This window comes from Bradyrhizobium sp. HKCCYLS2038, assembly GCF_051167655.1.
GTDB lineage: Bacteria > Pseudomonadota > Alphaproteobacteria > Rhizobiales > Xanthobacteraceae > Bradyrhizobium.
Map to the genome: position 1 here is coordinate 1 of NZ_JBNPTM010000008.1, position 55,835 is coordinate 55,835.

General features: G+C 65.4%; 54 protein-coding genes and 1 pseudogene. 25 read left to right on the forward strand and 30 right to left on the reverse strand.

From position 1 onward, the window contains the following. The coding region (locus tag ACQR1I_RS29290; protein ID WP_434869562.1) for an integrase core domain-containing protein at positions 1–261 on the forward strand (261 nt) is incomplete at its 5' end. A 351-nt stretch (positions 262–612) separates the two neighbouring features. On the opposite strand, the gene ACQR1I_RS29295 is transcribed toward ACQR1I_RS29290, so the two are convergent. Next, positions 613–2,313, reverse strand: coding sequence for a recombinase family protein (locus ACQR1I_RS29295; protein WP_434869563.1), 1,701 nt, complete (start codon positions 2,311–2,313; stop codon positions 613–615). Between the two features lie 74 nt (positions 2,314–2,387). Between ACQR1I_RS29295 and ACQR1I_RS29300 the strand changes: the two are divergent. From ACQR1I_RS29300 to ACQR1I_RS29310, 3 genes and pseudogenes are all read left to right on the forward strand, one after another. Next, a pseudogene (locus ACQR1I_RS29300) lies at positions 2,388–3,299 on the forward strand (YifB family Mg chelatase-like AAA ATPase); the annotation flags it as partial. A gap of 101 nt (positions 3,300–3,400) precedes the next feature. After that, complete coding sequence (locus ACQR1I_RS29305) at positions 3,401–3,892, forward strand: hypothetical protein (RefSeq protein ID WP_434869564.1); 492 nt, start codon at positions 3,401–3,403, stop codon at positions 3,890–3,892. A gap of 136 nt (positions 3,893–4,028) precedes the next feature. Continuing rightward, positions 4,029–6,269: an ATP-binding protein gene (locus tag ACQR1I_RS29310; RefSeq protein WP_434869565.1), complete on the forward strand. Its 2,241-nt coding sequence runs from the start codon at positions 4,029–4,031 to the stop codon at positions 6,267–6,269. Positions 6,270–6,576: 307 nt separating this feature from the next. On the opposite strand, the gene coaA is transcribed toward ACQR1I_RS29310, so the two are convergent. From coaA to hisB, 7 genes are all read right to left on the reverse strand, one after another. Next, entirely contained in the window at positions 6,577–7,533 is a 957-nt protein-coding gene (gene coaA / locus ACQR1I_RS29315) for a type I pantothenate kinase (protein ID WP_434869566.1), read from the reverse strand. Positions 7,534–7,566: 33 nt separating this feature from the next. Further along, entirely contained in the window at positions 7,567–7,890 is a 324-nt protein-coding gene (locus tag ACQR1I_RS29320; protein ID WP_434869567.1) for a phosphoribosyl-ATP diphosphatase, read from the reverse strand. Positions 7,891–7,968: 78 nt separating this feature from the next. Beyond that, on the reverse strand, positions 7,969–8,745 hold the full coding sequence (gene hisF, locus ACQR1I_RS29325; RefSeq protein WP_434869568.1) for an imidazole glycerol phosphate synthase subunit HisF: 777 nt from the start codon (positions 8,743–8,745) through the stop codon (positions 7,969–7,971). Positions 8,746–8,758: 13 nt separating this feature from the next. Further along, entirely contained in the window at positions 8,759–9,493 is a 735-nt protein-coding gene (hisA, locus tag ACQR1I_RS29330) for a 1-(5-phosphoribosyl)-5-[(5-phosphoribosylamino)methylideneamino]imidazole-4-carboxamide isomerase (protein WP_434869569.1), read from the reverse strand. Between the two features lie 59 nt (positions 9,494–9,552). Then, positions 9,553–10,203 carry an imidazole glycerol phosphate synthase subunit HisH gene (hisH, locus tag ACQR1I_RS29335; protein WP_434869570.1) on the reverse strand — a complete coding sequence of 217 codons (651 nt, stop codon included), beginning with the start codon at positions 10,201–10,203 and terminating at the stop codon, positions 9,553–9,555. Then, entirely contained in the window at positions 10,200–10,724 is a 525-nt protein-coding gene (locus ACQR1I_RS29340; protein WP_434869571.1) for a DUF2628 domain-containing protein, read from the reverse strand. The genes hisH and ACQR1I_RS29340 overlap by 4 nt, the downstream gene beginning before the upstream one ends. A 27-nt stretch (positions 10,725–10,751) precedes the next feature. After that, positions 10,752–11,345: an imidazoleglycerol-phosphate dehydratase HisB gene (gene hisB / locus ACQR1I_RS29345; protein WP_434869572.1), complete on the reverse strand. Its 594-nt coding sequence runs from the start codon at positions 11,343–11,345 to the stop codon at positions 10,752–10,754. 194 nt (positions 11,346–11,539) lie between these two features. On the opposite strand from hisB, the gene hslV reads away from it, so the two are divergent. From hslV to ACQR1I_RS29370, 5 genes are all read left to right on the forward strand, one after another. Continuing rightward, positions 11,540–12,100, forward strand: coding sequence for an ATP-dependent protease subunit HslV (gene hslV, locus ACQR1I_RS29350; protein ID WP_006612664.1), 561 nt, complete (start codon positions 11,540–11,542; stop codon positions 12,098–12,100). A 3-nt stretch (positions 12,101–12,103) separates the two neighbouring features. Next, positions 12,104–12,703: a DUF2585 domain-containing protein gene (locus tag ACQR1I_RS29355; RefSeq protein ID WP_434869573.1), complete on the forward strand. Its 600-nt coding sequence runs from the start codon at positions 12,104–12,106 to the stop codon at positions 12,701–12,703. 13 nt (positions 12,704–12,716) lie between these two features. Beyond that, positions 12,717–13,229: a GNAT family N-acetyltransferase gene (locus tag ACQR1I_RS29360; protein ID WP_434869574.1), complete on the forward strand. Its 513-nt coding sequence runs from the start codon at positions 12,717–12,719 to the stop codon at positions 13,227–13,229. Positions 13,230–13,234: 5 nt separating this feature from the next. Then, a complete protein-coding gene (gene hslU / locus ACQR1I_RS29365) occupies positions 13,235–14,539 on the forward strand; it encodes an ATP-dependent protease ATPase subunit HslU (protein WP_434869575.1) in 1,305 nt (434 codons plus the stop codon). Between the two features lie 235 nt (positions 14,540–14,774). Then, positions 14,775–15,893, forward strand: coding sequence for a hypothetical protein (locus tag ACQR1I_RS29370; RefSeq protein ID WP_434869576.1), 1,119 nt, complete (start codon positions 14,775–14,777; stop codon positions 15,891–15,893). 3 nt (positions 15,894–15,896) lie between these two features. On the opposite strand, the gene ACQR1I_RS29375 is transcribed toward ACQR1I_RS29370, so the two are convergent. The 3 genes from ACQR1I_RS29375 to ACQR1I_RS29385 form a co-directional block, all read right to left on the reverse strand. Further along, the gene (locus tag ACQR1I_RS29375; RefSeq protein ID WP_434869577.1) at positions 15,897–16,472 is read right to left on the reverse strand and encodes a Smr/MutS family protein; all 576 of its coding nucleotides are present in this window, start codon (positions 16,470–16,472) and stop codon (positions 15,897–15,899) included. Positions 16,473–16,500: 28 nt separating this feature from the next. Then, positions 16,501–18,108 carry a murein transglycosylase A gene (gene mltA, locus ACQR1I_RS29380; RefSeq protein ID WP_434869578.1) on the reverse strand — a complete coding sequence of 536 codons (1,608 nt, stop codon included), beginning with the start codon at positions 18,106–18,108 and terminating at the stop codon, positions 16,501–16,503. Between the two features lie 153 nt (positions 18,109–18,261). Continuing rightward, positions 18,262–18,966 carry a Tim44/TimA family putative adaptor protein gene (locus ACQR1I_RS29385; RefSeq protein WP_434869579.1) on the reverse strand — a complete coding sequence of 235 codons (705 nt, stop codon included), beginning with the start codon at positions 18,964–18,966 and terminating at the stop codon, positions 18,262–18,264. Positions 18,967–19,354: 388 nt separating this feature from the next. Here ACQR1I_RS29385 and secB point away from each other — a divergent pair, with 388 nt between their 5' ends. Then, positions 19,355–19,840: a protein-export chaperone SecB gene (gene secB, locus ACQR1I_RS29390; RefSeq protein WP_434869580.1), complete on the forward strand. Its 486-nt coding sequence runs from the start codon at positions 19,355–19,357 to the stop codon at positions 19,838–19,840. Between the two features lie 59 nt (positions 19,841–19,899). Here the strand turns inward: secB and dnaQ are convergent, their stop codons facing one another. Genes dnaQ through ACQR1I_RS29410 form a run of 4 tightly spaced genes read right to left on the reverse strand, consistent with a single transcriptional unit; the run spans position 19,900 to position 22,723 of the window. Continuing rightward, entirely contained in the window at positions 19,900–20,598 is a 699-nt protein-coding gene (gene dnaQ, locus ACQR1I_RS29395) for a DNA polymerase III subunit epsilon (RefSeq protein ID WP_434869581.1), read from the reverse strand. Positions 20,599–20,631: 33 nt separating this feature from the next. Then, entirely contained in the window at positions 20,632–21,231 is a 600-nt protein-coding gene (coaE, locus tag ACQR1I_RS29400) for a dephospho-CoA kinase (protein ID WP_434869582.1), read from the reverse strand. Positions 21,232–21,264: 33 nt separating this feature from the next. After that, positions 21,265–21,873 carry a Maf family protein gene (locus ACQR1I_RS29405; protein WP_434869583.1) on the reverse strand — a complete coding sequence of 203 codons (609 nt, stop codon included), beginning with the start codon at positions 21,871–21,873 and terminating at the stop codon, positions 21,265–21,267. A 10-nt stretch (positions 21,874–21,883) separates the two neighbouring features. Continuing rightward, positions 21,884–22,723, reverse strand: a complete 840-nt coding sequence (locus ACQR1I_RS29410; RefSeq protein ID WP_434869770.1) for a pyruvate, water dikinase regulatory protein — start codon at positions 22,721–22,723, stop codon at positions 21,884–21,886. Between the two features lie 416 nt (positions 22,724–23,139). Here ACQR1I_RS29410 and hemJ point away from each other — a divergent pair, with 416 nt between their 5' ends. The 7 genes from hemJ (at position 23,140) to ACQR1I_RS29445 (ending at position 31,428) form a co-directional block, all read left to right on the forward strand. After that, positions 23,140–23,562: a protoporphyrinogen oxidase HemJ gene (hemJ, locus tag ACQR1I_RS29415; RefSeq protein ID WP_434869584.1), complete on the forward strand. Its 423-nt coding sequence runs from the start codon at positions 23,140–23,142 to the stop codon at positions 23,560–23,562. Positions 23,563–23,803: 241 nt separating this feature from the next. Further along, the gene (gene rho / locus ACQR1I_RS29420; protein ID WP_434869585.1) at positions 23,804–25,069 is read left to right on the forward strand and encodes a transcription termination factor Rho; all 1,266 of its coding nucleotides are present in this window, start codon (positions 23,804–23,806) and stop codon (positions 25,067–25,069) included. A 301-nt stretch (positions 25,070–25,370) separates the two neighbouring features. Then, the gene (mnmE, locus tag ACQR1I_RS29425) at positions 25,371–26,708 is read left to right on the forward strand and encodes a tRNA uridine-5-carboxymethylaminomethyl(34) synthesis GTPase MnmE (protein ID WP_434869586.1); all 1,338 of its coding nucleotides are present in this window, start codon (positions 25,371–25,373) and stop codon (positions 26,706–26,708) included. Between the two features lie 222 nt (positions 26,709–26,930). Further along, entirely contained in the window at positions 26,931–28,808 is a 1,878-nt protein-coding gene (gene mnmG, locus ACQR1I_RS29430) for a tRNA uridine-5-carboxymethylaminomethyl(34) synthesis enzyme MnmG (RefSeq protein WP_434869587.1), read from the forward strand. A 12-nt stretch (positions 28,809–28,820) separates the two neighbouring features. Further along, positions 28,821–29,489, forward strand: coding sequence for a 16S rRNA (guanine(527)-N(7))-methyltransferase RsmG (gene rsmG, locus ACQR1I_RS29435; protein ID WP_434869588.1), 669 nt, complete (start codon positions 28,821–28,823; stop codon positions 29,487–29,489). A 31-nt stretch (positions 29,490–29,520) separates the two neighbouring features. Next, complete coding sequence (locus ACQR1I_RS29440; RefSeq protein ID WP_434869589.1) at positions 29,521–30,372, forward strand: ParA family protein; 852 nt, start codon at positions 29,521–29,523, stop codon at positions 30,370–30,372. A gap of 159 nt (positions 30,373–30,531) precedes the next feature. Next, positions 30,532–31,428, forward strand: coding sequence for a ParB/RepB/Spo0J family partition protein (locus tag ACQR1I_RS29445; RefSeq protein ID WP_434869771.1), 897 nt, complete (start codon positions 30,532–30,534; stop codon positions 31,426–31,428). A gap of 442 nt (positions 31,429–31,870) precedes the next feature. Here ACQR1I_RS29445 and holA read toward each other — a convergent pair whose 3' ends face one another. The 3 genes from holA to leuS are packed head-to-tail and all read right to left on the reverse strand — an operon-like array spanning position 31,871 to position 36,080. Beyond that, positions 31,871–32,899, reverse strand: a complete 1,029-nt coding sequence (gene holA / locus ACQR1I_RS29450) for a DNA polymerase III subunit delta (RefSeq protein WP_434869590.1) — start codon at positions 32,897–32,899, stop codon at positions 31,871–31,873. An 18-nt stretch (positions 32,900–32,917) separates the two neighbouring features. Continuing rightward, on the reverse strand, positions 32,918–33,469 hold the full coding sequence (gene lptE, locus ACQR1I_RS29455; RefSeq protein WP_434869591.1) for an LPS assembly lipoprotein LptE: 552 nt from the start codon (positions 33,467–33,469) through the stop codon (positions 32,918–32,920). Continuing rightward, positions 33,456–36,080 (reverse strand): leucine--tRNA ligase, encoded by a 2,625-nt coding sequence (gene leuS / locus ACQR1I_RS29460; RefSeq protein ID WP_434869592.1) that lies wholly within the window; start codon positions 36,078–36,080, stop codon positions 33,456–33,458. The genes lptE and leuS overlap by 14 nt, the downstream gene beginning before the upstream one ends. 325 nt (positions 36,081–36,405) lie before the next feature. On the opposite strand from leuS, the gene ACQR1I_RS29465 reads away from it, so the two are divergent. Continuing rightward, on the forward strand, positions 36,406–37,392 hold the full coding sequence (locus ACQR1I_RS29465; RefSeq protein ID WP_434869772.1) for a GGDEF domain-containing protein: 987 nt from the start codon (positions 36,406–36,408) through the stop codon (positions 37,390–37,392). 20 nt (positions 37,393–37,412) lie between these two features. On the opposite strand, the gene ACQR1I_RS29470 is transcribed toward ACQR1I_RS29465, so the two are convergent. Continuing rightward, positions 37,413–39,110, reverse strand: coding sequence for a sensor domain-containing diguanylate cyclase (locus tag ACQR1I_RS29470; protein WP_434869593.1), 1,698 nt, complete (start codon positions 39,108–39,110; stop codon positions 37,413–37,415). Between the two features lie 107 nt (positions 39,111–39,217). Here ACQR1I_RS29470 and ACQR1I_RS29475 point away from each other — a divergent pair, with 107 nt between their 5' ends. After that, a complete protein-coding gene (locus ACQR1I_RS29475) occupies positions 39,218–39,901 on the forward strand; it encodes a YggS family pyridoxal phosphate-dependent enzyme (protein WP_434869594.1) in 684 nt (227 codons plus the stop codon). A gap of 8 nt (positions 39,902–39,909) precedes the next feature. Here the strand turns inward: ACQR1I_RS29475 and ACQR1I_RS29480 are convergent, their stop codons facing one another. Together ACQR1I_RS29480 and ACQR1I_RS29485 are read right to left on the reverse strand one after the other, a co-directional pair. Beyond that, positions 39,910–40,698 carry a 2-keto-4-pentenoate hydratase gene (locus ACQR1I_RS29480; protein WP_434869595.1) on the reverse strand — a complete coding sequence of 263 codons (789 nt, stop codon included), beginning with the start codon at positions 40,696–40,698 and terminating at the stop codon, positions 39,910–39,912. A gap of 21 nt (positions 40,699–40,719) precedes the next feature. Next, positions 40,720–41,241 (reverse strand): L,D-transpeptidase family protein, encoded by a 522-nt coding sequence (locus tag ACQR1I_RS29485; RefSeq protein ID WP_434869596.1) that lies wholly within the window; start codon positions 41,239–41,241, stop codon positions 40,720–40,722. Positions 41,242–41,518: 277 nt separating this feature from the next. Between ACQR1I_RS29485 and ACQR1I_RS29490 the strand changes: the two genes are divergently transcribed. Both ACQR1I_RS29490 and ACQR1I_RS29495 read left to right on the forward strand, forming a co-directional pair. Beyond that, complete coding sequence (locus tag ACQR1I_RS29490) at positions 41,519–42,205, forward strand: response regulator transcription factor (RefSeq protein WP_006612692.1); 687 nt, start codon at positions 41,519–41,521, stop codon at positions 42,203–42,205. Between the two features lie 66 nt (positions 42,206–42,271). Further along, positions 42,272–42,715 (forward strand): cyclic nucleotide-binding domain-containing protein, encoded by a 444-nt coding sequence (locus ACQR1I_RS29495; RefSeq protein ID WP_434869597.1) that lies wholly within the window; start codon positions 42,272–42,274, stop codon positions 42,713–42,715. A 13-nt stretch (positions 42,716–42,728) separates the two neighbouring features. On the opposite strand, the gene ACQR1I_RS29500 is transcribed toward ACQR1I_RS29495, so the two are convergent. The 4 genes from ACQR1I_RS29500 to rsmI form a co-directional block, all read right to left on the reverse strand. After that, complete coding sequence (locus tag ACQR1I_RS29500; protein ID WP_434869598.1) at positions 42,729–43,544, reverse strand: exodeoxyribonuclease III; 816 nt, start codon at positions 43,542–43,544, stop codon at positions 42,729–42,731. A 111-nt stretch (positions 43,545–43,655) separates the two neighbouring features. Continuing rightward, positions 43,656–44,597 carry a glutathione synthase gene (gene gshB / locus ACQR1I_RS29505; RefSeq protein ID WP_434869599.1) on the reverse strand — a complete coding sequence of 314 codons (942 nt, stop codon included), beginning with the start codon at positions 44,595–44,597 and terminating at the stop codon, positions 43,656–43,658. Positions 44,598–44,630: 33 nt separating this feature from the next. Then, positions 44,631–45,065 (reverse strand): YraN family protein, encoded by a 435-nt coding sequence (locus ACQR1I_RS29510; RefSeq protein WP_434869600.1) that lies wholly within the window; start codon positions 45,063–45,065, stop codon positions 44,631–44,633. Next, positions 45,052–46,011, reverse strand: a complete 960-nt coding sequence (gene rsmI / locus ACQR1I_RS29515) for a 16S rRNA (cytidine(1402)-2'-O)-methyltransferase (RefSeq protein ID WP_434869601.1) — start codon at positions 46,009–46,011, stop codon at positions 45,052–45,054. Before rsmI ends, ACQR1I_RS29510 begins: the two co-directional genes overlap by 14 nt. A 299-nt stretch (positions 46,012–46,310) precedes the next feature. Between rsmI and ACQR1I_RS29520 the strand changes: the two genes are divergently transcribed. After that, entirely contained in the window at positions 46,311–47,534 is a 1,224-nt protein-coding gene (locus ACQR1I_RS29520) for a penicillin-binding protein activator (protein ID WP_434869602.1), read from the forward strand. 9 nt (positions 47,535–47,543) lie between these two features. Here ACQR1I_RS29520 and hemW read toward each other — a convergent pair whose 3' ends face one another. Genes hemW through rph form a run of 3 tightly spaced genes read right to left on the reverse strand, consistent with a single transcriptional unit; the run spans position 47,544 to position 50,042 of the window. Next, positions 47,544–48,701 carry a radical SAM family heme chaperone HemW gene (hemW, locus tag ACQR1I_RS29525; RefSeq protein WP_434869603.1) on the reverse strand — a complete coding sequence of 386 codons (1,158 nt, stop codon included), beginning with the start codon at positions 48,699–48,701 and terminating at the stop codon, positions 47,544–47,546. Beyond that, the gene (gene rdgB, locus ACQR1I_RS29530) at positions 48,688–49,332 is read right to left on the reverse strand and encodes an RdgB/HAM1 family non-canonical purine NTP pyrophosphatase (protein WP_434869604.1); all 645 of its coding nucleotides are present in this window, start codon (positions 49,330–49,332) and stop codon (positions 48,688–48,690) included. The genes hemW and rdgB overlap by 14 nt, the downstream gene beginning before the upstream one ends. Then, on the reverse strand, positions 49,329–50,042 hold the full coding sequence (gene rph / locus ACQR1I_RS29535) for a ribonuclease PH (RefSeq protein ID WP_434869605.1): 714 nt from the start codon (positions 50,040–50,042) through the stop codon (positions 49,329–49,331). Before rph ends, rdgB begins: the two co-directional genes overlap by 4 nt. Before the next feature lie 172 nt (positions 50,043–50,214). Here rph and hrcA point away from each other — a divergent pair, with 172 nt between their 5' ends. After that, positions 50,215–51,303, forward strand: coding sequence for a heat-inducible transcriptional repressor HrcA (gene hrcA / locus ACQR1I_RS29540; protein WP_434869606.1), 1,089 nt, complete (start codon positions 50,215–50,217; stop codon positions 51,301–51,303). 120 nt (positions 51,304–51,423) lie between these two features. After that, positions 51,424–52,032, forward strand: coding sequence for a nucleotide exchange factor GrpE (grpE, locus tag ACQR1I_RS29545; RefSeq protein WP_434869607.1), 609 nt, complete (start codon positions 51,424–51,426; stop codon positions 52,030–52,032). Positions 52,033–52,112: 80 nt separating this feature from the next. Here grpE and pncA read toward each other — a convergent pair whose 3' ends face one another. Next, positions 52,113–52,829 (reverse strand): bifunctional nicotinamidase/pyrazinamidase, encoded by a 717-nt coding sequence (pncA, locus tag ACQR1I_RS29550; protein ID WP_434869608.1) that lies wholly within the window; start codon positions 52,827–52,829, stop codon positions 52,113–52,115. A 181-nt stretch (positions 52,830–53,010) separates the two neighbouring features. Between pncA and ACQR1I_RS29555 the strand changes: the two genes are divergently transcribed. Beyond that, on the forward strand, positions 53,011–54,537 hold the full coding sequence (locus ACQR1I_RS29555) for a hypothetical protein (protein WP_434869609.1): 1,527 nt from the start codon (positions 53,011–53,013) through the stop codon (positions 54,535–54,537). A 12-nt stretch (positions 54,538–54,549) separates the two neighbouring features. Here the strand turns inward: ACQR1I_RS29555 and ACQR1I_RS29560 are convergent, their stop codons facing one another. After that, complete coding sequence (locus tag ACQR1I_RS29560) at positions 54,550–55,485, reverse strand: hypothetical protein (RefSeq protein WP_434869610.1); 936 nt, start codon at positions 55,483–55,485, stop codon at positions 54,550–54,552. Positions 55,486–55,835 lie beyond the last annotated feature (350 nt).

Sequence of the window (55,835 nt, forward strand, 5' to 3'; positions counted from 1 at the left end):
CTGCGGGATGAACTGCTGAACGAGACGCTGTTCACCTCGCTCGCCCAGGCCCGCGTCGCGCTCCGATGCTGGCGGGCTGACTACAATGATGAACGACCACACTCGCAGCTCGGGTGGAAAACGCCCTCCGAGTTCGCCGCAACCTGCAATCCGCGTCGGGATCTGGCGCTGCGCCATGTCGAGAGCTCCGCGCCAGCCCCCGCTGCTACCACCGCCCGGATGGGCACATCCAACCGCCCGAACGAACTGAGACTTGGATAAAACTTGGGGGCAAGGTCAGAATCCCCGATCCTCTGATTACCTAAAGCCGTTCTCACGGTATCGGCCATTGTATTCAGCCGGGGGGAGAGTATGGAATGTTCTGAATGGAACGATAGTGGATATCGATCAGTTCTCGTTCCAGGACCACATGAAGGTCGTGACAAACCTGCTGTTAGAAGCTGGAGCATCAGCAACGCTAGTAAGGGCTCTTCGCCCCTAACAGGATTGCAGCAATAGCTACGCAATCAGCGGTCTGCGATCATGGGTGACCCCAGCCGCGCTGGTTTACCAGCGGGATCAATCTAGGTCGCTCAGTGACCATTCCGAGACATATTTTGTCTCCCATCGGATCTAATCGGTTGATAGCGTTTCGATGGAGCCATCGGATAGAGTTACACGGTAATCTGGTTGCAGCCCGCTAACCTTCTGGACGAACTTTGCGGGATCTTCAGGGTCGACGAACAACATCATTGCCTGTCCATCGCGGAACACCACTTCAAAGTGCTGCGCATCTGGATCGACAGTAAGCCGGAGTTCGCTGATCAAGGACTGTAGCCTCGACGCTATTTGAGCGCGAAGCTTGTAAACATCACCCGCTCTCGCTGATCGTACTTTCTCGATCAGGGCCGCAACTTGCTCCGGCTCGCGATAGTAGATCAGTGCTGTCTGGTCGAGAACGGCGAGCTCATGGCGCAGGAGCTGTACTCGCTTGCGTGCGTCCGTTAATTCCTGCTCGCCTCTGCGTATTCTGGTGGCAAGGAAGTCGCTGTTGAAGTCGTTCAGTTTGACACTGGTCTCGAATGCTTTTGCGAGTTCGTCCTCGACAAGCTTGATTCTTCCCTCGGTAGCCTCCAACTGGAACGCCAGCTCGGCTCGCTTAGTTGAGTGCTCACTCGTCTGCACTAGGGAAGCGAGGTCAAGCTGCTCAACGAATTGCAGGAACGTGGACTCGAACTGGTCATAACGCCAACGACCGTTCATTTTGCAGCCAAGCTTGCGTATCGCGTTCGAGCAAACAAGGTATGCCTGCCCTTTGGGTGGAGTCCCCTTATCCTGATGCTGCATCGGGCTGCGGCAGTATTCGCAAACGGCTAGCTTCGTGAAGAGGTTCGTGAAGTGCTTCCCCTTTGGCCCTCCACTTCCCCGTTTCCCATTCTCAGGCATAGTTTTTCGCTCGAGCCGGCCGCGTTGAGCTGCTTCGAACACGCCCACGTCAACGATGCAGGGGAAATAATCGCGTATCGGGTCCCCGTCTGGCGTTCGCTTGCCGTTCTCCATTCGGTTCGGTTGGAACGTTCCTACGGCAGCCTGGCTGCTGAGGATCTTGTTGACCGTTGAGTTTTGCCAGCCTCCCTTGCCCATGAACGTAGGCACACCATCTTCGTTCAGGCGCCGGACTATTGTGTACGTACCGAGCCCCGACGCTGCGTCATCGAAGATCCGACGAACGATCGCCGCACGATCCTCGATCACCTCGAACCCGCTACGGTCGGCCCGCAGGCGCAGCCAGCTGGGAGCTCGGGCGGTAAGCTTCTTCTCGCCGATAAGAGCCCGCTTTGCCTTCCACGCCTGCGACAAACGGTCGCTTTTCCGTGCGGACTCCTCGTTCGCTCGGCTCATTTTCGCGATCGAGATGATCAGGTCCTCGAACGAGATCTTACCGTGGAAGATGCGCTCATCGTCGAGTGTTACGAGCACAAGGCCGGCGTCGACAATCTCCATAAAGGGCTTTAGGGCGACCATCGGCTCCTGTCGGCTCATCCGGTCGAATGACTCGACCAGCAGGTATGATCCCTTCGCGATTTTTCCTTCTCTCACCGCGGTCAGGAACCGTCCGAAGTTTCCCGACGCAATATTCCTGCCCGAGTATGCCGAAACGCCGATATCGTGCAGGTCGAAATTTTCCATGAGTTCGAGCCCATGCCTTTCGGCGTACGCTCGCGAAGCCTCACGCTGACGACGTAGACTATCGCCCTTCAGTTGAAGGTCGGTCGACATTCGAACGTAGGAATACGCCTTGGGCCGCTCTGAGTTGGTCGGGACAGGAGCCATCTAAGACCGGTACAAAATCTTGATTTAATTGTCCACCATATCCTTAAGTGATGTCCTTTTAATATCGATTAATTGGACACTATATCTTGATGATCGGCTCGCCCGGCGCCGGCAAGTCGATGCTGGCGGCGCGGCTGCCGTCGATCCTGCCGCCGCTGTCGCCGGCCGAGCTGCTGGAAGTGTCGATGATCGCCTCGGTCGCCGGCGAGATCGAGGGCGGCGCGCTGACCAACCGGCGGCCGTTCCGCAGCCCGCATCATTCCGCCAGCATGGCGGCGCTGACCGGCGGCGGCCTGCGCGCCCGCCCCGGCGAGATCTCGCTGGCGCATCAGGGCGTGCTGTTCCTCGACGAGCTGCCGGAGTTCGATCCGCGCGTGCTGGATTCGCTGCGCCAGCCGCTGGAGAATGGCGAGGTCTCGATCTCGCGCGCCAACCACCGCGTCACCTACCCTGCCCGCTTCATGCTGGTTGCGGCGATGAATCCGTGCCGTTGCGGCAACGCCTTCGAGCCCGGCTATGCCTGCAAGCGCGGCCGCATCGACCGCTGCACGTCCGACTACCAGATGCGCATCTCGGGCCCGCTGATGGACCGCATCGATTTGCGCATCGAAGTGCCCGCCGTCACCGCTGCCGACCTGATCCTGCCGCCGTCCAAGGAAGGCTCCGCCGAAGTCGCCGCCCGCGTCGCCGCCGCGCGTGACCTGCAGCGCGCGCGCTACGCCCGGGCCGGCCTGCCGCATATCAGGACCAACGCCGAGGCCCCCGCCGCGGTGCTCGACGACATCGCCAAGCTCGACGCCGCTGGACAGAAGTTGCTGCGCGAAGCCGCCGAGACGATGCGGCTGTCGGCGCGCGGCTATCACCGCGTGCTGCGCGTCGCGCGCACGCTGGCCGATCTCGACCATGTCGAGACCATCGGCCGGCTGCATCTGGCCGAGGCGCTATCGTATCGCGCGCTGGCGGAAGACAATCGGCATGCGGCGTGACGGCGCCCTCCGCCTCAACACTCTGGTAACGACTTCTCTTTACACTCCGACAACCATAAGGCCGCGTTTGCGTCATCAGGCCTGTTGTGTCGGTGCGTATCATGTTGCGTTTCAAGGTGCTCGTTTCGGCCGTGCCGCTGATCGCGGCTGCGGTCGCCGCCAGGCTCGAGCTGACGCCCTCGCCGCGGCCCTGCATTGCCGTCGGGACAGAGACCGTCTCGCTCGGCTCCGCGCCGCGGCAGACCGATCCCCAGGCCGATTTCAACGTCGACTTCACCGATGATCCCGCGCTCGCCACCGTGCGCGTGGCACTGGTCGATGATCCCGAAGTAGCCGATTTCGTCGTGATCGACGATGCGCCCGTCCGCGAGGATCAGGGCTGCGGCCTGGGCGGGCCGTCCCGGATCGTCGCGATCGCCGCCGATCGCGATGCTGATGCGCCGCGGATCTATCTCAGCACCGATCGCGCCGGGGATGGCCTTGCCGACTACCGCATCTACGTCCGCTCCAGCCGCACGTCGGTCAGAGAGGCCGCCGCGCTGATCGTCGCCGCCCGCAGCCACGCCTCATCACCGCTCCATCCGGTGCTGTGAGCCGGGCTAACGCCCGGTTCACCATCTCCGCACCGCAGGCTCGCGCGGGCACGACGCTTCAAAGTCTCAGCAATACCGGCCGGCGCATGGTGCGGGCCGGCGATGACACGGGATCGACGACATCAGGGGTGACGGAATGGGACCGATTTTTCGCATCAGGCTGCGCCTGCGCCGGTTCACGCGCCGTCATCAGCTGATCTTCACGATCCTGCGCGCGATGATGATCTTCTCCGCCGGCTTCGGCGGCGCCTATGGCTTCATCAAGGCCAGCCTCTCCGAGAACTCCGGCTACAATCCGCATGCCTTCGCGATCGGCGCCAGCTTCCTGTTCGCACTCGCCTGCGTCGGCCTGGCGACGCTCAGCATGCGGCTGCGCTTCGTCAAGAAGAAGCTGCACAAGATCGCGCTTCACAACGAGGTGCTGGCGGACCGGAACTGGGAGCTGCAGGAGGCCGAGCAGCGCGCGCGCAGCCTGTTCGAGCAGCAGGGCGACCTCATCGTCATGCGCGAGCAGGACGGCACCATCGTGTTCGTCAACGACGCCTATTGCCAGATGGCCGGGCTCGATCGCGAGAACCTCGTCGGCAGCCAATTTGCCTTCGACCTGATCGAACAGGGCGACAGCGCGCTGGAGCCGAGCGGCACGCGCGTGCACGACCAGTGCATCGGCAGCGCCATCGGGCCGCGCTGGATCGCCTGGCGCGAGGCGCTGGTGCGCTCCGACGCCGGACATCCCGCCGTGCTGCAATGTGTCGGCCGCGACGTCACCGACCGCACCGAGACCGAGCGCGCGCTGGCGGATGCGCGCGACCAGGCCAATGCCGCCAACCGCGCCAAGTCGCGCTTCCTGGCGATGGCCAGCCACGAGATCCGCACGCCGCTGAACGGCATTCTCGGCATGAGCGGTCTGCTGCTGGAGACACAGCTGACGCCGGAGCAGACGACCTACGCCAAGGCGGTGCGCACCTCAGGTGACGCGCTGATGTCGCTGATCAACGAGCTGCTGGATTATTCCAAGATCGAGGCCGGCAAGCTGGCGCTGGAGGCGCAGCCGTTCTCGTTGACGGCGCTGATCGAGGAGATCACCGAATTGCTGGCGCCGCGCGCCCAAGCCAAGCAGCTGGAGATGGCCGCCTACATGGACGAGCGGCTGCCGACCTGGGTGACGGGCGACGCCGCGCGGCTGCGCCAGGTGCTGCTCAACCTTGCCGGCAATGCGATCAAGTTCACGGCGTCAGGCGGCGTTGCACTGATCGCCGAGCCCGGCATCTGGCCGAACGAGATCAGCTTCCAGGTGCGCGACACCGGCATCGGCATCGCCGCCGATGCCCAGGAGCGCATCTTCCGCGAGTTCGAGCAGGCCGACGACAGCGTCGCGCGCAGCTTCGGCGGGACAGGCCTTGGACTGGCGATCTCCGACCGGATCGTCAAGCGGATGGGCGGACGGATCAACCTGCAGAGCGCGCTCGGTGCCGGCTCGACGTTCGAGGTTTCCGTGCCGCTGCCGGCCGCCCTGGAGCGCGGCGAGCAGAACAGCTTCCGCGGACCGGACCTGACCGGACAGTCGGTCATGCTGATCGCGCCGCCCGGGCTGCAGGCCGAGCTGATCGAGCGCCGCCTGCAGAACTGGGGCGCGCAGACCTGCCTGGTCGCCGATACCGAAGTCGCAGAGGCGCTGCTGCCGGAGCGCGCGTGGCATGCGGTGCTGATCGATGATGCGATCGGCAGCGACGTGGCGCTCGACCTGGGCGCAACGGCGCAGCGACATACGACGCGGCTGATCGTGCTGGTGACGCCGGTGAGCCGCCACGAGCAGATGCCGGCGGCGCCGTTCAATGGCTATCTCGTCAAGCCGCTGCGCGCCGCCTCACTCGCCGCCCGCGTCGGCTTCGACGTCGATGGCACCGCGTCGGCTGACATCGACGAGCCTGTCCCGATGGTCGCTCCGCCGATCGCGGCCCGCGCGGGCGCCGGCCTGTCGATCCTGGTCGCCGAGGATAACGACATCAACGCGCTGTTGATGCGCTCGCTGCTGACCAAGCTCGGCCATCACGCCGATATCGCCGTCCATGGCGAGGCCGCGCTCGATTCCTGGCTCGCCGCCCGCGCGGCTGGCGCGCCCTACGATCTGATCCTGATGGACGTGCAGATGCCGCGGCTCGACGGCATCGCCGCCGCCAAGCGCATCCGCGCGCTGGAGGCCAGCGAGCCCGGCCGCCGCACGCCGATCCTGGCGTTGACGGCCAACGCCCTGGTCGAGGACCGCTACGCCTGCTTCGAAGCCGGCATGGACGGCTTCCTCGTCAAGCCCCTCGACCGCGACAAGCTGGACGAAGCGCTGGCGAATCTGGCGGCGGCCCGGCAGGTTGCTGCGTAGTTGGCTGGTTAGTTAGCGATTCACCTGCTCCACGATTAGTGCACCCTCTCCCCTTGTGGGAGAGGGTGGATCGCGTTCGCGGAGCGAGCGCGAGCCGGGTGAGGGGTCTTTCTCCGCGGAAAGAACCCCTCACCCGGCGTGCATTCGCTACGCTCATGCTCGCCACCCTCTCCCACAAGGGGAGAGGGTGCACCGCCGTCGCGGTCCCAAATCGTTTCACAGAAAACAGTTGAGCTAATACTGATGGATCAAATCAGATCTGATCAATCAATCACGACCCGGATCGGCTAAAGCCGCACGCATCAGCTCACAACCGCCGCAGCGCCACCGTTTCGATTTCGTGGTCGGCGCCCTTCTTCAGGATCAGGGTTGCGCGCGGGCGGGTCGGCAGGATGTTGTCCTCGAGATTGGCGAGGTTGGTGCGCTCCCAGATCGCGATCGCGGTGGCGACGGCTTCGTCGTCGGAGAGCAGCGCGTAGCGGTTGAAGTAGGAGCGCGGATCCTGGAACGCGGTATCGCGCAACGACAGGAAGCGCTTGACGTACCATTTGCGCAGCACCGCCTCCTCGGCGTCGATATAGACCGAGAAGTCGAAGAAGTCGGAGACGACCGGCACGGCCTTGCCGTCACGCGGCAGCGGTCCGGTCTGCAGCACGTTGACGCCCTCGACGATCAGGATGTCCGGCTGGTCGACCTCGGCCCACTGGTTGGGGACGATGTCGTAGCTGAGATGCGAGTACACCGGCGCACGCACCGGATGGCGGCCGGCCTTGATGTCGGAGAGGAAGGCGAGCAGCCGTGCCTTGTCGTAGCTCTCCGGAAAGCCCTTCTTCTGCATCAGGCCTTGCCGTTCGAGCACGGCGTTCGGAAACAGAAAACCGTCGGTGGTGATGAGATCGACCTTCGGCCGCGGCGACCAGCGCGTCAGCAGCGCCTGCAGCACGCGTGCAGTGGTCGACTTGCCGACCGACACCGAGCCGGCGACGCCGATGATGTAGGGCATCTTGCGGTCGCGGATGCCGAGGAACTGGCGCTGCGCGTAGTACAGCCGCTGCGCCGCATCGACATACATCGACAGCAATCGCGACAGCGGCAGATAGATGTCCTCGACCTCCTGCAGATCGAGGCGGTCGTGCATCGAGCGCAGCTTGGAGAACTCGCCGGGCTCGAGCGTCATCGGCGTGTCGTTGCGCAGCTCGGACCATTGCTGGCGGGTGAAGACGCGGTACGGATTATATTGCTGTTCGCTGGTGCGCATATCCATGACGCTGCCCTTCGTTTCCCCCGCTGTCGCGCCCTACTCCGTCTTGCGCGACGCCTTTTCTTCCAGACCTGATTGACCGGTCCGCTTGCCGAGCGCCGCCTCGACTTCCTCGAGCCGGACGTCCCGGGACTTCAACAGCACCAACAGATGAAACAGCAGATCGGCACTTTCCGAGATCAGATGCGCGCGGTCGGTGCCGACGGCGGCGATGACGGTTTCGACCGCCTCCTCGCCCATTTTCTTGGCGCATTGCGCCGGACCCTTGTCGAGCAGCTTGCGCGTATACGACGCCTCGCCGCCCGCCGCGGCACGCGCGTCGATGATGGCAGCGAGATCGTGGATCGTGAAGCGGGACATCAGCCAGTTCTCGGAACGCAGGTCCGTCCCGGGGAGGCCGGACCAGCGTTCATCTAACATTTTTGCGGCGCAATGTCGTCAGGGATCGAGCCGCATCGGCAGCCCCTGGCGCACCATGTGCTCCTTGGCTTCCCGGATGGTAAATTCCCCGAAATGGAAGATCGAGGCCGCCAGGACCGCGGTCGCCCGGCCCTGCCGGATGCCGTCGACCAGGTGGTCCAGATTGCCGACGCCGCCGGAGGCGATCACCGGCACCGGTACGCTGTCGGCCACGGCACGGGTCAGCGGCAGGTCGAAACCCTGGCGGGTGCCGTCGCGGTCCATCGAGGTGAGCAGGATCTCGCCGGCGCCTAGCGCGACGACCTCCTGGGCGTATTCCAGGGCATCGATGCCGGTCGACTTGCGGCCGCCATGGGTGAAGATCTCCCAGCGCGAGCCGCCGCCCGGACGGGCGACCGACTTGGCGTCGATCGCCACCACGATGCACTGCTCGCCGAACTTCTCGGCCGCTTCCTTGACGAACTCGCGCCGGCTGACCGCGGCCGAGTTGATCGAGACCTTGTCGGCGCCGGAGCGCAGCAGGGTCTTGATGTCGTCGATGGTGCGGACGCCGCCGCCGACCGTCACCGGCATGAAGCAGGCTTCCGCGGTACGGCGGACGACGTCGAGCATGATGCCGCGGTTCTCATGGGTCGCGGTGATGTCGAGGAAGCAGAGCTCGTCGGCGCCGGCGGCGTCATAGGCGATCGCCGCCTCCACCGGATCGCCGGCGTCGCGCAAATTGACGAAGTTGACGCCCTTGACGACCCGTCCGTCCTTGACGTCGAGGCAGGGAATGACGCGGACCTTGAACATCGTGTTCTCTCCCCTACCCGCGCGCCGCGCGGATCAGCGCCAGCGCCTCGGCAGAATCGAGCCGGCCGTCATAGAGCGCGCGGCCGGCGATGGCGCCTTCGAGCTTCTTCGCCCGCGGTGTCAGCATCGCCTTGACGTCCTCGATCGAGGCGAGGCCGCCGGAGGCGATCACGGGGATCGAGATGGCATCGCCCAGCGCGATCGTGGCGTCGAGGTTCAGGCCCTTGAGCAGGCCATCGCGCGCGATGTCGGTGAAGATGATCGCGGCGACGCCTGCGTCCTCGAAGCGCTTGGCGATGTCGAGCGCGGTGACTTCCGACGTTTCCGCCCAGCCTTCGACGGCAACCTTGCCGTCGCGGGCATCGAGGCCGACGGCGACGCGGCCGGGGAATTTCTTGGCGGCAGTTTTGACCAGCTCGGGATCGCGCACGGCGGCGGTGCCGATGATGACTCGGGTGATACCTTTATTGAGCCAAGCTTCGACCGTCGCGAGATCGCGGATGCCGCCGCCGAGCTGCACCGGCATCTTGACCACTTTCAGCATCGCCTCGACCGCTTGCGCGTTCATCGGCTTGCCGGCGAAGGCACCGTCGAGATCGACGACGTGGAGATACTCAAAACCCTGGTCGGCAAAACTCTTGGCCTGAGCGGCGGGATCAAGGTTGAACACGGTGGCGCGGGCCATGTCGCCCTGCTCCAGACGCACGCACTGGCCGTTCTTGAGATCGATGGCGGGAAACAAAATCATCTGAGCTGTCTTTCAGGCAAGCGCCCTGCCCGTCTCTCGATCGAGCAAGAGCGCTGCGCTCACGGCTTCCACTTCAGGAAGTTGGAGATCAAGGCGAGACCGAACCGCTGGCTCTTCTCGGGATGGAATTGCGTGCCGATGGCGGTATCCTTGCCGACAACAGCGGTGACCGGCCCGCCATAGTCGGCCCGCGCCAGCACCTCGCTCTCGTTGACGGCGTTCAGGTGATAGGAGTGCACGAAATAGGCGTGCAGTCCTTTCGGTCCCAGCGGCAGCCGCTCCAGCACCGGATGCTCCTGCAGAACATCCAGCGTATTCCAGCCCATGTGCGGGATCTTCAGGCTCTCGTCACGGGGCGTGATCTTCTCGACATCACCGGCGACCCAGTCGAAGCCGTCGGTCGTGACGTGCTCCTTGCCGCGCGTCGCCATCAGCTGCATGCCGACGCAGATGCCGAAGAACGGCCGCGCCTTGTGGCGCACGGCTTCGGTCATTGCTTCCAGCATGCCGTCGACGGCATCGAGTCCGCGGCGGCAATCCGCGAAGGCGCCGACGCCCGGCAGCACGATGCGGTCGGCGCGATACACCGTATCGGGATCGCGCGTCACCACGACCTTCTGCAGATCTTCCATGCCGCGCGCGGCGCGTTCGAACGCTTTCGCGGCGGAATGCAGATTGCCGGAGCCGTAATCGATGATGGCAACGCTCATCGTCCACCTCCGGGTTCAGGGAACAAGCCAATGATGCTGGCATGCGGCAGCGGCGGCGGCCGCTGGCCATTGCCATTGTCGCGCGTCGGCGGCGCGGCGCCGCGATCGACGGTGTTGTTGTCGTAGCCGAGATCGCTGCGCCTCGCGGCCCAGCGCTCGAAGAAGCGGCGCTCGGCGGCGTCGAGATCGTCGGCGACGACGACGTCGAGCTGGCGCCAATTGCCGCGCGAATAGCTCCAGCGCTTGAAGCTGGAGGCTTCGAGACCGAGCAGGATCGCCATGAGAAGATCGATGGCGGCGATCGCCCCGCCTGTGACGCCGATCCGCGCCAGCGCCACGTCGACCAGGATGACCAGCACGATCCAGCCGAGCATCGCCAGCCACAGCCGATGCCAGGCCAGCCAGACCGCGCCGAGAATGGCAGCCCAGAGATGGAAGCCGTCGCGAATGAACACGAAGCGATCCGTCGAACGCAGATCGGCCCCGGCGGCGAGGGGAGCGTGAACGGTATAGACGGGCATGTCGAATATCCCTTGGGAGGAGGGAGGTCAGCCGCCGAGCTGACCCTTGGTGGAAGGCACTTCGCCCTTGTTGCGCGGATCGATCGCGAGCGCTGACCGCAACGCCCGCGCCAGACCCTTGAAGCAGGATTCGGCGATATGATGGGCGTTCTCGCCGTACAGCGTCTCGACGTGCAGGGTGATGCCGGCGTTCATGGCAAACGCATTGAACCATTCGCGCACCAGCTCGGTGTCGAACTCGCCGATCTTGTCGCGCGCGAAGGTCGTGCGGAACACCAGCATCGGCCGGCCGGACACGTCGATGACCACGCGCGTCAGCGTCTCGTCCATCGGCATGTGGATCGAGGCATAGCGGGTGATGCCGGCCATGTCGCCGAGCGCCTGGCGCACGGCCTGGCCGAGCGCGATGCCGACGTCCTCGGTGGTGTGGTGGAAATCGATATGCAGGTCGCCGACCGCCTTGACGGTCATGTCGATGCGGGAATGCCGGGCGAGCAGATCCAGCATGTGATCGAAGAAGCCGATACCGGTCGCGATGTTGACCACGCCGGTGCCGTCGAGGTTGACGGACACCTCGATGTCGGTCTCTTTGGTCTTGCGCTTGATGGTCGCGCTACGCATGGGGTCAGCTTCCCTTGAAAACGCGGCCCTTTTATCAGGCGGATGACACCTTAGCTACTGCGGGATGACGCCCTCGAGGCCTGATCTCGGGCCATGGTGAGCAGATTTCAAGGCCCGGAGGGGCAGGGCAGGGACCTGGTAATTGTTTCCCCCGGCCCAAGCGCCTAAATGAGGCCGACAACCAGGGATCTTCCATGCACGCATCCTCGCACGAGCCCACCGTCTGGCACGGCACCACGATCCTGACCGTCCGCAAGGGGGGCAGGGTGGTCGTGGGCGGCGACGGCCAGGTCTCGATCGGCCAGACCGTGATCAAGTCCAACGCCCGCAAGGTGCGCAAGCTCGGCAAGGGCGACGTGATCGGCGGCTTTGCCGGCGCCACCGCCGATGCTTTCACCCTGTTCGAGCGGCTGGAGAGCAAGCTGGAGCAGTATCCGGGGCAGCTGACCCGGGCGGCCGTCGAACTCGCCAAGGACTGGCGCACCGACCGTTACCTGCGCCGGCTTGAGGCGATGATGATCGTCGCCGACAAGGAGGTCTCGCTGGTCCTGACCGGCACCGGTGACGTGCTGGAGCCGGAGGCGGGCGTGATGGCGATCGGCTCGGGCGGCAACTATGCGCTGGCCGCCGCGCGCGCGCTGATCGACACCGACAAGGACGCCGAGAGCATCGTGCGCAAGTCGCTCGATATCGCCGCCGACATCTGCGTCTACACCAACCGCAACATCACCATCGAAGCGCTGTCGGCCGAGTAGACGATGGCGACGAGCGAGATCGGCGTCCCGTCCCGACGATCGTCCGGGCTTTGGCTCGGGCTGGCGCTCGCGCTACTGGCGTCGCAGGCCGCGATCCTGTTCGCGATGGGCCGGCTGCCGATCTGCGCCTGCGGCACCGTCAAGCTGTGGCATGGCGTGGTGCAGAGTTCGGAGAACTCGCAGCATCTCACCGACTGGTACACGTTCTCGCACATCATCCATGGGTTCCTGTTCTATGCGCTGACGGCGCTGCTGGTGCCGCGGCTGCCATGGCAGGGCCGGCTGATCATTGCGATGCTGATCGAGGGCGCCTGGGAGCTGGTCGAGAATTCCAGCTTCATCATCGAGCGCTACCGCGCCGCGACGATCTCGCTCGACTATTTCGGCGACAGCATCGTCAACTCGGTCGGCGATACGCTCGCGATGATGACCGGCTTCCTGCTGGCGCGGGTGCTGCCGGTGTGGCTGACCGTGCTGATCGCGGTCGTGTTCGAGATCGGGGTGGGCCTGCACATCCGCGACAACCTGACCCTCAACATCCTGATGCTGGTCTATCCGACCGAGGCGATCCGGCAATGGCAGGCCGGGCCGCCGCTGCTGTGAGGGCGGGGGCCGGATGATCATCGGCTTTCGTCTCATGACCGAAGGCGACCTGCCCGCGATCCGCGACTGGCTGACCCAGCCTCACGTTCGCAAATGGTGGGGCGATCCGGACGAGCAATATGCGCTGATCGACGGCGACCGCGACGAGCCGGCGATGGACCAGTACATCATGCTGATGGACAACGAGCCGTCCGGCTATCTGCAGTGCTACGCCCTGACCGCATGGAACGAGGGTTTTGGCCCGCAGCCGGATGGCACCCGCGGGATCGACCTGTTCGTCGCCGGACAGGACCGCGTGGGGCGCGGCCATGGCCCGCGGGTGATCACTGCGTTTTGTGATCTGATGTTTCTGCGCGGCGTTCCGCGAATGGTTACCGATCCGTCGCCGGCCAATGTCCGCGCGATCAGCGCCTACGAAAAGGCGGGATTCAGGCGGGAGCGGCCGATCGAGACACCGGACGGACGTGCGCTCCTGATGTCCTGTGCGCCCGGCGACTTGCCTCGCCGCCAATCCAAGCCTAGCTAGAGCCCATGACCGACTTTTCCCCCCGCGAAATCGTCTCCGAACTCGACCGCTTCATCGTCGGCCAGGCTGACGCCAAGCGCGCCGTCTCCATCGCGCTCCGCAACCGCTGGCGCCGGCTGCAACTCGACGCCGGCCTACGCGAGGAGGTGCTGCCGAAGAACATCCTGATGATCGGTCCGACCGGCGTCGGCAAGACCGAGATCGCGCGGCGACTGGCCAAGCTCGCGGGCGCGCCGTTCCTCAAAGTGGAGGCGACCAAGTTCACCGAGGTCGGCTATGTCGGCCGCGACGTCGAGCAGATCATCCGCGACCTCGTCGAGGTCGCTATCCACCAGGTCCGCGAGCGCAAGCGCAAGGACGTCGCCGCCCGCGCCCAGCTTGCCGCGGAGGAGCGCGTGATCGACGCACTGGTCGGCGCCAACTCCAGCGCCGCAACCCGCGACTCGTTCCGCCGCAAGCTGCGCGCCGGCGAACTGAACGACAAGGAAATCGAGATCGAGACGCAGTCGTCCGGCGGCGGCATGCCGATGTTCGAGATCCCGGGCATGCCGGGCGCGCAGATGGGCGCGATCTCGATCGGCGACATCTTCGGCAAGCTCGGCGGCCGTACTAAGACGCGACGCGTCACGGTGGAGGCCTCGCACGATCTCCTGATCGCGGAAGAATCCGACAAGCTGCTCGACAGCGACCAGCTGGTGCTGGAGGCGATCAGTGTGGTCGAGAACAACGGCATCGTGTTCCTCGACGAGATCGACAAGATCTGCGTGCGCGAGAACCGCCATGGCGGCGACGTCTCGCGCGAGGGCGTGCAGCGCGACCTCTTGCCATTGATCGAAGGCACGACGGTCTCGACCAAGCATGGCGCCGTCAAGACCGACCACATCCTCTTCATCGCGTCCGGCGCCTTCCACATCGCCAAGCCGTCGGATCTGTTGCCAGAGCTGCAGGGCCGCCTGCCGATCCGCGTCGAGCTGCAGGCGCTGACGCGCGACGACATGCGCCGCATCCTGACCGAGCCGGAGGCGTCGCTGATCAAGCAATATGTCGCGCTGATGAAGACCGAGGGCGTGACGCTGGACATCACCGACGACGCGATCGATGCGCTGGCCGACATCGCAGTGGCCGTGAACTCCACGGTCGAGAACATCGGCGCGCGCCGGCTGCAGACGGTGATGGAGCGCGTGCTCGACGACATCTCCTTCAACGCCTCTGACCGCTCCGGCGAAACCATGCGCGTCGACGCCGCCTATGTGCAGCAGCACATCGGCGACCTCGCCAAGAACGCGGATCTGAGCCGGTTCATTTTGTAAGCGGCTGCGCCTTGCAGCTTCTGCGTTTCTTCGCACTGGCCGTCGCTTAGCCCTCCGCTGTCGTCCCCGCGAACGCGGGGACCCATAACCACCGAGGCTGATTGTAGTTCAAGATGGCGGCTCCAGCCTTGCCTCACCACGAATGGCGGTGGCTATGGGTCCCGGCTCAAGGCCGGGACGACAGCGGTGGGTTGGGCGGGGACCTCGCCTCTCTCTGTCACTGCTCGGCCTTGGCATGACCGGCGTGTCCAGCAGGCACTGGCGCCTGATGCTCGCCGTCAACGCTGCGGTCATGCTCGGCGTGTTCGCATACAAGCTCACGCTGCCGCCCTACATTCCCTACATCCACCTGCTGGTCGACTACCATTTCGGCTTCATCAAGCGGGCGCTGATCGGGGCGATCGTCGGGCTGTTCGCGGCGAAGGTGCCGGTGTGGCTGGTGTTCGCACTCGCCGGCAGCGTCTGGCTGATCACCTTCGTGCTGTTCCTACAGCTGTTCCGCCGAACCTTCGGCCTCGATCGTACGCAGCTGCCGCTGCTCGTCTTCACCGCCGGCTCGCCGTTCGTGTTCAAGAATTTCCTGTTCACGCTCGGCCATTTCGACATCTATGGCTGCCTCGGCGCAATCATCCTGCTGCTCGTGCCGACATACTCATTGGGCTACGTCCTGCTCGCGGCGTTCATCTCGGCCGTGCTGGTGCTGATCCATCACATCCATCTCTTGATGTACGTCCCAACCATCGCCGCCATCGTCGTGCTGCGCTACTACTTGCCGCGCCCGACCACGCGCCTGGATGTCGCGGTCGGCGCAGCGGCGCTGCTCGGCCTTGGTGTGTTGTTCCTCGCCGCGCAGTTCCTCGGCACGATGCCGCTACCTGAGGCCGACTTCGTGAGCTACTTGCGCACGCGAATGGCCGATCCCTCGCGCACCGAGCTCTTGCAGTTCGCCTATGTCTGGTACCAGCCGCTGGCGAAGGAGGTGCAGGACACCTGGGCGCGGCTGCCGTCGAACCTGCTCGGCGTGCCCGTCTATGCGCTGCTGCTCTGGCTGCATGCGCCGCTGTGGCGCACGTTCCGGGATCTCATCGCCGCGCTCGAGCAGCGTCATCGTCACGTCGTTAGCGCCGCACTGATCGTGATCAGCCTCGCCTATCTCGTCATGTTCGCGATGGTGTTCGACTATTCGCGCTGGATCTCGAGCTGGGTGGTCTGCATGGTGCTGATGCTGCACGCGGTGAAGACGCTGCCGACGACCAAGCCCGTGGCGCTGATCGATGGCGACGATCGCAAGACGACGATCCTCGGCTGGATCATCACGGTGATCCCGCGCGTCGGCATCATCCGGCCGTTCTGATCGTCAACCGCGTGGCCGCCGGATCCGGACATAGAGCGCGCCGGCGCCGCCGTGGCCGACGTTGGCCTCCTCGAAGCCTATGATCAGCGCGCGGAATTCCGGCAGGCTGAGCCAATGCGGCACCTGCCGCCTGAGCACGCCGCGTTCGGGATCGGCGCCGATGGTGCCTTTGCCGGTGATGACCAGCACGAAGGTCAGGCCGTCATGCTGGGCGCGATGCAGGAAGTGATGCAGCGCCTGGTGCGCCCGGCTCTGGGTCATGCCGTGCAGGTCAAGCCGGGCGTCGATCTCGCTGCGGCCGCGCGACAATCTCGAGCGCTCTTTGCGGCCGAGCGAGACGAGCGGCGGGATCGCCGGCTTGGCCGGCTTGGGAACGACGAGTGGCGCGACCGGACGGGGCGTGGTCATCGGCTTGTCCGGTTGCGGCTCCGCGGTCACCATCGGCGGATGCGGCCGGACCGGGCGCGGCATCTTTCGCAACGGCTTGATCTGGCGCGCCACCGTCTCCCACAGCGCACGCTCGTCCTCGGACAGGCCACGCTTGCGACGGCTGCGCGGCGGTTCAGGATCTTCAGGCATGATCTTCAGACATGGAGACGGCTTGTCATCAGCGGTGGCGGGTGCGTCTGCCATAACGCAATCGGCGCAGATTGCGATCACTTTCGAGCCGCGGCCGGGCCTCGGGCAGCGGCACGGGGGGCGCCACCACGTTCTGCGCCACCGTGGTCGCGGCGCTCGTGCCGGTGGTCGGGGCAGGGGCCTTCGTGTCCTTGGCGGCAACGGCCGCAGCGACGCTGGCCGGATCCTTCGGCTGATCCTTGACGGTGTCCTTCGCAGCGTCCGTCGGTGGCAGCTGCGGAAACAGCTTTGCGATTTTTTCCGACGGACGTGCGTCCGGCAGCGGCATCTTCCGGCCGCGCGCGACCGGATCGAGGCTCCGCGGCACCAGCATCACGAACTGGATGCTGTGCTTGAGCCGGCCGGACACTTTGCCCGCCTCTTGGCCGGCACCGAAATAGAGATCGGCGCGGGCAGGGCCGACGATGGCTGATCCGGTATCCTGGGCGATCATCAGCCGGTGAAACGGGTTCTTGGTCTTTTCCGAGTCGATCGGCAGTTCGCCGGTGATGAAGAACGGCGTGCCGTAGACGTGCAGCGACTTGTCGACCGCGATCGAGCGGCCCGGCGTCAGCGGAATGCCCTGTGCGCCGACCGCCTCGTCCTTCTCCGACAGCTGCACCTCGCGGAAGAAGATGTAGGAGCGGTTCATCCGGCGCAGGTCGTCGGCGCCGTTCGGATTCTGCTCCATCCACTCGCGGATGCGCTGCATCGACATCTGCTCGCGCGGGATGATGCCGCGCTCGATCAGGATGCGGCCGACCGGCGTGTAGGGATGGCCGTTATAGGCATCGTAGTTGATGCGCACCGTCGAGCCGTCGTCGAGGCTGATGCGCGCCGAGCCCTGGATCTGCGCGAACAACAGATCCGTCTGATTCCTGAGCCACGCGATCTCCAGCCCGCGACCCTCGATGGCGCCATCCTCGATCTCGGCGCGATCGTAGTAGGGCACCAGCTTGCGCCGGCCGATCTTGCGATACACCAGACCTTTGTTGGGCAGGCTGGTCGCGTCCTGCTTGAAGCCGCGGACGAACAGGTTCGAGGGACGGCGGTAGACCGGAACGTTGTAGACCTCGTTCTGGGTCCGCGATCCCTCGATGATCGGCTCGTAGTAGCCGGTGACGAAGCCGTCGGCATCGCCGAGCTTGGAGATCTTGAGCGGCTCGAAATGCCGTTCGAAGAAGGTGCGCGCCGCGGCGTTGTCGGCGAGATCGGCAGCGCGCGCATCGCGGCAGGGATCGCGCAGGGAATCGCCGAGCGCCTTGTCCTCGGCGGCGCTGTCGGGCTTGGCCGCGATCGGCTTGCAGCTGGCGCGGAACGTCCGGTAGGCCGCGAGCTGATCGTCATCGTTCCAGCCGGGCACCTCGCTCCACTGCAGCGGCGCATATTGGCTGTTGGCGATTTCGAGCGGCCAGTCGAGGTGGGGGTAGGGCAGGTGGCGCACTGGCGCTGCTGATGCGGCCGAGCGATGGCGGGCGCGTACGGCCTCGGCCGCATAGGGCGCGAGCGCCACGGCCGCGACGCTCAAGGCGAGCGCCGGCGTCCAGTATCGAAGGCTACGGGCGGTGAATCCCCGCTTCCAGATTTCGCGAACCATGCCTGCGCACCATCAAAGGACCAATCAACGCGAAGCTCGGAAAAACAGGACTAAACAATCGCCGCCGCGTCGTTCTCTCCAATCAGGTCCGTGGACATGCCGATCGCAGCTATTGCGATCATTCGACACCGGACGTCCCGGTGTTATTTCAAGTCAGTGGCTGCCGGTTCCCACCAGCTTCCAGTTCGGATCGCGCGAACCGGTCTCGCGCGCGAAGGTCCAGATGTCGGTGATGTCGGCGACCTTGTCCGGATTGCCGTCGACGATGTTGCCCATCTTGTCGCGGGTCACGGAGATCATCTGCGAGACGAACCGCACCGTCAGCTGCGCCGTGCGGTCCCGCACATCAGCGCCGACCAGCTCGGCGGTGTCGATCGAGACGAACCGCGTCTCGGTTTTCTGCTCGTTCTTCTCACGATCCTTGATGACGGACTCGAAGCTGTCATAGACCTCGGACGAGAGAAGGTCGCGCAAGGCGCGGCGATCGCCATTGGCGAAGGCCAGCACGATCATCTCGTAGGCGCTGCGGGCGCCGGTCAGGAAATGACGCGGGTCGAACGAAGAATCCTGCGCCACGACCGCGTCGAGCCCACGCGCCAGCGGCGTGCCCGGCTCGGCCAAGCCGCGCCAGCGATCGCTCGGAACGCCGATGTCGGCGCCCCCGGCGGGCCCTCCTGCATCCATCGGCGCTCCGGGAACCGGCATCACGCGGTTGTCGGGGGCCCCTTGCACCGTGTTGCGGGCGGCCCGATCGAACGGGGTCCGCTCGTCGCCCGTGCGTTGTCCGAGCACCGCGCGCAGGCGCACGAAGATGAAGACCGCCAATGCCAGGAAGATGATGGTATAAATATCAAACACGTCGTTTCGCTTTCTGACTTCGTCGGGCCGGCTGGCGGCTGGACCCGTCCTGCGGACGCCCGTGTTACAGGATCCTGGTTAAGACCCGTGAACGCTGGCTTTGACCGGATGTAGTCATCGAATTGGGCCCGGCCAATGGCACATTGTGGCACAGCGATCCTAACCCGTTTCCCAGCCAAGGGGAAATCGGATCGCTGGTGTTTCGATCCCTGCCAACGCCAGACCGAGCTGCCGAACGCTTCATGCGACAAATGGTGGCACAGCAGGCCCGGACAGGCTTGATTGGCGGCCAATAAGGCCCGCCGGCGGCTCGTCCTTGTGGAACAAGCCGGCCCTATGGTAGCCACGCGCCGCAACGACCCGCTTTTTGTGCCAGGAGAACACTTCGATGACCAACGGTAACGGCGCCAATCCCGAGGCGGCCCCTCCTCCCCAGCTGAACGTACTGGCGCAATACATCAAGGATCTCTCGTTCGAGAATCCGAATGCTCCGCAGTCGCTCGCCCCGCAGGGTCAGCCGCCACAGATCAACATCCAGATCAATGTCGGCGCCAACGCCCTGGCGGAGACCGAATATGAGGTGACGCTGACGATCGAAGGCAAGGCTGAGAGCGGCAGCCAGGTCATGTTCAGCTTCGATCTGGTCTATGGCGGCGTTTTCCGGCTGGTCAACGTTCCCCAGGAGCACCTGTCGCCAATGCTGCTGATCGAGTGCCCGCGGCTGCTGTTCCCGTTTGCCCGCGAGATCGTTGCCAATTCGGTCCGCGATGGCGGCTTCCCGCCCTTGATGCTGGACCCGGTCGACTTCGTCAGCCTGTACCGCCAGAACATGGAGCGTCAGGCCGCGGAAGCCGCTCAGATCCGGCCGAGCTGATACGTTCAGATTTCATTAGCCATGATTGACGGCCGTGGTCCGCAGCCTCGATGCGCGGATCACGTGCCGGCCAGGAATTCCATCCAGATCGGCTTGTCGCCCAGGGTGGCGATGAAGGCGCGATGCGCCTCCCGTTCCGCCTCGGTGACGCGCGGGGCCAAGGGAACATCGCGCTGGCGGCGCGGCGTGTCGCCGGCCCCGCCGATGCGGATCTCTTGCGCGTCCTGGGTCAGGATCAGCTGCGACTGGCGGGCACCGACCAGATCGACATAGACCTCGGCCAGCAGTTCAGCGTCGAGCAGAGCGCCGTGCTTGGTCCGGCGCGAATTATCGATCGCATAGCGCGAGCACAGATCATCGAGCCGGTTCGACACGCCCGGGTGTTTCCGGCGCGCCAGCATGAGCGTGTCGACCAAGCGATCGCGCGGGATGGCCGCGCGCTTGACGCGGTCGAGCTCGGCATTGATGAAGCCGATGTCGAACGAGGCGTTGTGGATCACCAGCGGCGCATCGCCGATGAACGCCAGGAAGTCCTCGACCACCTCGTGGAACAGCGGCTTGTCGGCGAGGAATTCTGACGACAGGCCGTGGACCGCGAATGCCTCGGCGGGCATGTCGCGTTCCGGATTGATGTAGCGGTGAAAGACCTGGCCGGTCGGCATTCGGTTGATGATCTCGACACAACCGATCTCGACCAGGCGATCACCCCGGAGGGCGTCGAGGCCGGTGGTTTCAGTGTCGAGCACGATCTCACGCATGGGTCTGTCCGCAGGTCCTGCCGCGCCGTCGAATCAGGCGCGCCGCCGCGGCATCTTAACGACCTCGTCCAGAATGTCGCGGATGCGGGCGCGCACCGGGTCAAGCCCGTGCGAGGTATCCACGATGAAATCGGCGCGCGCGCGTTTCTCCGCGTCGGGCATCTGCCGCGCCAGCAGCGCATCCAGCGCCTCTTCCGTCATCGTGCCGCGTGCCAGGATGCGCTGACGCTGGATCTCGGGCGAGGTCGAGACGACAACGACAGCATCCACGCGCTTGTCACCACCGGTCTCGAACAACAGCGGGACGTCGACCACGGCGACCGGCACGCCAGACTGCTCGGCATCGTCGAGAAACTTCTGATGATAGGAGCGCAGCATCGGATGGACGATGGCTTCGAGACGACGGATCGCCTGGGGATCCCCGACCACCTTCGCCGATAATTTGGGGCGGTCGACCTTGCCGTCGACAGTGGTTCCTGGGAATGCGGCTTCGATGGCCGGAGCCGCCTCACCACTATAGACGTGATGGACCGTGGCGTCGGCATCGTAGACGGGGACGCCAGCTTCGGCGAACAGCTTCGCCGTCGTCGACTTTCCCATTCCCATCGAGCCGGTCAGCCCCAGCACTCTCATCCGCGTTCGCTCCCCAGTGATCCCGACGCGGTCCTAGAACCTGAGCAGCCGTGCTTCACGCAAATAGGCCAGCAGCGGCAGCAGGGGCATGCCGAGTATTGTGAAATGATCGCCATCGATGCGGTCGAACAGATGCACGCCGAGGCCTTCGAGCTGATACGCACCGACGCTCGACATCACCGCGGGGCCGGCCGTGTCGAGATAGCAGGCAACGTCGCTCTCGGTGAGCGTCCGCATCGTCATCCAGGCCACCGCGACATGCGAGAACAGCACCTCGCCGTTGCGCACGACGGCAATCGCCGAATGCAGCGCATGGGTCCGGCCGGCCAGAGCCAGCAGCTGGTGCATGGCCTGTTGACGCCCCGCCGGCTTGTTGAACATGCGCTCGCCGAGCGCCAGCGTCTGGTCCGCGCCGATGACATATGAGCCAGACTTGATCGCCGAGACCGCCTGCGCCTTGGCCGTGGCCAGATGCAGCGCAATCTCATACGGCGCAACCAGTCCCGCCTCGGCTTGAATCGCGCGCTCGTCGATATCGGCCGCGATCGCCTCGCAGGCGAGGCCGGCATTCTCGAGCAGCATGCGCCGGGCTCGACTCTGCGAGGCCAGAACCAGCGGCTCGTCACCACACCATAAGGTCATCGTCGTCAACTCATTCCGGCAGGCGCTGCCGCTGCCGGTCGGTATAGAGTTTCAGGATCGCGGCCGCCGTCTCTTCGATCGAGCGGCGCGTCACGTCGAGCATCACCCAATTGAACCGGGCGCTGAGCTTGCGCGCATACGCCACTTCATCGGTGACCGACTGCTTGTCGATATAGTTCTCGTTGCCGCTTTCGGCACCCATGCTCAGCAGGCGATTCTGCCGCACCTGGATCAAACGTTCGGGGGTCGCGTGCAGGCTCACCACCAGCGGCTTCTTCAGCGTTTCCAGCTGGTGCGGAATCGGAATGCCCGGCACCAGCGGCACGTTGGCGGTGCGCACGCCACGATTGGCGAGATAGATCGAGGTCGGCGTCTTCGACGTCCGGGAGACACCGACCAGCACCACATCCGCTTCCTCGAGACCGTCGACCATCTGGCCGTCGTCATGCAGCATCGTGTAGTTCAGCGCGTCGATGCGCGCGAAATATTCGGCATTGAGCACGTGCTGCGCGCCGACGCGCCCCGCCGTTGCCGCGCCGAGATAAGCTTCGAACAGCTGCATCACCGGCCCGATGATCGACAGGCTCGGGATGTTGATCTGCTGGCACTTGGCTTCGAGCCTGGAGACCAGGTCCTTCTCGAGCAGCGTGAACAGCACGATCCCCGGCGCCTCCTCGATCTCGTCGAGCACGCGATCGAGCTGCTTCTGGCTGCGGACCAGCGGATAGACATGCTCCACCGGCGTCACATTGGCGTATTGCGCAGCGACCGCTCGCGCGACCGTGATCAAGGTTTCGCCGGTTGAGTCGGAAACCAGATGCAGGTGAAAGTAGTTGCCGGTGGTGGGCATCAAATCCTTAACGATCTGTGAATCCCTGTGAAGGATGGGGCCAAAAAGCAGCGCCGATGGGCCCCCTTTGTATAACCCCGATTCTTCTGCACATGGTCGCCGTCCGGGAAAACGCCAGGCAACGTTGCGATGATATCGGGGCGAGGCTGCTTTGTCTCTGGATAAGCTGTCGAAGCTTTTCGGCAAGCATTTGAATCACTTCGGACTCGCATGGCAGCCGTCGCTCGATCGGCGCCTGTTGAAGGATGTGAACAAGCTGCGGGAAATTTGCTGACAGGATTGCATGAGTCCAATCCACCGCTACCTAGACTCAAACCCTAAGATTCTAAAATTATTTGGTTTGGAAGCGATCGAGCGAGCGGATATGTCTCGCCTCCCAACGTGATGGCCCGCCGGCCAAGAGGATCGCCCAGCCGATGTACGAGTGGATCAAGGCGCTGCACGTCATTGCGGTCATCGCGTGGATGGCCGGCATGCTGTATCTGCCGCGCCTGTTCGTCTATCACTGCGACGCCGAGATCGGCTCGAAGCAGTCCGAGACGTTCAAGATCATGGAGCGTCGCCTGCTCAAGGCGATCATCAATCCGGCGATCACGGTGACCTGGCTTGCCGGGCTTTATCTGGTATGGGCCGGCCACTGGTATACCAGCGGCTGGTTCCACGCGAAATTCCTGCTGGTTCTGATCATGTCCGGCGTCCATGGACTGTTCACCCGCTGGGTGCGGGAATTCGGCAATGATCAGAATACGCGCAGCCAGAAATTCTACCGTATTATCAATGAAGTACCAACGGTATTGATGATCGGTGTCGTGATTCTCGTGATCGTCAAGCCGTTCTGATCTGTTCCACGAGAATACCGCTCCGCCGCAGATGCCTTGCGAACGGCGGCGCAATTTTCTATATTGGGGACATCCCACCCCACGCAGGCGGATGTGGTTGCGTTCCGGTTTGACCGGCCGCCGCATCAGGTCTGGTGCCTCACAGGCGCCAACCTTGCTCAGACCTGCGGACCTCATTTTCGTCCGCCTTCCCACAGCCACCTCGCATCCCTCCCAAGTCGCTTCCACAGGACCACCCCCAATGCGGGAAATGAAACTACAGGACCTCAAGTCAAAGACGCCGGCCGAGCTCGTCTCCTTTGCGGAGGAAAACGGGGTCGAGAACGCCAGCACGATGCGCAAGCAGGAGCTGATGTTCGCCATCCTCAAGCAGCTCGCCATCCAGGAGACGGACATCATCGGCGAAGGCGTCGTCGAGGTTCTCTCCGACGGCTTCGGCTTCCTGCGCTCGCCCGACGCGAACTACCTGCCCGGCCCCGACGACATCTACGTCTCGCCGTCGCAGATCCGCCGCTTCGGCCTGCGCACCGGTGACACCATCGAGGGTCACATCCGCAGCCCGAAAGAGGGCGAGCGTTACTTCGCGCTGCTCAAGGTCAACACGCTGAACTTCGAGGATCCCGAGAAGTCCAAGCACAAGGTCAATTTCGACAACCTCACGCCGCTGTTCCCGGACGAGCGTTTCCGGCTCGAGATCGAGGACGCGACGCGCAAGGATCTGTCGTCGCGCGTCATCGACATTGTGGCTCCGATCGGCAAGGGTCAGCGCGCCCTGATCGTTGCGCCGCCGCGTACCGGCAAGACCGTGCTGATGCAGAACATCGCGCACTCGATCACCGCCAATCACCCCGAGTGCTACCTGATCGTTCTCCTCATCGACGAGCGTCCGGAAGAAGTCACGGACATGCAGCGTTCGGTGAAGGGCGAGGTCGTGTCGTCGACCTTCGACGAACCGGCGGTACGTCACGTGCAGGTCGCAGAAATGGTGATCGAGAAGGCTAAGCGCCTGGTCGAGCACGGCCGCGACGTCGTCATCCTGCTGGATTCGATCACCCGTCTCGGCCGCGCCTATAACACCGTCGTGCCATCCTCGGGCAAGGTGCTGACCGGCGGTGTCGACGCCAACGCGCTGCAGCGGCCGAAGCGCTTCTTCGGTGCCGCCCGCAACATCGAAGAGGGCGGCTCGCTGACGATCATCGCCACGGCGCTGGTCGACACCGGCAGCCGCATGGACGAGGTCATCTTCGAAGAGTTCAAGGGCACCGGCAACTCCGAGCTCATCCTCGACCGCAAGGTCGCCGACAAGCGGACCTTCCCGGCGATCGACATCGCCCGCTCCGGCACCCGCAAGGAAGAGCTCATCACCGAGCCGCAGAACCTCAAGAAGATGTATGTCCTGCGCCGCATCCTCAATCCGATGGGTACGATGGACGCGATCGACTTCCTGCTCGACAAGCTCCGCAGCACCAAGAGCAACTCGGAGTTCTTCGAGTCGATGAACACCTGATCGGGATCCGATCGCAGAGTTTGGAAAGGGCGCTCTTCGGGGCGCCCTTTTTGTTTGGGCATCACGGACAGCATGCTGTCCCTGTTGGCCATGCCAAGGCTTGATCCAGTGAGCAACGCCAGCACGCCTGCAGCAATGAGACGGTCGTTTTCCGACTCTACGATCCCGGCCTCATCCTTCGAGACGCTGCTGCGTAGCTCCTCAGGATGAGGGGTGAGGTTCGTCTCGCGTCGGCAATCGGCGTAAAGCATGCCGCTCTAAACTGATTGTCTTTCCGCGTGGCGAAGCCCAACTGAGGACGATGCATCCGCACGACCAGACCATCTACGCGCTGTCCTCCGGACGTTTGCCGAGCGCGATCGCGGTCGTCAGACTGTCTGGGTCGCACGCGGGCGCTGCGCTCCAGATGCTTGCGGGCAAGCTGCCGACACCGCGGCTGGCGACACGGGTACTGCTTCGAGATGCTAGCCACGAGCCGATCGACGATGCCGTCGTGCTGTGGTTTCCCGCTCCGGCCAGCGCGACTGGCGAAGACGTGGCCGAGCTGCACGTACACGGCAGTCGCGCGGTCATCGCGACGTTATTTGCAGTGCTGTCGGGCATGCCGCAGATGCGCGCCGCCGAGCCCGGTGAATTCACCCGGCGAGCGTTCGAGAACGGCAAGATCGATCTGACCGAGGCCGAGGGTCTCGATGATCTGATCCACGCCGACACCGATCGCCAGCGGCGCCAGGCGCTGCGGCAGCTGAAAGGACTGCTCGGGGACAAGGCGCGGAGCTGGCGCGACCAGATCATCCAGGCATCGGCGCTGATCGAGGCGGGGATCGACTTCGCGGACGAGGGTGACGTGCCGACTGAGCTGATGGCGCCGGCGCTGACCCGGATCACCCAGCTTCTCACCGAGATCGACGGCGTGCTGTCGGCGCAGGGTCGGGCGGAACGTCTGCGCGATGGGCTGACCGTGGTGATTGCCGGACCGCCAAATGCCGGCAAGTCGACGCTGATGAACCAGCTGGCGCGCCGCGAGGTGGCGATCGTCTCTCCCCATGCCGGCACGACCCGCGACCTGATCGAAGTGCAGCTCGACCTGGATGGCTATCCGGTGACGGTGATCGACACCGCCGGCATCCGGGAGACCGACGATCCGGTGGAGCAGGAAGGTGTCCGTCGCGCCAGGGACCGTGCGTCGCAAGCCGATCTCGTGTTGTGGCTCGCCGAGGACGACCGCGCAGAAGCCGAGCAGCAAGGAGAGGTGCCGGTCTGGCGGATCCGCAACAAGGTCGATCTGGAGTCATCTGAGCGGGTGACGAAAACCGCTTCCGAAGGCGACGGCCGGTCGTTCCGCATCTCGGCGCAAAGCGGGCAGGGGCTGTCCGGCCTGCTGGAGGCGCTGGTCGGATTTGCGCGCGACTATTTTGGCTCGATCGAGAGCGGTCTGATCACGCGGGAGCGGCAACGGACACTGCTGAACGACACCACTGCCGCGCTCCGCCGGAGCATCGCAGCAGTTGATCTCGGCGAAGAGCTGGCCGCGGAGGAGCTGCGGATCGCGGCGCTTGCCCTGGGACGCCTTCTCGGCCGGGTAGATGTCGAGGATCTGCTCGACGTCATCTTCCGCGAGTTCTGCATCGGCAAATAGCCCGCCCGCCGCGAGCGGAATATACCTAACGAAGTCTTGCTTGGTTAATCGAACGTCAACGTGTTTCACGTGAAACAGAGAGCCGAGCTTGGCAGGTTGTTTCACGTGAAACATCCGCATGAACGCCGTCGGAATGTTTCACGTGAAACGCTCGGCCGTTCCTCGTCAATGTTTCACGTGAAACGTCTTCCGGGCTCCATCTCCTAGCGCTAGATATCCGTCATGAATGAGTATCTGACCTCCTACGACGTGATTGTCATCGGCGGCGGCCACGCCGGCTGTGAGGCGGCCGCCGCATCGGCGCGCATGGGCGCCCGCACCGCTCTGGTCACGCATCGGTTCGCGACCATCGGCGCGATGTCCTGCAATCCTGCGATTGGCGGCTTGGGCAAGGGACACCTCGTTCGGGAGGTCGATGCCCTGGATGGTCTGATGGGCCGGGTCGCCGATGCCGGCGGGATCCAGTTTCGCGTTCTGAACCGTCGCAAGGGACCGGCCGTTCGCGGCCCCCGAGCCCAGGCCGACCGGAAGCTCTATGCTGCGGCCATGCAGGCGGCGATCACCGAGACTCCCAACCTGACCGTGATCGAAGGCGAAGCGGACGAGCTGCTCATCAGGGACGGGCGCATCGTCGGTCTCAAACTGGCTGACGGTCGAACCTTCGCGAGCGGCGCGGTGGTGATCACCACCGGCACCTTCCTTCGGGGCCTGATCCACCTGGGTGAAAGCACCTGGCCGGCCGGTCGGGTCGACGAAGCGCCGACCCTGGGGTTGTCGGGATCGCTTGAGGCGATCGGTTTCAAGCTCGGCCGCCTCAAGACCGGGACTCCACCTCGCCTCGATGGCACGACCATCGACTGGGCCGCCATCGAGATGCAGCCGGGCGACGATCCGGCCGAGCCGTTCTCTGTCCTGACCAAAGAGATCACCACTCCGCAGATCCAATGCGGCATCACCCGGACGACCACTGCGACCCACGATGTGATCCGCGCCAACGTCCATCGCTCGCCGATGTACTCCGGCCAGATCAAGTCGACCGGTCCGCGCTACTGTCCATCGGTCGAGGACAAGATCGTCCGCTTCGGCGATCGCGACGGCCACCAGATCTTCCTGGAGCCGGAAGGACTCGACGATACGACGGTCTATCCGAACGGCATCTCCACCTCGCTGCCGGAGGAGGTTCAGCTCGCACTGCTGCCGACCATCCCGGGCCTGGAGCGGGTCCGGATGATCCGGCCGGGCTATGCGATCGAATATGACCACGTCGATCCGCGCGAGCTCGAACCGACGCTGCAGACCAAGCGGACGAAGGGACTGTTCCTCGCGGGCCAGATCAACGGCACGACCGGATATGAGGAGGCGGCGGCGCAGGGCCTCGTCGCCGGGCTCAACGCCGCGCTGGCGGCGGGAGGCGGGGAGCCGATCGTGTTCGACCGGGCCGACGGCTATCTCGGCGTGATGATCGACGATCTGGTCACGCGTGGGATCACGGAGCCATATCGGATGTTCACCTCGCGCGCCGAGTATCGCCTGACGCTCCGAGCGGACAACGCCGATCAGCGGCTGACCGACAAGGGCATCGCGCTCGGCTGCGTTGGGACGGATCGTGCGCGGTTTCATCGTGCCAAGATAAATGCGCTGGAGGCAGCGCGCACGATCGCGAAGTCACTGACGATCACGCCGAACGAGGCGGCCAAGCATGGGCTGACACTCAACCGCGACGGCCAGCGCCGCTCGGCGTTCGAGCTGATGGCCTATCCGGAAATCGGCTTCGCCGAGGTGCGGGCGATCTGGCCGGAGCTCGGCGCGATCGACCTGGGCATCGCCACCCATCTCGAGATCGACGCGAAATATGATGTCTACGTTCGCCGCCAGAGCGAGGACGTCGATGCCTTCCGGCGCGATGAGGGCCTCGTGCTAGACGAGATCGACTACGCCGTTGTCCCGGGTCTCTCGAATGAGGCGCGCGCCAAGCTCACGGCAGCAAAGCCATGGACGATCGGGCAGGCGAGTCGGATCGACGGGATGACGCCGGCCGCGCTTGGAATTCTGGCGGCCTATCTCCGCCGTGAAGCGCGGCGCAACAAGATTGCGGGCTGAGGAACGTTTCACGTGAAACGAACATCGTCAGCATTAGCGGCCACCGACCTCAGCGCCGACAAGGCCGAGGCTCTCGCGTTGGTTCCTGTTTCACGTGAAACGGAGCAGCGCCTCGACCGCTATGTCGCGCTCTTGCTCGAGTGGCAGGCCAAGACCAACCTCGTCGCGCCGTCGACATTGCCGCAGCTCTGGACGCGTCACATCGCCGACTCACTGCAGCTTCTCGACCTCGCACCCGACGCCAAAATCTGGGTCGACCTTGGCAGCGGCGGCGGCTTCCCTGGCGTCGTGCTGGCCTGCGCCTTGGCCGAGCGACCCGGCGCCCAGGTCCACCTCGTCGAGCGCATCGGCAAGAAGGCGGCGTTCTTGCGCGAAGCAATTCGCGTTACCGGCGCTCCGGGGATCGTGCATTTATCTGAGATCGGGGATATCGTGGAGAAGTGGAGCGGGCGAGTCGATTGCGTCACTGCGCGCGCGCTGGCTCCGCTACATCAACTCATCGGCTTTGCGGAGCCCCTGGTGAAAAAAGGCGCGAAAGCGCTGTTTCTCAAGGGTCAAGATGTAGAAGCGGAATTGACCGAATCTACTAAGTATTGGAAAATTGAGCCGAAACTTCACTCCAGTCGCACGGGCGGGCAGGGCTGGATCGTCGCAATCGATTGCATCGAGCGACAAAGCTGAATACCGCTGATACAACCAATGGCGATCGCGCATGGCCGTAATTGATGAAGTTTATCAAGAAGATAGGGCCCCTCATCCGGAAGGGCATCCGCGTATCCTGGCGCTCGCCAACCAGAAGGGCGGGGTCGGCAAGACCACGACCGCGATCAACTTGGGAACGGCGCTGGCCGCCATCGGCGAGCGCGTGCTGATCGTCGATCTCGATCCGCAGGGCAACGCCTCGACCGGTCTCGGCATCGACCGCGGCAGCCGCAACTGCTCGACCTACGACGTGCTGATCGGTGAGGCCTCACTGCGCGACGCCGTGGTGGCGACCGCCGTGCCACGGCTGCACATCGCCTCCTCCACGATGGACCTGTCGGGCCTCGAGCTCGAGCTCGGCGCCAGCGCCAACCGCGCCTTCCGCCTGCGCGACGCGATCGCCGGCCTCAACAACAACGTCTCGCCGGAGGGCGACTACACATACGTGCTGGTCGACTGCCCCCCGTCGCTGAACCTGCTGACGGTCAATGCGATGGCCGCCTCCGACGCGATCCTGGTGCCGCTGCAGTGTGAGTTCTTCGCGCTCGAAGGTCTGTCGCAGCTGCTGCAGACCGTCGAGCAGGTGCGCTCGACGTTGAACCCGAACCTGTCGATCCACGGCATCGTGCTGACGATGTTCGACTCGCGCAACAACCTGTCCAACCAGGTCGTCGCCGACGTCCGCCAGTTCATGGGATCGAAGGTCTACAACACCATGATCCCGCGCAACGTGCGCATCTCGGAAGCGCCGTCCTACGGCAAGCCGGTGCTGGTCTATGACCTGAAGTGCGTCGGCAGCGAGGCCTATCTGAAGCTCGCGACCGAGGTCATCCAGCGCGAGCGCGATCTGCGCGCGAACTAATCGTTTCCACGTCGCCGGCTGACCTCGTGTCAGCCGGGCCTCGACCGAGGATGACGGCGGATTCCGGCAGCGGGATTCGCAACCCCTTTTCATTGCGCCGACGCCGCGGTTCGGCAGCAGACGCAAGCGGAGCGTGACGTGAATCCAAAGGAGAAGGCGATGGCGGACGAGTCGCGATCGCGATTGGGCCGGGGCCTTGCAAGTCTGATCGGTGACGTGAACCGCGAGGCGGGTGCTCCTGCGGAGCGGCCGCGCAATCAGCGCAAGGTGCCGATCGAGTTTCTCAAGCCGAACCCGCGCAACCCGCGTAAGACGTTTTCCGACGCCGAGCTCGCCGAGCTCTCGGCCTCGATCAAGCAGCACGGCGTGATCCAGCCGATCGTGGTGCGCCCGATCAAGGGCCAGCAGGACCGCTTCGAGATCATCGCCGGCGAGCGCCGCTGGCGCGCCTCGCAGGCGGCCGGCCTGCACGAGGTGCCGATCGTTCCCGTTGATGTCAGCGACAGCGATGCGCTGGAGCTTGCGATCATCGAGAACGTGCAGCGCGAGGATCTCAATCCGATGGAGGAGGCGCAGGGCTATCATGCGCTGGCCAACGAGTTCAAACGCAACCAGGAAGACATTGCCAAGATCGTCGGCAAGAGCCGCAGCCACGTCGCCAACATGATGCGGCTGACCAAGCTGCCGGCCGAGGTGCAGGGCTTCATCGCGACCGGCCAGATCTCGGCCGGCCACGCCCGTGCGCTGATCAACCTGCCGGACCCGCTGACGGCGGCGAAGAAGATCATCGCCGAAGGCCTGAACGTTCGCCAGACCGAGGCGCTCGCGCATGACGAGGGCGTGCCCGAGCGCAAGTCGCAGAAGCCGCGCAGCTCCGGCGGCAGCGCCGCGCCCGAGAAGAAGGACGCGGATACGCTCGCGCTGGAGAAGCGCGTCGGCGACGCGCTGGGTCTTACTCTGTCGATCAGCCACCGCGACCCCGGCGGCACCGTGCAGATCACCTATCGCAGCCTCGAGCAGCTCGACGAGGTAATGCGCCGGCTGGAGCAGGGTTAGGTGCCAGCTGGCGGCGCTGACTACGTCGCCACGACTGCGCCTCGGGCTCTCAGAGAGTCTGTTGTTCCGCTCTCACCTTCGTCATGGCCGGGCTTGACCCGGCCATCCATCTTTCGGCGTCCTCGGTCGAAGAGGATGGATGCCCGGGTCAAGCCCGGCCATGACGAGCGACCCACGAGGTACCAACGAACGACGCGATAGTGGCGCGCATGCGTCCCCGTTGCTTGTCCTTCCGCTGATCTCGGCTCTCTCCACCGTCATTCCGGGGCGCGCGTAGAGCGAGCCCGGAATCCATCTCACGGCGGATACTCCAGCCCGATGGATTCCGGGCTCGCCCTTCGGGCGCCCCGGAATGACGGTGGAGAGTGGGGCGCGGTCTCGGGTCCACTTGGGCTGCGTTCTTCGTCACCATCGCTGGTGCCGCCGACGTCTCGTCGGCGCATCACCCCTTCCGCCGCGCGTTCAGCGCGATCGACAGCAACGTCCGCTGCGCGATCGCGGCGGCGAGGCTGGGCTGCTTGCGCATGTCGAGCGCGGCGGTGGCGAGCTGGTCGATGATCGGAAGCAGCCGGGCCGGGGAGAAGTTGCGTAGTGCGACTTCCGCGCTCGGCTTGCGCGAGAAATGCAGCCGCGGAAAGCCGCCCTCAAGAATGCTCGACACCGGCGTGCCAGAAGCGACCGCGAGCGCGGACTTGTGCAGCCATGCTGCATGTCGCTGTGCCGCCGAGATGATCACGCCGGGATAGGTGCCGGCGATCATCGCCTTGCCGAACTCGGTCTCGACCACATCAGGCTTGCCGCCGAACGCGCCGTCGACGATCGGGTCGAGCTTCATCTCCGAGGCGTCGGCGACCACCGCCATCACGTGATCGAGCGTCACCTCGCCCTCGCCATGCGCGAACAGGGTCAGCTTGCGGACCTCGTTGCGCGAGGCCTGGCGGTCGCCACCGAGCAGCGCCATCAGCGAGGCGCGCGCGTCCGGCGCAATCCGCAAGTTGGCGATGCGCAGCTCGTCGTCGATCAGCTTGGCGAGATCGCGCTCGGAGTCGGGATAGCAGGCGATCGCCACCGCAGTCGCGGCCTTCTCGCAGATCTTGCGAAGCGGCGAGTCGGGCCGGATGTCGCCGGCCTCGATCACGATGCGGCAATCGCGCACGGTCATCTGGCTCAGCGTCTCGACGCCGCTGGCGAAGGTGCGCGAGCCTGCGCGCACCCTGATCGCGCGGCGGCCGCCGAACAGCGGCACGGTCATCGCTTCGTCGACCAGCCGCGACGGCTCGGCAGCGAGATCGTCGCCATCGAGCCGGACCACGGAAAACGGATCGTCGGGATTGTCGACTGCGGAAGCGATCAGCGCCTCGGCGCGTTCGCGGACGAGGCCGGCATCCGGGCCATACAGCAGGATCAGCGGACGGGAAGCATCCGGCTTGGCCAGGAAGGCGTCGATGTCTCGTCCGCGCAGTGCGACCACGGCCGTGTCAGCCGCGCGTCAGGTGCCCGCGGTGAAGAACGCCGCGAGCCGGGTCTTGATCTTCTCAGCGACCTCCTCGGCAGCGCGATCCTCGGCTTCGTTGAACGCGCGCTGACGGGCGAAGCGCTGATACGATCCGGGAATGTCGTAGGAGGTCCGCGCGAAGGTCGTTCCGGTCATGACCGATTTGTTGGTGGCCAGGTCGACCAGATTGTACTGCGCGTCGATGCTGACATTCTCGGTGGTCGGCAGGCCCGTGGCCTGCGAGATGATCAGCGACGACCGGCCTGCCTGGAACCTCAGCACCAGCTTGTGCGTGGGCGCCGAGCCGGTCGCGGTGCCGTAGAGCTTGAAGGCGAGCGCATTGCGGATGCCGACGCCGATGCGCGCCTCCGGGGAGGCGTTTGGCTTGTCGACCGGCGGCAGCTCGATACCCGCCAGCTTGTCGCGCAGCGCCGGGGTGCCGTCGGCATGCTCGGCATACATCGGCTGGAAGCAGCCAGCCGTCAGCCCGGCCAGAGCGGCCACGGCGACCAGGCGTGCAGCGATCCGAAACCTAACCGACGACATTCACGATCCTCTTGGGAACGATGATCACCTTGCGGACGGGCTTGCCGTCGAGCGCCAGTTTTACTGCATCGAGCGCCAAAACGGCAGACTCAATTTCCGGATTCTGCGCGTTGCTGGCGACTGTGACTTCCCCGCGCTTCTTGCCGTTGACCTGGACGACCAAGGTCATGGTGTCCTCAACCAGCAAATCTCGTTCGATTTGCGGCCAGGGCGCCTCCGAGATCAGCCCAGAATGTCCTAGCACCTGCCAGCATTCCTCGGCCAGATGCGGCATCATCGGCGAGAACAGCTGCACCAGGATGTCAGCCGCCTCGCGGATGGCCCAGGCCAGGTCCGGCACCGGCTTGGCCGGCCGGGCCAATACGTCGGCCAGCGCGTTGGCGAATTCGCGGATATGCGCCAGGCAGACGTTGAAGTGCAGCCGCTCGATGCCGCCGGTGACCTTGTCCAGCGCGCCATGCGCGGCCTTGCGCAGCGCCAGCGCGTCGGCGCCGAAGGTGGCTGGGCGGGAGGAGGGGGCCTCGGCTGACGCTGCGACCGATTCGTTGACCAGCCGCCACAGTCGCTGGACGAACCGCGCCGCGCCCTGGACCCGCTCGTCGCTCCAGATCACGTCGCGATCGGGCGGCGAGTCCGACAGCATGAACCAGCGCGCGACGTCGGCGCCGTAGCTCTCGATGATGTCGTCGGGGTCGACGGTGTTCTTCTTCGACTTCGACATCTTCTCGATCGGGCCGATATTGATGTCCTCGCCGGTCGCGGTCAGCACCGCGCGCCGGCCGTTGCCGCCGATCTCGATCTTGACCTCGGCCGGGTTGACGTAGGTGCCGTCGGCCTTCTGATAGGTCTCGTGCACCACCATGCCCTGGGTGAACATGCCGGCGAACGGCTCGTCCATGGCGACGTGGCCGGTCGCCTTCATCGCCCGGGTGAAGAAACGGCTGTAGAGCAGATGCAGGATCGCGTGCTCGACGCCGCCGATATACTGGTCGACCGGCATCATCCGGTTGGCCACATCGGGCGTCGTCGGCGCGGTCTCGTTCCACGGATCGGTGAAGCGCGCGAAGTACCAGGACGAGTCGACGAAGGTGTCCATGGTGTCGGTTTCACGCGTCGCCTTAGCCCCGCACTTCGGACAGGTGACGTGCTTCCAGCTCGGATGATGATCGAGCGCGTTGCCCGGCTTGTCGAAGCTGACGTCGTCCGGCAGCACCACCGGCAGGTCCTTCGCCGGCACCGGCACCACGTCGCACTTGGCGCAGTGGATCACCGGGATCGGGCAGCCCCAATAGCGCTGGCGTGAGATGCCCCAGTCGCGCAGGCGGAAATTGACCTGACGCTCGCCGACGGCCGCGCCGCCGCGCTGCTCGGTCTCCAGCCGCTTCGCCACCTCTTCCTTGGCCTGCGCGATGGTCATGCCGTCGAGGAAGCGCGAATTGATCAGGCGGCCGTCGCCGTCGAACGCGGTGTCGGTGATGACGAAGCTCGCCGGGTCCTGTCCCTCGGGGCAGACCACCGGCGTGTTGCCGAGGCCGTATTTGTTGACGAAGTCGAGGTCGCGCTGGTCATGCGCCGGGCAGCCGAAGATGGCGCCGGTGCCGTACTCCATCAGCACGAAGTTCGCGACATAGACCGGCAAGCTCCAGCTCGGGTCGAACGGATGCACGGCGCGGATGCCGGTGTCGAAGCCCTGCTTCTCGGCGGTGTCGATCGCCTCCTGCGCGGTGCCGATGCGCTTGATCTCGGCGATGAACGCGGCGAGCTCGGGGTTCTTGGCAGCCGCAGCCTGCGCCAGCGGATGGTCGGCGGAGATCGCCATGAACTTGGCGCCGAACAGCGTGTCCGGCCGCGTGGTGAAGATCTTCAGGTCGGTCTCAGCGGCGGGCGTGGTCTTGGGATCCAGCGCGAAGCGGATCAGCAGGCCTTCGGAGCGGCCGATCCAGTTGCGCTGCATCAGCCGCACCTTGTCCGGCCAGCGGTCCAGGCCGTCGAGCGCGTCCAGCAATTCCTGCGAGTACTTCGTGATCTTGAACACCCACTGGTTCATCTCACGTTGTTCGACCACCGCACCGGAGCGCCAGCCGCGGCCGTCGATCACCTGCTCGTTGGCGAGCACGGTCATGTCGACCGGATCCCAGTTCACCTTGCGCTTCTCGCGCTCCACCAGCCCCGACTGCATGAAGTCGAGAAACATCTTCTGCTGGTGCTTGTAGTAGGACGGGTCGCAGGTGGCGAACTCGCGGGCCCAATCGAGCGACAGGCCGATCGAGCGCAGCTGCTTCTTCATCGCCGCGATGTTGTCGTAGGTCCACGCCTTCGGCGCCACCTTGCGCTCGATCGCGGCGTTCTCCGCCGGCAGGCCGAAAGCATCCCAGCCCATCGGATGCAGTACGTTGAAGCCCTTGGCGCGCATGAACCGCGCCAAGACGTCACCGAGCGTATAATTACGGACATGGCCGATATGGATGCGTCCCGACGGATAGGGAAACATCTCGAGTACGTAGTATTTCGGACGCGGATCGTTGTTCTTGGTGGCGAAGATCGCCTTTTCGTCCCACTGGCGCTGCCAGCGCGGCTCGGCTTCACGGGCGTTGTAGCGTTCGGATGTCATGGAATCGCTTATAATTTTCGAGGATTCGCGTCGTTTTTCGACGGCGGACTAGGCCACAAAAGCAGCACGTCGGTCAATGGGGCGGCAGATGATGATACCATTTCGTGCACCTGCTAAGCGCTGGTAATCGCGAGTATTTTTTGCACGATGCGGCCGGGGTGTCGGAGGTCGGGTTGAGGCACGGTTAAGACTTGAATGGGAGACTGAGTGCATACATCGAGGCATCAGCCCGCATCTGGGATCGCTCCACATCGTGTCCGGCGCTACGTTCGACGAGCTTGACTTCGAGTACGCGACGACTGTCGCGGAACAGGCCATGAAATCCATGGCTCAGCAGCGCGTTCCACCGACGCCGAACAACTTCCATCTGTGGTTCAAGTACTCGCTGGGCTCGGCGTCGGACCTGAAGCGCGCCGTCGACATCCTCGTCAGCAACAAGCGCAAGTTTGACAAGACCACGAACCAGGCGCTGTTCGACACCTATATCGGCCAGCAGGGAACGGAAGCAGCCGTCGTCCATAAAGTCTCGCAACAGTTGCATGGCGTGATGGACTCGGCCAAAAGTTATCTGACGGCCGCGATTGCCGACAACCGCACGCACATGGCCGCGATCGACGACGTCGCCGAGCGCAGCGAGCAGGGCGTCGATCCGAAGATCCTGATCGAGAACCTCGTCAGCGAGCTCGCCCAGGCGACCGCGCGCGCAGCGAAGCTCGAAGCAAGCTTTGCCGAGAAGTCGCGCGAGCTCGACACCATCCGCGACTCGCTCAACAAGTCGGAGCAGCGCGCGCGCACCGATACGCTGACCGGACTGCCGAACCGCCGCGCGCTCGAGGAGTTCTTCCGTCACGCCCAGGTCGAGGCGATGGAACGTGACGAGCCGTTCAGCATCCTCCTGATCGACGTCGATCACTTCAAGAAGTTCAACGACAATTACGGTCATGGCGTCGGCGATCAGGTGTTGCGCCTGGTGGCCAAGGCGCTGCGCGAGCGGGTGCGCGAGAAGGATCTGCCGGCGCGCTATGGCGGCGAGGAGCTGATCGCGGTGCTGCCACAGACCGACCTCGAGGGCTGCACCGTCATCGCCGAGCGCATCCGCCGCACCATTGCCGACTGTCAGTTCACGCGACGCTCGACCGGCGAGGTGCTGCCGCAAATCACGGTGTCGATCGGCGTCGGCCAGTTCCAGTTCGGCGAGGCGATGGCCGATTTGATCGATCGCTGCGACCGGGCGCTGTATCTGGCCAAGAAGCTCGGCCGCAACCGCGTCGTCACCGAGCTCGAGCTCGACCGCAAGCTCGCGGTCGGCTGATCATCGAAAGGCGCCGCATCTCATCCAGCGCGTGCGACACCGCTCCAGTCCTTGGCGCCATCTTCGAAGCCATGCGCGACCACCGTGTTGCGGCCCTGTCGCTTGGCGGCATAAAGCGCCGCATCGGCGGCTTCGATCAGATCGGCCGGCGACAGCGCCTCCTGCGGCCGCGCAGAGGCGACGCCCACGCTCACGGTGACGCAGCGATGCGCCGACGTTGCATGCGGCAGCTCCATGTCGAGCACGGCATACCGCACCTGCTCGCCGATGACGAACGCCTGCTGCGCGCTGATGCCGGGCACCAGCAGGCAGAATTCCTCGCCGCCGTAGCGCCCGGCAAAAGCAGCGGTCGCCCCGGCGATTTGCGACAGGGTTTCGCCGAGCCGTGACAGGCACGCGTCGCCTTCCGGATGGCCATAGGTGTCGTTGTAGAGCTTGAAATGATCGACATCGATCATCAGCAAGGACAGCTCGCTGCCGGCCTGCTCGGCGCGGGTCCACTCCAGGTCGATGTGATTCTGGAAGCCGCGGCGGTTGGCGAGGCCCGAGAGCATGTCGATCGACGCCATCACGGTGAGGCGGTCATTGGCGGCGATCAGCTCGCGCTCGCGCTGTCCGAGCTTGGCGGCCATCGCATTGAACGACTTCGCCAGCGGTACGAATTCCGACGGCAGGTGCTTGGTGGCGACGCGCGCGGACCACTGGCCATGGCCGAAGCGCTTGGCGGTGGCCGCGAGCATGCTGACGGGCCGCACGATCAGCTTCTCGGCTGCGATGAGCGCGCCGAGCAGCACGATCAGGCAGACAAGTCCGGCCTGCAGATAGGCGGTGCGGATGTCGCGGTCGATCGCGGCCGTCACCCGCGTTTCGTCGATGCTGACGATCAGGCGTGACCCCGTGTCGGCGATGCGCGTGAAGGTGATCGCACGTTTCGACCCGTCGGCAGCCCTGAACGAGACCGTATCGGTCGGCTTGTCCGAGCTCATGGCGGTCTCGGCGACGGCCGAGAGCAGCGGCACGCTGTCGAGCGGCCGGCCGATCAGGTCGGTGCTGCCCGCCGGCGCCGCCAGCACGGTTCCCTCGCTGTCGATCAGCACCGCCGTGATACCCGGGCGACCGCCAAGATTGCTCATGATCTTGGACATCCATTCCAGGTTCACGCTCGCCAGCATCACCGCGTCCGGCTCGCCGGTGATGGCGCCGACCGGATACGCCGCCATGACGATCGGCATTTGTGCCGGCTTGGACAGCAGGTAGTCGCTGAACACGAAGTCGCGCGCTTCCTGCGCGCCGCGGAAATAGGGCCGGTCGCTGAAATCGAGGCCGACATATTGATTGTTGGTGGAGCACTGGATGCGGCCGTCGCGGCCGGCGATCATCAGGGTGCGGATCCAGGGCAGCGTGGCCGGCAGGCTGGCGCGCAGCATGTCGCAGCTGCGGCTGACGCCGGTTGCGGAGGCGCGGACATAGGCGGTGGATTTCAGCACCGTCTCGACCGACATGATGACCTCGCGCTGCATGTCGGCGCTCTGTCGGGCGATGTTGAAGAATTCGTCGGACGCCAGCGCAATCTGCCGCGTTCTGGCACTTTCGAGCGACCTGGCGCGTTCCAGCATCAACGGCGCCACCAGGATCACCGCCAGCAATGCCAGACGTGCACGGATCCCCAACAGCCGGTTCAGCTTCACTCTATTGCGGTTGAAGCGGATGCTTGGCATTTCTTCCCCCTACCCCGTCGCGCAAGGTAGGGAGAAGGGTTCAAGAACCCTTTCTCGAACTCCGTAAAATTGCAGCCAACCCCGTAAATCTACCGCCGGATATCCTCGTGACCGATGCCCCCGCCGTAACCCCGCCGTCCCGATCCGCGCTTGCCGCCGTCGAGCAGGAGATCTTGCGCGCCTGCCACGACGCCAAGCGGGAACGCTCGTCCGTGACGCTGATCGCAGTGTCGAAGACCTTCGCGGCCGAGGCGATCGAACCGGTCATCACGGCGGGACAGCGCGTGTTCGGCGAGAACCGGGTGCAGGAGGCCAAGGGCAAATGGCCGGCGCTGATGACGGCGCATCCGGGGCTGTTGCTGCACCTGATCGGGCCGCTGCAGTCCAACAAGGCCAAGGAGGCGGTGGCACTGTTCGACGCCATTCATTCGGTCGATCGTGCCAGCCTGTGCGCGGCTCTGGCGAAGGAGATCGCCGCCCAGGGCCGGCATCCGCAGCTGTTCGTCCAGATCAACACCGGCGAGGAACCGCAGAAGGCTGGGATCGCGCCCGGCGAGGCCGACGCGTTCCTTGCGGCTTGCCGCACGGATTATGGGCTCGAGATCTCAGGCCTGATGTGCATTCCGCCGGTCGACGAGGCGCCGGGGCCGCATTTCGCGCTGACGGCGAAGATCGCCGCGCGCAACGGCCTTGCCAACCTGTCGATGGGCATGAGCGCCGATTTCGCCATCGCGATCCAGTTCGGCGCCACCCATGTGCGCGTGGGATCGGCGATCTTCGGCCACCGCTGACGGCGGGCTCACTCGCCGAAGCGCACCGACACCCGTCCCAGGTCGCCGAAATCTGCGACCATGTCATCGCCCGTGCCGATCGGCAGCGGCGGATGACAGGTGCCCGTCGTCACCACCTGTCCCGCCCGCAGGGGCATGCCGAGTGCGCTGACCTCGTTGACCAGCCAGGCGAGCGCGACGCGGGGATCGCCCAGCACGTTGCGGCCATGTCCGATGAAGTCGCGGCCGCTGACGGTGATGCGCGGCCGCTCCTCAACCAGGTCGCGGCTGCGCCAGTCCGCGGTGGTGGGCGCGCCGAGCACGAACAGATGCGCGCAGGCATTGTCGGCGATCAGCTGCGCCTCGCCGGCGCTGACGAAATCTGCGAACCGCGAGTCCGGGATCTCGATCGCCGGATGCAGCGTCGCGACCGCGGCGAGCACCTCGGCGACATCATAAGGCGTCGCGCGCGGCGGCAGATCCGCGCCGAACCGGAAGGCGAATTCCGGCTCGGCGACGCGCATCGCATTGCCGGCCATCGACGCGGTGCCGCCGTCCGGCAGCACGGTCTCGGCGAGGATGCGACCGGCGAGCGGCCCGGCGACGTTGATGTGCCGCTGCCCGGCTTCACTGGTCGCGGCGATCTTCCAGCCGTACAACGGCGCCTTGGAGTGCTGTTCGAGCGCGGCCTGCACCGCGTAGCCTTCGGCACGGTCGCGCGGCCTGAGATCGGCGGGCAGGTCGGCGAGCTTGCGGCCATCGCGCCAGTGCCCGCGCAGGATCTCCGAAGCCGCCGCGGTCTGGTCCGGCGTGCGCATGCTGTCCTCCCCTCAATCTCTTTATTCGATGATGATCCTGGTGCGCGGGCCGATCCTTTGCAACAGCCGCAGCATCGCCGGGCGGGTCATCGCGACGCAGCCGGCCGTCGGACCGAAATTCGGCCGCGCCAGATGCAGGAACACGGCGCTGCCGCGACCGGCGATGCGCGGCCGGGTGTTGTGGTCGATCTCGATGATGAAGTCGTAGAGATGGTCGCCGCGCGCCAGCCGGTCGCCGGGCTGGTCGCCGCGCAGCCGGAACGGCCGGTTGTAGCGGCGGTCGGCCGGGTCCTCGCACCAGGCGTCTTCGGGCCCGATCGGCCGGATAGCGAGGCGCGTTGTCGGCCGCGGGTGGCGGTCGGCCCGCCACCACAACTGGCGCGGGTAGAAGGTGCCGCGGGGCGTGCCGCCATCGCCTTCGCGCTTGTTGGCCAGGATGCCACCGCGGCCCAGCGCGACCGGAATGATTCGCCCCGAAACCTCGAGCCAGCCACGCTGCCGAGTCCCGGCAGCGGTGCGGATTCGGATGCGGGTCGCTGGCATGTCAACGGCGCCCTTCTCATAACGACTTGAAACAACGTGCCTTTTCATTGCCATGCATTGCCCGTCAATTGCCTTAATGTCGGCAAATGGTCCGTGGCGGGAGCGGATGAGACATTCACCTCAATCCGTCCCGAAATGTGGAGTAGAGTGTCAGGCGCTTGTGAATCGGTAACAGCCCCCTACTTCAAGACGAAACAAGGCTTATTGAGCCTGTTTTGCCCACCGTCGAAGGCGCCATCATCCGATCCCGCCGGCGCCAGCAAGAGGATTTGTACCAATGGCCAATGCCCGCAAGATCCTGATCGTTGATGACGACACCGATCTGCGCGACACACTGATGGAGCAGCTGTCGCTGCACGACGAGTTCGAGGCTCAGGCGGTGGACACCGGCGCCAAGGGCGCCAGCGCGGCAAAGGCGAACTCTCCCGATCTGGTGCTGATGGATGTCGGCCTCCCCGACACCGACGGCCGTGAGGTGGTGCGGTCCCTGCGCAAGGGCGGCTTCAAGGCCCCGATCATCATGCTGACCGGACACGACACCGATTCCGATACGATTCTCGGCCTCGAATCCGGCGCCAATGACTACGTCGCCAAGCCGTTCCGATTCGCCGTGCTGCTGGCGCGCATCCGCGCCCAGCTGCGCCAGCACGAGGCCAGCGAGGACGCGGTGTTCTCGGTCGGTCCCTACAGCTTCCGTCCGGGCTCGAAGATGCTGACCGGCGCCAATGCGCGCAAGGTTAGGCTGACGGAAAAGGAAACCGCGATCCTGCGCTTCCTGTACCGGGCCGGGCAGCAGCCGGTGTCGCGCGAGACCCTGCTGCAGGAGGTGTGGGGCTACAATTCCGGCGTCACCACCCACACCTTGGAGACGCATATTTACCGTCTGCGGCAGAAAATCGAGAAAGATGCCGCTAATCCAGAGATTCTGGTGACGGAGGCCGGTGGCTACAAGCTGGTGCCGTGATACGTTCGGGGATTGGCGGTTTGCCGTCTATGATATTGGTTCCATTCCGCCTTCCCCGGGCTCTCGATGTCGATCGAAGACGATATTGCGCTGTTGGAGCGCGTCCCGACCCTGCGCCTGTTGGGAAGCGATTCGCTGCGCATGATCGCGATCGGGTCCGAGCAGCGTAACATCCAGAGCGGTGAGGCGCTGTTCCGCGAGGGCGACACCGCCGATTGCGGTTATGTCGTGCAGCGCGGCTCGCTGCGGATCAGCGACGAGGTCGGCGCCGAAGTCGTCGCCAAGCCGGGCATGCTGATCGGCGAGCTGGCGCTGCTGGTCGAGATGCGCCGGCCGGCCACCGCGACAGCCCTCGAATATTCCACCGTCGTGCGGGTGTCCCGCAGCCTGTTCCAGCGCGTGCTGGAAAGCGACGCCATGGCCGCGCGGCGACTGCGCGACGAGTTCGCCAACCGGGCGACGCGGCTTGCCGGCGACATTCTGAAAGCCGGCGCCAAGCTCACCTCGTGAGGGCGGGCCTGGGCTAGACGTCGAGCGTCACCGTGACCGGTACATGGTCGGACGGGCGCTCCCAGCTACGCGCGTCGCGCAGGATCCGGAAGTCGGAAATCCCGTCCTTCAGCGCGCGTGACACCCAGATGTGGTCGAGCCTTCGGCCGCGGTCGCCGACCGTCCAGTCCGCGGCGCGATAGCTCCACCAGGTGTAGACCTTCTCGGACATCGGAATGCGCTCGCGCGCGACGTCGATCCAGTCGCCGTGATTCTGCGCCGCGAGCAGCTTCTCGGTCTCGATCGGCGTGTGCGACACCACCTTCAACAGCTGCTTGTGCGACCAGACGTCGTGCTCATGCGGCGCGACGTTGAGATCGCCGACCAGGATGTGGCGGTCGTCGCCGCGCGGATGCAGCGGCTCGCACGCCTTCATCTCGTCGAGGAATTGCAGCTTGTGCTCGAACTTCGGATTGAGTGCGGGGTCGGGAATGTCGCCGCCCGCCGGCACGTAGAAATTATGCAGCACCAGCGGCCGCGCCAGCTGCGCCTTCTCGCCGAACGCCACGGTGATGTGGCGCGAATCCACCTTGTCGCAGAAGGTGCGGACGTTGGTGCTCTCGAACGGCCAGCGCGAGATCACGGCGACACCGTGATAGCCCTTCTGCCCGTTCAGCGCGACATGCTCATAGCCGAGCCGCTTGAAGCGCTTCAGCGGGAAGGCATCGTCGATGCACTTGGTTTCCTGCAGGCACAGCACATCTGGCCGCACCTGCTTGATGAACTTGGCGACGAGGTCGATGCGCAGGCGCACCGAGTTGATGTTCCAGGTGGTCAGGACGAGACGCATGAGACGGGCGTGATAGCATGGAATGCGGCGGCGTCAGCCGTGGCGCCCTACGACCGCCGCTTCGCAATGACCGCATCGATCGGGTTTATCCCCAGCTATGTCGAGCCTGGCTCAGCGTCGCTTGCTCTCGATCACATCCCACACGCGCGCGGCGATGTCGGGGCCGCCGAGGCGGGAGATCGCGCGGATGCCGGTGGGCGAGGTCACGTTGATCTCGGTGAGGTTGCCGTCGATGACGTCGATGCCGACCAGCAGCAGGCCGCGGGCGCGCAGCTCCGGACCCAGCGTGTCGCAGATCTCGCGCTCGCGGGCACTGAGGTCGGTGGCTTGGGCGGCACCGCCGCGCACCATGTTGGAGCGCAGATCGTCGGCGGCCGGCACGCGATTGACGGCGCCGGCAAACTCGCCGTCGACCAGGATGATGCGCTTGTCGCCATGCTTCACCTCGGGGAGGAAGCGCTGGATCACCCAGGGCTCCTTGAAGGTCACCGAAAACATGTCGAACAGCGAGCCGAAATTCATGTCCTGCGGCATCACCCGGAATACCGCCGCGCCGCCATGGCCGTGCAGCGGCTTCATCACAACGGCGCCGTGCTGATCGCGGAACGCGTTGATCTCGTCGAGATCGCGCGAAATCAGCGTCGGCGGCATCAGCTGTGGGAAGTTCATGACGAACAGCTTTTCCGGCGCGTTGCGCACGCTGGCGGGATCGTTGACCACCAGCGTCTTCGGATGAATGCGCTCGAGGAAATGCGTCGAGGTGATGTAGGCGAGGTCGAACGGCGGATCCTGCCGCAGCAGCACGACATCGAACGAGGTCAACGCCGTCGGCTTCGGCTCGCCCAGCGTGAAATGGTCGCCGACCTGGTCGCGCACGGTCAGGGCCTGCACCGGCGCGTACAGCTCCTCGCCACGCAATGAGAGCTTGTCCGGCGTGTAGTAGCTGAGGCCGTGACCGCGGCGCTGCGCCTCGAGCAGCATCGCAAACGTCGAGTCGCCGCGGATGTTGATGCGCGCGATGGGGTCCATCTGGACGGCGACGTTGAGTTTCATGGGCGGGTCCCGGTCTGTCTGCAGTGGATCGTGTCAGGGGCTGGCATCGAAGGCAGCCATGAGATGGCGTGGCAGGCTGCGCGGCGCAACCAGAATCGCGTCGAAGCGGAGCTCGAATTCGGCATGGTCGGGATGCGCCATCAGCCAGGCCTGCGCGGCATCGATGATGCGCTGCTGCTGGCGCGGCGTCACCGCATAGGCCGCGTCGTCGAGCGAGGCGCGTGCCTTGACCTCGACGAAGGCGACGAGGCCGCGCTTGCGCGCGATGATGTCGATCTCGCCATGCGGCGTGCGGAAACGCTTGGCGAGGATGCGGTAGCCCTTGGCGATCAGCAGCGCGGCCGCGCGAGCCTCGGCCGACACCCCGGTGCGGAACGCCGCGACACGCTCGGGCGCAGCGGTTTTCGTTTCCTTTTTGGGCGTCGCAGCCTTGGCGGGCTTGTCGGCGGCGGGCTCAGTCTTCGCCATCGCCCGCTCCCGCGCGCACGTCCTTGGCAAGCGCCAGTGCACGCGCATAGACCTCGCGCCGCGGCCGGCGCGACAGCTCGACTGCATGCATCACGGCGTCCTTGACGCTCGACCGCTGCAGCAGATCGGTGAGCAGCGCGTCGAGGGCGCCGTCGGTCATGATTTCGGCGTCGCGCGGCGGTGGTCCGATCACCAGCACGAACTCGCCACGCGTCTCGAGCCCATCGGCATGTGCTGCGAGTTCGCCAACCGAGCCGCGCTGCACCTCTTCGTGCAGCTTGGTGAGCTCGCGGCAGATCGCAGCCTGTCGTCCCGCCATGGCCTCGGCGAGATCCGCCAGCGTCTCCTGCACGCGGCTGCCGGCTTCGAACAGCACCAGTGTCGCCTCGACACGCGCCAGCTCAGCCAGCCTTGTGCGCCGCGCCTGTTGCTTGGCCGGCAGGAAACCCTCGAAGAAGAAGCGATCCGTCGGCAGGGCGGCGACGCTCAGTGCTGCCAGCACGGCCGATGGCCCCGGCAGCGCGGTCACGGCGAGACCGGCCTCGCAGGCGGCGCGCACCAGCTTGTAGCCGGGATCGGAGATCAGCGGCGTGCCGGCGTCGGATACGAGCGCAATGGCGGCGCCGTCCGCCAGGCGCTGCAGAATCTTCGGCCGGACAGCCTCGGCATTGTGCTCATGATAGGCGGCGAGTTCCGCACCCAGGCCGTAGCGTTCGGTCAGCCGCCGCGTGATCCGCGTGTCCTCGCAGAAGATGACGTCGGCGCCGGCCAGCGTTCCCAGCGCGCGCAAGGTGATGTCACCGAGATTGCCGATCGGCGTGGCCACGAGATAGAGGCCCGGCCGCGTCTTCGGTGCCGCGACGCGCTGTCCCGCCACCAGATAGGTAGACGTGGTGGAAGATTTGCCGTCGTCCGGCGGCATGTTCGGGATTGCCTTGGCGCCCATCGCGGTAATTTAAAGGGGCGGACGCGGGAATGCCACCGGTGAACGATCGTGCGCCGAAATTGAAGTTCCGGGCCGGTCCGGGGTTTCACCGTTCATGGGGGATTCAAGGACGAAGCCGCACTGAAGAGGGTGGCCGTGAGCAGGGGATAGAGCGTGCAAAACGTCGATTTGATCGCGGGTGTTGCCCAGACAGCCTTTTGTTTTGCTTAACTATTCGTCGACAATATGAATTATTCGCACAGCCTCGGGGCGTGCGATCGGGGAACTTCTGGCCGGTCTCGGCCGAGCGAAGAGATGCCATGACTGGCCCGCGTCATCCCAATTCTCATGCCAAGCCGGGAGCCCCTCTGGTTGCCCGGCGAACGGCGCTTGGGCTGATCGTCGGCGCGCCGCTGCTGTCGGCCTGCTCCAACGTGCAGCAGAGCATGGGTCAGTTTCCCAACCCATTCGAGCAGCCCACGGCCCCCGCCGGACCGCCGCAGCAGCCGGCCGTCGCCGGCAACGGTCAGGTCAGGGTCGGGCTGATTTTGCCGCTGTCGGCCTCGGGCAATGCCGGCATTGCCGCGCAATCGATGAAGAACGCCGCCGAGATGGCGCTCGCCGAATTCCAGAACCCGAACATCCAGCTGCTGATCAAGGACGACGCCGGCAGTCCGCAAGGCGCGCAGCAAGGTGCCCAGCAGGCTTCCGACGAAGGCGCGGAGATCATCCTCGGGCCGCTGTTCGCGGGATCAGTGCCGGCGGTGGCGCAGGTGGCGCGCACCCGCAACATCTCCGTGATCGCCTTCTCGACCGATTCGAGCGTGGCCGGGCGCGGCGTCTATCTGCTGAGCTTCCTGCCGGAGTCCGATGCCACGCGCATCGTCGACTACTCCGCAAGCGTCGGCAAACGCTCGTTCGCGGCGCTGCTGCCGGACAATGCCTATGGCACGGTTGTCGAGGGCGCGTTCAAGACCGCGGTCAGCCGGCGCGGCGGACGGATCGTGGCGTTCGAGAAATATTCCGGCGATCGCACCATGCAGGCGCGCGCGGTCGCGCAGGCGCTCGGTGGCGCCGATGCGCTGCTGCTGGCGGATGATGGCGAGTCCGTCGTCGCCACGGCGGACGCGTTGACGACAGCGGGTGCGAACCTGCGCAACATCCAGATGCTCGGCACCGGGCTGTGGGACAATCCGCGGGTCTATGGCAGCGCCAGCCTGCAGGGCGGCCTGTATGCGGCGCCGGATCCTGCCGGCTTCCGTGCCTTTGCCGGCCGCTACCGCACCCGGTTCGGCGGCGATCCCGTGCGCACGGCGACGCTCGCCTATGACGCGGTGGCGCTGGTCGCCGCGTTGGCGCGCACCCAGGGCACGCAGCGCTTTGCGCCGGACGTGCTCACCAACGCCTCCGGCTTCGCCGGCATCGACGGCCTGTTCCGGTTCCGCAGCGACGGCACCAACGAGCGCGGACTCGCAGTCATGCGAGTCGGCTCCGGCGGCGGCCAGGCGGTCGCCGGTGCTCCAAAGAGCTTCAGCGCGACCTGACGCGATCGATCACGCGGCGAGATCGGCGACGACGGCGTCGAGCACCGGGAAGCCTTCCTGCGTCACGCGCAGCCGGCCATCGGCATCGACGATGATGGCGCCCTCCTCGCGCAGCAGCGCGATGCGGCGCGGATCAAGCGCACGTCCGGAGATCGCCGCGTAGCGCTTGGGATCGATGCCTTCCCGCAGACGCAAGCCCATCAGCAGGAATTCGTCGGCGCGTTCCTCGGTGTTGAGCTGGTCGTCGGTCATGACACCGTGGCCGTTGGATTCGACGCGCATCAGCCAGGCTTCCGGCCGCTTGTCGGTGGCCGTGGCGTGGCGGATGCCGTCGATGTCGAGCCGGCCATGGGCTCCGGGGCCGATGCCGGCATATTCCTGGCCGCGCCAGTAGATGAGATTGTGTCGGCACTCGGCGCCGGGCCGGGCGTGATTGGAGATCTCGTAGGCCGGCAATCCGTGACGGCCGCAGACCTCCTGCGTGACGTCGTAGAGCGTGCGCGCAAGACCTTCATCCGGCGTCTTCAGCTTGCCGGCGGCGTGCAGCCCGAAGAACGGCGTGCCCTCCTCGATCGTGAGCTGATACAGCGACAAATGTTCGGCGGCCTCGCCGATCGCGCGCGTCAGCTCTTCCGTCCACATCGCCGGCGTCTGGTCGGGACGCGCATAGATCAGGTCGAAGGAATAGCGGTCGAACGCGCCGCGCGCGATCGCGACCGCCTTCATCGCCTCGTCTGCGGTGTGCAGGCGCCCCAGCATCTTCAGCGATGCGTCATCCATCGCCTGGACGCCGAGCGAGACGCGGTTGACGCCGGCTGCGCGATAGCCGGCAAACCTTGTCGCCTCGACGCTGGTCGGATTAGCCTCCAGTGACACCTCGACATCACGAGCGACGTGCCAGTGCTGGCCGATCGCATCGAGGATGGCGCCGACGGTCTGCGGCTGCATCAGCGACGGCGTGCCGCCGCCGAGAAAGATCGAGCTGACGGTGCGCGGCCCGGTGCGTGCGGCGGTGGTCGCGATCTCCTGGCCGAACGCGCGAGCGAAGCGGTCCTGGTCGATGGCTACGTGCCGGACATGGCTGTTGAAGTCGCAATACGGACATTTCGACAGGCAGAACGGCCAGTGCACATAGACGCCGAACGCTTCGCTGTCAGCGCTGCTCAAGACAGATCTCCGCAAGCTTCACGAAGGCGCGGGCGCGATGCGACAGGCCGAGGCCGAGCGGCGGCAGGCCGTGCTTCTCGATGCTGGTCATCTCGCCGAACGTCCGGTCAAATCCGTCGGGCAGGAACATCGGATCGTAGCCGAACCCGGCATTGCCGCGCGGCGGCCAGACCAGCGTGCCGTCGACGCGCGCCTCGACCTCCTCGACATGACCATCCGGCCAGGCCACGCACAGCGCCGAGACGAAATGCGCAGTGCGCTTGTCGGCGCTGGCTGCTCCGCGCTCCTGCAGCAGTCGCTCGATCTGGGCCATCGCCGCGCCGAAATCCTTGGTCGGACCGGCCCAGCGCGCCGAGTAGATCCCTGGCGCACCATCGAGCGCGTGGACGACGATCCCGGAATCATCGGCGAAGGCCGGCAGCTGCGCGGCTTCCGCGGCGGCGACCGCCTTGATGCGCGCATTGGCCTGGAACGTGTCGCCGGTCTCGTCCGGCTCGCCAAGCCCGAGCTCGCCCGCCGAGACCGCCTCGACCCCGTGAGGCGCCAGCAGCTCGCGCATCTCGGCGAGCTTGCCGGCATTATGGGTCGCAATCACGATGCGGCCGGTGAGCTTGCGGTGGGTCCGGCTCACGCGATCGCCATCTTCTGCAGGTCGACCAGCCGCGCGACGCCCTTGCGGGCCAGCGCCATCAGCGCCAGGAACTCGGCCTCGGTGAACGGGGTCTTCTCGGCCGTGCCCTGCACCTCGATGATGCGGCCGTCGCCGGTCATGACGAAATTGGCGTCGGTCTCGGCCTCGGAATCCTCGGCGTAGTCCAGGTCCAGCACCGGCGTGCCGTTGTAGATGCCGCAGGAGATCGCGGCGACATTGGCGCGCAGCACCTCTGTCTTGATCATGTTGCGCGTCTTCATCCACCGGATGCAGTCGGCCAGCGCTACCCAGGCGCCGGTGATCGAGGCCGTGCGGGTGCCGCCGTCGGCCTGCAGCACGTCGCAGTCGACCGTGATCTGGCGCTCACCGAGTGCTTCGAGGTCGATCGCGGTCCGCAGCGAGCGGCCGATCAGGCGCTGGATCTCGACCGTGCGGCCGGTCTGCTTGCCGGCGGAGGCCTCGCGGCGGGTCCGTTCCAGGGTGGCGCGCGGCAGCATGCCGTATTCGGCGGTGATCCAGCCGCGCCCCTGCCCCTTGAGCCAGGGCGGCAGCCGGTCTTCGAGCGTGGCGGTCACCAGCACGTGGGTGTCGCCAAACTTCACCAGGCAGGAGCCCTCGGCGTATTTGACGACGCCGCGTTCCAGGCTCACGGGGCGCAATTCATCCGGTGCACGGCGGCTCGGCCGCATGATTCTCTCCGTGAAGTGGCAAAAAGACGGGTTTGACGGCCTTGTAGGAGCCGGGACCGGCAGCGGCAAGGGGCTTATCAAGGGCTTATCACGCCGGAACGCGGCTCAAGACCGACTTGCCACCGAGCCGCCGCATGGCCAAATTATACGCAACTGGGGAGGAGAGTCTCTGGTGGCCCACCACGATCCGATCAACCTGATGACACCGCCTGCCGGCCTGGCGCAGCTCAACGAGCGGTCGCGTGAGATCTTCCGCCAGATCGTCGAGAGCTATCTCGCGACCGGCGAGCCGGTCGGCTCGCGCAACATCGCGCGCCTGATCGCGGTTCCCTTGTCGCCGGCCTCGGTGCGCAACGTGATGGCCGATCTGGAGCAGCTCGGGCTGATCTATGCACCCCACACCTCGGCCGGCCGGTTGCCGACCGAAGCGGGCTTGCGGTTCTTCGTCGACGCCCTGATGCAGGTCGGTGACATGACCGAAGCCGAGCGGCAGTCGATCCAGAGCCAGCTCGCCTCCGTCGGCCGGGCGCAGTCGGTCGAGGCCGCGCTCGACGAGGCGCTGACGCGGCTGTCCGGACTGACGCGCGCGGCGGCGGTGGTGCTGACCGCGAAATCCAACACAAGGCTGAAGCACATCGAGTTCGTGCGCCTCGAGCCGGAGCGCGCGTTGGTCGTGCTGGTCGGCGAGGATGGACAGGTCGAGAACCGGGTTCTGACCTTGCCGCCGGGCGTGCCGTCCTCGGCACTCACCGAGGCCTCGAATTTTCTCAACGCGCGGATCCGCGGGCGAACGCTGGCCGAGGCGCGGCTCGAGCTCGAAACCGCACTCGCGAGCGATCGCGCCGAACTCGATCAGCTGACGCAGAAGGTGATCGCGGCGGGTGTCGCGAGCTGGTCCGGCGGCGACAGTGACGAGCGTCAGCTGATCGTGCGCGGCCATGCCAATCTGCTCGAGGATCTGCACGCGCTCGATGATCTCGAACGTGTCCGTCGCCTGTTCGACGATCTCGAGACCAAGCGCGGCGTCGTCGATCTGCTCGGACGTGCCGAGAATGCCGAGGGCGTCCGGATCTTCATCGGCTCCGAGAACAAGCTGTTCTCGCTGTCGGGATCGTCGACCATCGTGTCGCCGTATTCCGACGCCACCGGCCGCATCGTTGGCGTGCTCGGCGTCATCGGCCCCACCCGGCTGAACTACGCCCGGGTGATTCCGACCGTCGATTATGCCGCGCGCCTGCTCAGCCGCCTGATGGGTGGCTGATACGAACCATGGTTAATTCGAAGGAAGCGCCCCTGCGAGGCTGCGCTTGATTTTCGCTGCTCAAAGCACGATATCCCGCCCGACATCCCCAGAACCGCCGAACTTGCGAGAAGTCTGTCCATGACCGATCCCGACCTGCATCAGAACGATCCGGAAAACCCTGCGCAGGCCAGCGACCCCGTCGTCTCAAAGCCCTACATCATGCCTGACGACCCCGAGCCCGGCTCAGTTGAGGTTTTGGCCAAGGAAGCCGCCGATGCGCGCGACAAGATGCTGCGCACGCTGGCGGAGATGGAGAATCTGCGCAAGCGCACCGCGCGCGAAGTTGCCGATGCGCGCATGTACGCCATCACCGGCTTTGCCCGCGACGTGCTCGACATCGCCGACAATCTGCAGCGTGCGCTCGACGCCGTGCCGGCCGAGACGCGTGACAATGCCGATGCCGGCTTGAAGTCGCTGATCGAGGGCGTCGAGCTCACCGAGCGCTCGCTGCTCAACACGCTCGAAAAGAACGGCGTCAAGAAGTTCGATCCGACGGGGCAGAAGTTCGACCCCAACTTCCAGCAGGCGATGTACGAGGTCCCCGATCCCTCGGTGCCGTCGGGCACGGTGGTGCAGGTCGTGCAGGCCGGCTTCATGATCGGCGAGCGCGTGCTGCGTCCGGCCCTGGTCGGCGTCTCCAAGGGCGGCGCGAAAGCCGCTCCTGCTGCCGGCAACGACGCGGCCTGATCGTCTCAGGCCCAGAATCAAAACAGCCACGGGTCCGGCCCGTGGCTGTTTTTATTTTCAGCGCCAGAACGTCTGCGGGACTACGCCGCGATGTCGGCGGAGCTGATCCGCTTGACGCCCGCGGCTGCCATGTCGGTCCACGCCTTGGCCAGCGAGCCCTGGGTGTCGATGCCGCGGCAGGCATCTTCGACCACGAAGGTATCGAGGCCGGCCTTGCGCGCATCGAGCGCGGTCCAGGCGACGCAGAAGTCGGTCGCCAATCCGGCGACGTACACCGTGCTGATGTCGCGCGCCTTCAGATAGGCGGCAAGCCCCGTCGTGGTCTTGCCGTCGGCCTCGGTGAAGGCCGAGTAGCTGTCGACCTCCTTGTGGAAGCCCTTGCGGATGATGAGCTCGGCCTGCGGGATCGAAAGATCCTTGGAGAGCCCGGCGCCGTCGGTGCCCTGCACGCAATGATCCGGCCACAGCACCTGCTTGCCATAGGAGAGGTCGACCAGCTCGAACGGCTTCTTGCCGGTGTGGCTCGACGCGAACGAGACGTGCTCCGGCGTGTGCCAGTCCTGCGTGAGCACGACATTGCTGAAGGCCTTTGCGATCTTGTTGATCACCGGCACGACCTGCTCGCCCTCCTTCACGGCGAGGCTGCCGCCGGGCAGGAAGCAGTTCTGGACGTCGATCACCAGCAGCGCCGACTTGTCGTCCGGCTTGATCGGCGCGGCCATCGCGCGGGTCGTATCGGCCACCACGGCCGCAAAGGCGGAGCTGCCGAGCAGCCGCAGGATTCGACGTCGGTTCATGTCAATTTTCCCCCGATCGAGACATCTCAGTACCAAGACACCTCAGCACGGTGACCAAATGGCCCGGCTCTCCCAGGTTACCGCCTGACGCCCGGGATCATAGACCCAGGATCGGCGTGAGCGGAAGCAGCAATCCATTAACGGTGCCGGAATATGGTCCGTAATCCTACGGAGCAGGACCATGAGCTTGAACGTCGATGCGGATGGCGGCCTCACGCTACCGTCGCTGAAGGTGGCTGACCGATGGTCCGGCCTTTCGGCGGTGACGCTGCTCCTGATCCTGTTCGCAACCGCCATCCTGATGCGCCATCTGGTGGCTGCGAACACCGATGTGAGCTGGCTCCTGATTGCCGCGGAACGCTGGCTGGATGGGCAGCGGCTGTACTCCGAGATCCTCGAGACGAACCCGCCGATGGCGGTGCTGGTCTATGTCCCGGCCATCGTGATCGCGCGTGGCATCGGCCTTCCCGCGGAGATCGTGCTCGACACGCTCATCCTCGTGGCCATCGTACTTTCGCTCGGCGTCAGCATGCTCATCCTGCGCGACTCCGCGGCGCTAGGACCACGCCAGAAATGGCCGCTGGCGATCGCCGCAGTCGTCGTGCTCGGCGTGCTGCCGGCGCAGTGCTTCGGGCAGCGCGAGCATATCGCCGTCATCGAGCTGATGCCGGTGTTCGCGGTGCTGGCGCTCCGTCTCAATCGCGAGACGCCGCCGCTGTGGGCGAGCGTGGTCGCCGGCTTGGGTCTCGGGCTCGCGCTGTGCTTCAAGCCGCATTTCGCGCTGGCGATGCTCTGCGTGCTCGGCTTCGTCGCGGCGCAATTGAGATCGGCGCGCGTGCTGCTCGCGGCCGAGAACGTCATCGCGGCGCTGCTGCTGGCCGCCTACAGCCTCGGCACGGTGCTGCTGTTCCCGGAATTCTTCAGCGCGATGTGGCCGCTGATCCGCGACGTCTACGCCTTCGGCCTGCCGTTTTCGATGATGGTGATGAAGCCGGGCGTCGTGCTCTGCGTGCTCACCCTGATCGCCGCGCTGGTGCTGAAGCGCAGCAGCACCGTGACACCGACCCTGGCGCTGCTGCTGAGCGCGTCGGCGGCGTTCCTCATGATCTATCTTCTGCAGCGCAAGGGCTGGCCGTATCATTCCTATCCGATGCTGGCCTTTGCCGGGCTCGGCTTCGTCACCGCCGTGACGGCGTCCGCGCCGAAGCCAGACGGCGCGGCGGCGAGGTCGAGTGTTGCAATCGCGGCGGTAGGAGCTGGCCTGCTCGTCACGGCGCTATGGTGGTTCAACGCCGCTCTCGACGGGCGTTTCCTGCAGCCGGCGATTCAGCGCACCGGGATCGTTCATCCGAGCATCCTGGTGATTTCCGGCAATGCCGGCATTGCCCATCCGCTGACGCGCGCCGTCAGTGGTGTATGGACCTCGCGCGAGCAGAGCCTGCTGGTCGCGACCTATCAGGAGTTTGCCCGCGAGATGGGCGCCGATGATCAGGCGCTGGCCCGGATCGAGCCCTATGCGGAGCGCGAGCGGACCTGGCTGGCCGACGACATCCGGCGGTCCGCGCCGTCGATCCTGCTGGTCGACAACATGACCAGCGAATGGGGCCAATGGCTGCGCGCCACGCCCGAGCTCGACCGCCTGCTGGGCGACTATCGCCTCGCCGAGACGGTGCAGAACGTCGACGTCTATGTCCGGCGCGCGAACTGAGTCGCCGCGGCGCTAGCCTTTCGGCTGGATGCCGTCCCGGACCGCGCGGAAACGCGGAAAGGCGGCCGGCCATTGGTCGCGCGGCGCGCTGCCGATGATCCGCAGCGTGTTCGGGCCGCCGAAGCGCAGCCATTGCACCACCGTGACCGGCGTATTGTCCTTGCCGCTGACCGCCTCGATCCGGCTCTCATAGGCCGGCTGGCCCTCGATGCGGATCGGCTCGGACATGGTGATGCGGGCATCGCGAACGCCGGGAATGGTGGTGACCGCCTGCTGCGCGACGCGCGCCCGGTCGGCGGCCTCCGGCGCCACCCCGTTGACCAGTCCGATCACCACGAACGGCGCCGCCTCGAATCCCTTCTCCTCGTCGCTGTCGGCGAGAATCAGCGCGCCGGGTCCGAGCGTGCGAATGGTCTTGAAGCCGGAGAGATCGGTGACGTTGAACGGCATGATGGACAACTGCTCGTCCACCGGGACCTCCTTGCGGACCACGGCGGTGGCGAACATCTGGCGCACGGCATCGTCGGTGTAGATCTTGCTCGCACTTTCCGGAATCTGCACCGCCACGTAACCGGAGAAGCCGGCGCCGGGCACGATCATCGAGTAACGCCGCACCGGCGCGGCGCCGTCACGGCCGTTCTCGACGGTGTAGTAGGCCGTTCCCGCCGGCGTTTCGATGCTTTCCGGCTTGACGTTCCCCATGCCGCCGGGGTTGGCGGTGAAGGCGGTCTTGACCTCGCCATAGGCCTTGGCCGGCAGCTCCGTCAGCAGCACCTTGACGCTGTGATCCTCGGTTTCGAAGCCGGTGAAGGTCTTGGCCTGGCTCAGCCCGACCAGTGGGGCGAGCCCGATCCGGACGCCGGTCGGGAAGATCGCATCGGCCGCCAATGCCGGGCTCAGCAGGGACATCGACACGATCGCCGTGGCGAGAAGTCGGGATAACGTCATGACGGAGCAGCCTCGTTCGCTAACCTGTGCATCCGGCCGGCCGTCGTCCCCACGCGGCCGATCGAAGCCACGCCTTTTAACGGGTTTGCCGCGCCGGTAACAGACCGATCGGGTGCGGCGAGAGGTTCCGGCGGCGCAGCGGGCGCGGATCGATTATGGCTTCGCTAAGCATGATTCGTTTTGGCGGCGGCGCGGTGCGACCGCGGCGACAATACGGCCTCGCGCGGACCAGACGGGCACATGAACGATGCCAGCCGATGTCCCGGCGGTACCGTCGTCAAGCCGTTGCGCCGTCCTGGCCAGCAGTTTCACGAGGTCAGCAAAAATCCGCGGCTTTTCCGCGTGCCCGG

Bases quoted from the DNA above. Each gene is read 5' to 3' on its own strand.
- ACQR1I_RS29295 (WP_434869563.1), bottom strand. From the start codon at position 2,313: ATGGCTCCTGTCCCGACCAACTCAGAGCGGCCCAAGGCGTATTCCTAC.
- ACQR1I_RS29305 (WP_434869564.1), top strand. From the start codon at position 3,401: ATGTTGCGTTTCAAGGTGCTCGTTTCGGCCGTGCCGCTGATCGCGGCT.
- ACQR1I_RS29310 (WP_434869565.1), top strand. From the start codon at position 4,029: ATGGGACCGATTTTTCGCATCAGGCTGCGCCTGCGCCGGTTCACGCGC.
- coaA (WP_434869566.1), bottom strand. From the start codon at position 7,533: ATGGATATGCGCACCAGCGAACAGCAATATAATCCGTACCGCGTCTTC.
- ACQR1I_RS29320 (WP_434869567.1), bottom strand. From the start codon at position 7,890: ATGTCCCGCTTCACGATCCACGATCTCGCTGCCATCATCGACGCGCGT.
- hisF (WP_434869568.1), bottom strand. From the start codon at position 8,745: ATGTTCAAGGTCCGCGTCATTCCCTGCCTCGACGTCAAGGACGGACGG.
- hisA (WP_434869569.1), bottom strand. From the start codon at position 9,493: ATGATTTTGTTTCCCGCCATCGATCTCAAGAACGGCCAGTGCGTGCGT.
- hisH (WP_434869570.1), bottom strand. From the start codon at position 10,203: ATGAGCGTTGCCATCATCGATTACGGCTCCGGCAATCTGCATTCCGCC.
- ACQR1I_RS29340 (WP_434869571.1), bottom strand. From the start codon at position 10,724: ATGCCCGTCTATACCGTTCACGCTCCCCTCGCCGCCGGGGCCGATCTG.
- hisB (WP_434869572.1), bottom strand. From the start codon at position 11,345: ATGCGTAGCGCGACCATCAAGCGCAAGACCAAAGAGACCGACATCGAG.
- hslV (WP_006612664.1), top strand. From the start codon at position 11,540: ATGCACGCATCCTCGCACGAGCCCACCGTCTGGCACGGCACCACGATC.
- ACQR1I_RS29355 (WP_434869573.1), top strand. From the start codon at position 12,104: ATGGCGACGAGCGAGATCGGCGTCCCGTCCCGACGATCGTCCGGGCTT.
- ACQR1I_RS29360 (WP_434869574.1), top strand. From the start codon at position 12,717: ATGATCATCGGCTTTCGTCTCATGACCGAAGGCGACCTGCCCGCGATC.
- hslU (WP_434869575.1), top strand. From the start codon at position 13,235: ATGACCGACTTTTCCCCCCGCGAAATCGTCTCCGAACTCGACCGCTTC.
- ACQR1I_RS29370 (WP_434869576.1), top strand. From the start codon at position 14,775: ATGACCGGCGTGTCCAGCAGGCACTGGCGCCTGATGCTCGCCGTCAAC.
- ACQR1I_RS29375 (WP_434869577.1), bottom strand. From the start codon at position 16,472: ATGCCTGAAGATCCTGAACCGCCGCGCAGCCGTCGCAAGCGTGGCCTG.
- mltA (WP_434869578.1), bottom strand. From the start codon at position 18,108: ATGGTTCGCGAAATCTGGAAGCGGGGATTCACCGCCCGTAGCCTTCGA.
- secB (WP_434869580.1), top strand. From the start codon at position 19,355: ATGACCAACGGTAACGGCGCCAATCCCGAGGCGGCCCCTCCTCCCCAG.
- dnaQ (WP_434869581.1), bottom strand. From the start codon at position 20,598: ATGCGTGAGATCGTGCTCGACACTGAAACCACCGGCCTCGACGCCCTC.
- coaE (WP_434869582.1), bottom strand. From the start codon at position 21,231: ATGAGAGTGCTGGGGCTGACCGGCTCGATGGGAATGGGAAAGTCGACG.
- ACQR1I_RS29405 (WP_434869583.1), bottom strand. From the start codon at position 21,873: ATGACCTTATGGTGTGGTGACGAGCCGCTGGTTCTGGCCTCGCAGAGT.
- ACQR1I_RS29410 (WP_434869770.1), bottom strand. From the start codon at position 22,723: ATGCCCACCACCGGCAACTACTTTCACCTGCATCTGGTTTCCGACTCA.
- hemJ (WP_434869584.1), top strand. From the start codon at position 23,140: ATGTACGAGTGGATCAAGGCGCTGCACGTCATTGCGGTCATCGCGTGG.
- rho (WP_434869585.1), top strand. From the start codon at position 23,804: ATGCGGGAAATGAAACTACAGGACCTCAAGTCAAAGACGCCGGCCGAG.
- mnmE (WP_434869586.1), top strand. From the start codon at position 25,371: ATGCATCCGCACGACCAGACCATCTACGCGCTGTCCTCCGGACGTTTG.
- mnmG (WP_434869587.1), top strand. From the start codon at position 26,931: ATGAATGAGTATCTGACCTCCTACGACGTGATTGTCATCGGCGGCGGC.
- ACQR1I_RS29440 (WP_434869589.1), top strand. From the start codon at position 29,521: ATGGCCGTAATTGATGAAGTTTATCAAGAAGATAGGGCCCCTCATCCG.
- ACQR1I_RS29445 (WP_434869771.1), top strand. From the start codon at position 30,532: ATGGCGGACGAGTCGCGATCGCGATTGGGCCGGGGCCTTGCAAGTCTG.
- lptE (WP_434869591.1), bottom strand. From the start codon at position 33,469: ATGTCGTCGGTTAGGTTTCGGATCGCTGCACGCCTGGTCGCCGTGGCC.
- leuS (WP_434869592.1), bottom strand. From the start codon at position 36,080: ATGACATCCGAACGCTACAACGCCCGTGAAGCCGAGCCGCGCTGGCAG.
- ACQR1I_RS29465 (WP_434869772.1), top strand. From the start codon at position 36,406: ATGGCTCAGCAGCGCGTTCCACCGACGCCGAACAACTTCCATCTGTGG.
- ACQR1I_RS29470 (WP_434869593.1), bottom strand. From the start codon at position 39,110: ATGCCAAGCATCCGCTTCAACCGCAATAGAGTGAAGCTGAACCGGCTG.
- ACQR1I_RS29480 (WP_434869595.1), bottom strand. From the start codon at position 40,698: ATGCGCACGCCGGACCAGACCGCGGCGGCTTCGGAGATCCTGCGCGGG.
- ACQR1I_RS29485 (WP_434869596.1), bottom strand. From the start codon at position 41,241: ATGCCAGCGACCCGCATCCGAATCCGCACCGCTGCCGGGACTCGGCAG.
- ACQR1I_RS29490 (WP_006612692.1), top strand. From the start codon at position 41,519: ATGGCCAATGCCCGCAAGATCCTGATCGTTGATGACGACACCGATCTG.
- ACQR1I_RS29495 (WP_434869597.1), top strand. From the start codon at position 42,272: ATGTCGATCGAAGACGATATTGCGCTGTTGGAGCGCGTCCCGACCCTG.
- ACQR1I_RS29500 (WP_434869598.1), bottom strand. From the start codon at position 43,544: ATGCGTCTCGTCCTGACCACCTGGAACATCAACTCGGTGCGCCTGCGC.
- gshB (WP_434869599.1), bottom strand. From the start codon at position 44,597: ATGAAACTCAACGTCGCCGTCCAGATGGACCCCATCGCGCGCATCAAC.
- ACQR1I_RS29510 (WP_434869600.1), bottom strand. From the start codon at position 45,065: ATGGCGAAGACTGAGCCCGCCGCCGACAAGCCCGCCAAGGCTGCGACG.
- rsmI (WP_434869601.1), bottom strand. From the start codon at position 46,011: ATGGGCGCCAAGGCAATCCCGAACATGCCGCCGGACGACGGCAAATCT.
- ACQR1I_RS29520 (WP_434869602.1), top strand. From the start codon at position 46,311: ATGACTGGCCCGCGTCATCCCAATTCTCATGCCAAGCCGGGAGCCCCT.
- rph (WP_434869605.1), bottom strand. From the start codon at position 50,042: ATGCGGCCGAGCCGCCGTGCACCGGATGAATTGCGCCCCGTGAGCCTG.
- grpE (WP_434869607.1), top strand. From the start codon at position 51,424: ATGACCGATCCCGACCTGCATCAGAACGATCCGGAAAACCCTGCGCAG.
- pncA (WP_434869608.1), bottom strand. From the start codon at position 52,829: ATGAACCGACGTCGAATCCTGCGGCTGCTCGGCAGCTCCGCCTTTGCG.
- ACQR1I_RS29555 (WP_434869609.1), top strand. From the start codon at position 53,011: ATGAGCTTGAACGTCGATGCGGATGGCGGCCTCACGCTACCGTCGCTG.
- ACQR1I_RS29560 (WP_434869610.1), bottom strand. From the start codon at position 55,485: ATGACGTTATCCCGACTTCTCGCCACGGCGATCGTGTCGATGTCCCTG.